Raw genomic sequence first — 56,328 nt, 5'->3', positions numbered from 1 at the left:
ACCCACCTAAAGAAAATGTACCAATGAGTCAAAAGTATTTCCTTTTTTAGGGACATATCCAACATTCCCTTGTTTAGAACTAGATTGCTTAACAAGATGTGGTATAATGAATATAGTTTATTTAATAAACTGAATTGTTGGTTAACGGAGCGTGCGAAATGAATAAATATCAAGAGCGTACTGTTTACATTTCAAGCGTAGTTCTCGTTTTCTTCTTAGCATTATCTTTATTTACAAATGAATGGGGATTCTTTTTATTAAGTTTACCGCCAGTTTTTATAAATGTAATGTTTGCGTTTCTAGCTAAGAAAAACAAGTATATACAAAGATTCAATCAAAGACATTCCGACAGAGAAGGTAAAACCACAGTAAATCAACAAGTGTAACTCTTAGAATGAACATTTACATTAAGCCTCAATCGGGCGCATACCCGGTGTAAGGGAGCGCCCTTTCCTTCTACATTAAAACGGCTCAAAATCTTAACAGAGCCGTTTTCGCCTCGTATTGAATGTTATGCAAAACCCAACTTTTCTTTGGCGCGGTCGCTCATTTTAATCGGGGTCCACGCCGGTTCCCACTGATGATAAAGCATGTAAACAGAATGACGCTTGTTTTTTCATTAATCATTTCTTTTAAGGTCGGTACTTTTTCTTGACCAATTCTGTTTGAATATTTGTGCGTCCACCATAAGAACGGGACAATTTTATATAAATAGCCGAGAATGTTGAATATAATCCAGCCCATGACATATAGAAAGATGAGCCAGCTCCAGATGGTGACTTCCTGTATGCCGAAAACACTAAATGCAAAGGCGAGCACATGGACTCCCAATCCATTAATAATGGCAACCAGCGAGAATGAACGGGGTGAGCCGTAGATGGGCTCTCGAGACCTTTTTAGCGACCTTCGGGTTGACTTTTGGTCTCGAGATGAGCTCTCGAGACCTTTTCAGCGACTTACGAGGCGACTTTTGGCCTCGAGAAGGGCTCTCGAGACCTTTTTAGCGATTTTCGGGGCGACTTTTGGTCTCGAGGAGGGCTCCCGAGACCTTTTTAGTGACTTTCGAGGCGACTTTTGGCCTCGAGAAGAGCTCTCGAGACCTTTTCAGCGACTTATGGGGTGGCTTTTGGTCTCGAGATGAGCTCTCGAGACCTTTTTAGCGATTTTCGGGGCGACTTTTGGTCTCGAGGAGGGCTCTCGAGACCTTTTTAGCGACTAATGTATGTTTTGCATCTAAAAAAAAGAGACCACCCCGCGGGATGATCCTTTACTTAAAATAATTCATCTTCAAGTGCATCAGTATCAAGCACGATTGCCCCATGTTTATCAGCTGTGACCAGTTCCTGTTTTTTCAGCTGAGTCAAGGTGCGGCTGACGGTTTCACGGCTCGAACCGATCATATTCGCAAGGTCTCTGTTGGTGAATTGGGTTGTCAGCTTAATCAGGCCATCCTTCGTTTCTTTTCCATAGCCTTTGGATAGCCGTAATAGTAGCATGATGATTTGTTCATAGGTGTTATGAAGGATTTTCTCTTCCAGCCGGCCCTGCAGATCAACGATAATGTCGCCAAGCACACGGAACAGCTTAATGCAGATCTCCGGGTGGGTGATCAGAAAGTTTTCAAAGGAAGTAATCGGAATATAAATCAAAATTGCATCTTCCAGCACTTCAGCGTGTGCCGGGCAGTTATCCTTCCTGAAAAAGCCCTGATGCGGAAACATATCACCAGGCTGCAGCACATTGACAATCTGTTCCTTGCCATGAAAGTCGGTTTTATAAATTTTTACCTTTCCCTGATGAATGAAATAAACGTTAGTCAAAGGGTCACCCTGCATGAAAATATGGGTGCCGTGGCGGTACATGCGGTGTTTGGCCAGCTCAACGATTGGTTCTATTTCATAATCAGTCAAGTCCTTAAATAACGGGACTTTCTGCAGCAGAGTTTGTATGGCATCGGTATTCAATGCGCCCACTCCTTTCAGTAAGCAGTATCTTCATTAAATAGTATATCATGTCGGCTATAGTTCAAGTCTGTTTTATCGTATCACACGTTAAACGCAGGTTCTTGTTTTAAATGTGAAATTTTTGTAACGTCAAGTTTTTCTACAATTAAGTGATAAATATCATATGCAAGTGATGCCGCCAATCACTTCATTTGTATTTGGCAGCTTATATGATAGGGGGTGTCAATAACAATTTGGAGGGATTCATGATGGAGGAACTACAATTCACAGCGAAAATACACGCCCCAGAGATTGACCCGCGCAACAGGCACCCGAGAATTTTTGAAGTGTTTGATGGACTGAAGTCCGGCGAGTTTATGGAACTGTCGAACGACCATGATCCGAAACCGCTTCACTATCAACTGATGATTGAACGGGAAGGTACATTCACTTGGGAATACCTGAAGCAAGGCCCGCCAACGTGGTGCATCGCCATCGGTAAAAAATAAATCGGCACCATGCCTCCGGACAGTGGGCATCCGGGGGCAACTATTGTTTACAGGCATGCCAGGCAGTACATTTTTTAGCCCGGGTGTGTGTCTTTTCATGAAAGGCAAGTGAACTAAATCACAACAAAAGTCAGGAAAAGCGTATACACTGACTCCAGCAACATTTTCAGGAGGGATAGCATGTTTCCACGGGACTACAATGAAAATCCGTTTATCGTCATCTGGGAGCTGACGCGGGCTTGTGAATTGAAATGCCTGCACTGCAGGGCGGAAGCACAGTACCATCGGCATCCACTGGAATTAACTTTTGACGAGGGCAAAGAATTGATCGATGATATTTATGAAATGGATAATCCGATGCTTGTATTTACCGGTGGTGATCCGCTAATGCGCCCGGATGTGTTTGACATTGCGGAATACACCGTTCAGAAAGGTGTGCGGGTATCCATGACACCATCGGCCACACCGAATGTGACCAAGGATGCGATGCAGAAGGCAAAAGATGTCGGACTGTCGCGGTGGGCCTTTTCGATTGATGGGCATTGTGCTGATGTACATGATCATTTCCGAGGTACATCGGGTTCATTCGATTTGACGATGAATGCAATCAAATACTTGCACGAGTTGGAAATGCCGCTGCAGATTAACACGGTTATTTCCCGTTACAATGTAGATTATCTGGATGAGATGGCCAAAATGGTCGAGGATCTGGATTGTGTTATGTGGAGCGTGTTTTTCCTTGTTCCGACTGGACGAGGAAAAGAAAGTGACATGATATCCCCTGCTGAACATGAAAAAGTGCTGCGCTGGCTGTACAAACTCTCCAAACGTGTACCGTTCGATATCAAAACAACTGCTGCCCAGCATTACCGCCGAGTCGTTATTCAGGGGAAAATGCGCGAAAATCAAAATACCGATGACGCGATCCGCTATGAGGATGCATTAATGAATGGAAAAACCGGACAGATTGATGGACTGGGCCGTGCGCCTAAAGGGGTCAATGACGGCAATGGTTTCGTGTTCATTTCCCATACAGGCGATGTGTATCCGAGCGGCTTGCTACCAATCAAAGGCGGGAATGTGCGCCAAATACCGCTCCCAGATATTTATCGGGAATCGGAGGTGTTCCAGAATCTCCGGAATCCGGACAAATACAAAGGCAAATGCGGTGTTTGTGAGTTCCGCCATGTCTGCGGCGGTTCCCGGTCACGTGCCTATAATGTAACAGGGGACTACATGGAAAGCGAACCGTACTGTGTATATATTCCCAAAGCTTGGCGCGAGCAGCATAAACGTGAACGAAAACAAAAAACTTCCAACTGATTGCCAGTTGGAAGTTTTTCACACCTTAGAATTGCGTTTATTAGCTTTCTTCACGGCCAGATTTTCGTATCCGGCTAAAATAAAATGCATGGATGATTTTAATGATGGGGCGGGCGAGAAGCTGGGCACTGCCGATAATGAACAAAATAATGCCCGCAGTTTTTAATGGCTCCCATAGAAAAAACGCACTGCCGACCAAAAAGAAAATACCCAGTACGATATCGTTCAGCAAGGTAAGAAAACGGTATTTTTTGTTAAATGATACTTCATACGTGCCGATCTGGATATCAAGATAATTTTTTTCGTCATCGATGGATGCCATGCGAATCCCTCCATGGACACCATACCCGAACGCCCGTCCAGTAAAACAGACTGTTTTCTAAACCTGACCTTTTCGCAGGACCTTCTACAAGAATAGAATTACAAGCAGTCCGACCGCGAAACAATAGTAGGCAAAATATTTAAGATTGCCCTTGGCCATAATGTTCATGAACCAGCGCAAGGAATAATAGGTTGCTATAATGGAAGCAGCAAATGCCAGAATCGCCGGGATGGCCACAACACTGAAATCACTTTGGCCACCAATCAGATCACCAGCCGACAGTACAGTAATACCCAGGCTGACCGGAATATACAGCAGGAAGGAGAACCTAAGGGCAGTCTCCGTCTTCATGCCAACAAGCATTGCCGCAACAATTGTCGCACCGGACCGGCTGATTCCCGGTACAAGGGCAACCGACTGGGCCAATCCGACAATAATAGCGTCCCGGACAGTAATGCCGCCGTCACTTTTCCGGCCCCGCAGATTCCGGATAATCCATAATGCTGCACCGGTAATCAAGAGGGTCACGCCGACAACGGAGACATAACTAAGCTTGTCCTCTATATAATCCTCGAACAATAATCCAATTATCCCAGTTGGAATGGTCGCAATCACCAGGTAAAAAACAAATTGAAAATCACTTTTCGCATCGTGTGCCCTTGTTGTAATGTAGCGTATTGTGTTTTCTACGAGCCGGTAAATATCTTTGCGGTAAATAACCAGCACCGCGATTAACGAACCGAAATTGACCATGATTTCGAACGAGAGACCTTCAATCGAAACGTTAAAAAGCTCCCTGACAATGACCAAATGTCCGCTCGATGAAATGGGAATTGGCTCGGTAAAACCTTGTAGCAGACCGAGAACAACATATTTTATTAAAAGCCAGAATTCGTTGATTGCTTCCATGGTATTTCCCCCTGTTTTTATACATTATTTCTCCCAAAATAAGTCACCAACCACTGGGCATGTGAATAGCCTAGTTGGTGAGGAGGCTGAGAATATGCATTATAATCAACAACATATGTATGAACTGTGCAAGAACCATATGCACTCTTATGTGCTAGTGGAAGTGAATGATGGAACACAGGTTGATGGGATCATCACTGGTTTGGATGATGAATACGTTTATATGGCGGTACCTTTAGGCCAAGAATCGGGATTTGACAATAATTGGCGCCCACATGGGTTTGGCGGTTTCGGCTATGGATATGGCTACGGTAACCCTGGTTATGGTTACGGAGGTTACGGCTATGGCTACGGTACCCCCGGCTATGGATATGGTAACAGACCTAGAAGATTCAGACGGATGATTCTGCCATTAGCCGCATTGACGGCACTGAGTGTGCTGCCGTGGTATTAAACCGCTGATATGCGAAACGGAAACCCCCCCTTGACATGAATGCTTCGTTTCCAATCAGCTACCATCATAGACAAAACCCTTGCCATCACGACCTTGAGGGCAAGGGTTTATTCATAAGCTGCTGTGTCCAGCCAAAACCGGAAAACGTGGACCAAGCGGTGCTGCTATATCTCCCACTTAAGGGGCGCGAATATGAGCAGTGCCGTGCATCCTTTATTGTTCCGCTTCATCTTTCAATACGCCTTCACCCATTATATACACACCAAGGGTAATGATGATTGCAAGCATAAATGCGCTTGTCATACTGAACGAATTACCGGCCATGCTTGCCAATACATATGAAATAACACAGCTAATGAGAATTGCCCAGAAAAAGGACCAAAAGAAACGCATGTTCCATCCACCTCGATTTTTTAAGACTTTCCTTATATAGTTTATCAAAATGATAGTGAAAATAAAAGGAAATATAATAGAAAGGAGAGGAGCGGATCGATGTACGCTGTAGAGAACTGTTTCCACTGGATTGGGTTCCATATCGTTAACCGCTTATTGGAAGAAGGATGCCGTGTTGACGGAATTGATGATTTATCAACGGAAAAGAAAGAGAACCTGGCAATGTTCGTCGGGCGAAATGAGCTGTTCCGTCATCTGCCGGTTATCCAGGAAAGCTCCGGCTATAATGCGATTATTACTGTTGATGATCAGATGGTAAAAATGCATAGGGAGGAACCTGTCACCATACAGCTCCCGCTTCTTTTTGGGGAATGGATGCCAATGAATCAGGATGGTGTGTATAACGGGGATGAGTTTGTCCCTTTTGCAGCAAAGGAATTCACTTCCAGGGCAGTGTATATAGATGATTTCCTGACAGGTTTCCTGCAGTGGCTTCAAGCATCCAGCTTGCCCTCCGAATTGAATGTCAAATCAGTACATGACAAATCCGCAGAAGATGCCAGACATGAGCATTTCCTTTTTATTCGGAACCAGCAGCCCTTAGAAGAGTCAATCCAATCAGTAAAAAATCATTACCGGAATTACAAAAAATTCTATTGATTCATGGTACTGACGTTTACGAAAGCATGTCAGCAAGCTAGAATAAAAGTAACAGCAATTATGAGGAAAAAATGGAGTGAAATAGGTGAAAAAAATATCAATCATGGCTTTGCCCATATTGCTTATTGCCCCACTGACCGGCTGCTCTTCTATGTTTTCGTCAGGTGATTTGCAGAATGTTGGCATGCTGGTGGAAACGTCCGTTCATGATGATCCATGGAACAAAAAAGGGTACGAGGGGTTGCTGGCGATTGAAGAGGAATATGATACTGATGTGTTTTATAAAGAAGGCATCCGTACCAAGCAAGAAGTAAAAGAAGCGGTGGATGAATTTGTCCGTAATGGCGTCAACCTAATCTTCGGGCACAGCAGTACATATGGGGAGTATTTTGACAACATTTCGGAATCCTATCCGGATGTTCATTTTGTTTATTTTAACGGCGGTCAATTCAATGAGGGTGTGACAAGCTTTAATTTCAATGCACATGCAATGGGTTTTTTTGCTGGTATGATGGCCGGCAAAATGACCGGGACCAATCATGTTGGTGTACTTGGCACGTTTGAATGGCAGCCCGAGATAGAAGGATTCTATGAAGGGGTCAAATACCAGAATCAGTCTGCAGAGGTTGCAATCAGTTACAATAACAGCTGGAATGATAAACAGAAAGCCATGACGATGTATGAGAATATGCAATCGAAAAACGTGGATGTCGTATATCCAACGGGTGATGCATATAGTACTTCAATTATTGAGCAGGCTAGTGACGATGGTATCTATACAGTAGGTTATGTGGCCGATCAATCGTCCATTGCAGAAGAGACTGTTCTGACAAGCACTGTCCAGCATGTAAGCGAACTATACGAGATGGCAGCGGATAAATATAATGAAGGTGATCTGCGCGGTGGTGTGCTGACGTTTGACTTCCAGGACGACGTCATATCGCTTGGAAAGTTCAGCCCGGATGTGCCCGAAGAATTCCGGAAGAACATACTGGAGGAAGTACAAGCATATAAGGACACCGGTCTCTTGCCGAATGAACGGGAGATAGACTAAGGATTTCGGGCTTGCATGTAAACGGTGAATGCATTAAAATTAGTACCAAGTCATAAGAATAGCTATTAGAGGTTGGTTTATGAGCTCGTACTATTAATAATAGTTAGCAAGGAGATGGAAATATGAACGCTGGCCTGTTGGGCACCGGGCATTATGTACCGAAGAATGTTGTGACGAATAAAGACATGGAAAAAATAGTGGATACAAGTGACGAATGGATTCGGACGAGAACTGGCATTGAAGAACGGCGGATTGCGGACGATGATATCGATACGTCGGATATGGCTTACTATGCGGCAAAGAATGCATTGGAAGAAGCGAATATGGAAGCGCAGGAACTGGATATGATTCTAGTTGCTACGGTCACACCTGATACACCATTTCCATCGGTCGCATGCATGCTGCAGGACCGGCTTGGCGCGCGAACTGTTGCGGCAATGGATGTCAGTGCGGCATGCTCCGGCTTCATGTATGGGCTGATTACGGCAAAACAATTCATTGAAACCAATGCATACCGCAATATTCTGGTTGTCGGTGTGGAGAAACTTTCCAAAATCACCGACTGGGAAGACCGGAATACATGTGTTCTCTTTGGTGATGGTGCCGGTGCAGCAATCGTCGGACCTGTTTCGGAAGGGAAAGGTATTCTGTCCTTTGAACTTGGTGCAGATGGCTCCGGTGGTAAGGAACTGTATCAGGATCAGGAGACAGACTATTTGTTCATGAACGGACGTGAAGTGTTTAAATTTGCAGTACGGCAAATGCCGGAATCATCGGTTAATGTCGTTGAAAAGGCCGGTTATGCAAAAGAAGATGTGGATTACCTGATTCCGCACCAGGCAAATATCCGGATAATGGAAGCAGCCCGCGAACGACTTGGTATTGCCGAGGAAAAAATGGCAACCTCTGTGAAAAGATATGGCAATACTTCTTCTGCGTCCATACCGATTGCTTTATCAGAAGATGTGAAAAGTGGTAAAATAAAAGATAATGATTTACTCGTTCTCGTTGGCTTTGGCGGAGGACTGACCTGGGGTGCTATTGCACTGCGCTGGGGCCGATAGGATTTTAAAAGTCTATAGGAGGAGTATGAAATGGTGGAAAGAAGAGTGGTTGTGACCGGTCTTGGCACAATATCACCCAATGGCAATAACGTTGGGACGATGTGGGATAATGTTGTTGCCGGCAATACTGGCATTGCTCATATCAGCCGCATAGACACGGAAGAACTTCCGGCAACTGCAGCAGCGGAAGTAAAAGATTTTGACCCGACTAATTATATGGAAAAAAAAGACGCCCGAAAAATGGACCTGTTCACACAATATGCCGTAGCGGCAGCACGCATGGCCGTTGATGATGCTGGTCTGACGATTGATGCATCCAACGCTAACCGTGTCGGTGTCTGGGTTGGTTCCGGTATCGGGGGCATGGGTACCCTTGAGGATCAGCACACCAAATTGTTGAATAAAGGCGCACGCCGTGTCAGCCCATTTTTTGTACCAATGATGATTCCGGATATGGCGGCAGGACAAGTTTCTATTCAGCTTGGTGCGAAAGGCATCAATTCATGTACAACAACTGCCTGTGCATCTGGGGCGAATTCGATTGGTGATGCGTATAAAGCAATTGAACGCGGAGATGCCGATTTCATGATTGCTGGCGGTACAGAAGCTCCAATTACCAATATGGCATTTGCCGGATTTTCGGCGATGAAGGCATTGTCGACAAATGAACACCCAGAAAAAGCGAGCCGGCCGTTTGATAAAGACCGTGATGGATTCGTTATGGGTGAAGGTGCCGGAATACTGCTGCTGGAAACACTCGAATCAGCGATCGACCGGGGTGCGCATATTTATGGCGAAATTGTTGGCTATGCTGCAACCGGTGATGCCTATCATATTACAGCCCCTGCTGAAAATGGAGAGGGAGCTGCACGCGCCATGAAGCAGGCAGTAGAGGATGCTGGGATTGCATTGGAAGAAGTAGATTATATCAACGCTCATGGGACAAGCACCGAACTGAATGATAAATACGAAACCCAAGCTGTTAAAGAGGTATTCGGCGACCATGCCTCAAAACTTGCTATGTCGTCCACTAAAGGGGTGACAGGCCACTTGCTCGGGGCTGCCGGAGGACTGGAATCTGTTATTTCCTTGAAATCAATCGACGATGGTATTATACCGGCAACGATGAACTACGAGACGCCGGATCCGGATTGTGATTTGGATTATGTCCCGAACGAATCGAGGAAACAGGATGTCAATGTTGTGATGAGTAACTCACTCGGCTTTGGCGGGCACAATGCAGCACTTGTTTTCAAAAAGTATACGTAAGTACGAAGGCTGACTGCTCCGGTGGTCAGTTTTTTTATTGGGCTGGTGCGCCTGGTGCCTGTCACTTCCCGAATTTTGTCGAATTCAGGAGCGCACTTGACCGGTCAGGGTATCAGGTTTTTTCCGGGCAAAGTATCAGCGGATTCGGCTGTCGGCCCAACCAGTAAATGGATGCTTTCAAATGAACAACCGTCATGAATTTCCATCTCGCGCATATAATGAAGTAAATGGAAAGGACGAGCATAGGTGGTGTGCTGAATTGGGGTATCTGTTTTTATTTTTGACGGGATTTGGACTGGCTGTTACCGGCGGAGTGACCATCATTGCGTATATGAATTTTTTGCCTGTTGGGGTTTCCTGGGCTGATTATTTTATTTTTATCGCAGGACGACCTGAATGCTACTTTTTGCCAATTGGCTTAGTGCTGATTGCGATTCCGCTTTTTCGGTATCCGAAAGGCTCCTGAAAATATTTGTTTGTTTCGCTAGGGTATTTTGTTAACCTATGGTCCGGTCATAAATGATGCCCGCGTTTTTCCAATGAATCGAATAATTTTTTTTCAGATGGTCATAATGTATTCTAAACGATTCATTCATAAAGCGAGGGGTGTTTATGTTATATTTACATGACGTCTGGGTGAACTGGTTCGAGGGCGAAGAGAACGGCTATAGTGTCTGCTATTTTCATGAATGGCGGAAAAATGACGGAATTGAGCTGCTGGATCAGGTTCCGCTGTTATACATATCCGAAGCGCTTTTTGATTACATTGAAAATGACTTACATGATTTGCCTGATGACATGATGAACAAAATCTATAAGCGTGCATATATGCGAAAAGGGCAGGAACGCAGCCCTCTTGAATATGCAGCGGTTTTAACAGACGGAAAAGATATTATTGCAATCGATACAATCGGCTATCAAATCCCTGTCCGCAAGAGCAGGCTCATACCAAGACAGGAACAGCTCGTTTTCGACATGATCAAGACAACGAAACCCGAAACGTTCAACTTTGATGGAAGGCAAGTAGAAAAAGAATACCATATTCTATCGATGGAGCCGGAGCTGATCCACGGGCTGACCCGTAAGGAACGCAATCTGAAGCAGGTGCTCATGATCGCATTAGATCAGCTGCGCACAGCCAATAACTTGGAAGAACTCCGCTACTGGCTGACCGAATGGGATCCAAAACAATACCCATATATACGGTACATGGACGAAAACACCGTATGGGAAGCGCTGTATGAAGGTGTCAAATCTGGGTGGAGCGAATGGCATGAAGACTTGTGTGCGAAAATGATCAAAGGACAGCCGTTTCTTGAGAAAATGTGGGAAGTGGAACAGGAGCCGAAGCAAGATACGTCAAAGCTGAAATAATTTGATGAAAACGCTAAAGTTTGGTGCAGAAACGCTAAAGTTCACATGAAATTCGCCAAAGTTTACTAAAAAAACGCTAAAGTTCACATCTGAAACGCCAAAGTCTCTATCTATATGGCAAAGGGGTGCCCCAGTTAATAGTAGCTGAGGCACCCCCTTTTTTTCACGCAATTATACTGGGACTTGAAAATTTTCACTGCATTAAGTAATCCCAGCCTAGTTCTCTTTACCGCTTTTTCTTCACGCGGCCGAGTCCCATTGCTTTTTTTGCTTTCCTGAGCATTTTATTGGCGTCGTACGAGGCTTTATCTGCTCCGGCATCCAAAATATCATCCAGCGCTTCAGAGTTCAGCAGCTCATGATAGCGGTCCTGGATTGGTTTCAGCACATCAACAACTGCCTGAGCCGTGTCCAGTTTAAATTCACCATACCCTTTGTCTGCGTATTTTGCTTCCAGTGCCTTAATGGACTCCCCGGAACAGCTGGCATGGATCGTTAGCAAGTTGGATATGCCTGGTTTGTTTTCTCTGTCAAATTTCACAATACCTTCTGAATCAGTGACAGCACTTTTGATTTTCTTTTCGATCTTTTTCGGTTCATCGAGCATAGAGATGAACGCTTTTTCATTTTCATCTGATTTGCTCATTTTTTTCGTTGGATCCTGCAGTGACATGATCCGGGCACCGACTTTCGGAATGCTTACTTCCGGTACGGTGAAAATATCATTGAATTTGTTATTGAAACGCTCTGCCAAGTTACGCGTTAATTCCAGGTGCTGCTTCTGGTCCTCTCCGACGGGCACCACGTCCGTTTTATACAACAGAATGTCGGCAGCCATGAGCGGCGGATAGGTTAATAAGGCGGATGATACTCCTTCTTTTCCTCCGGCTGACTTGTCCTTGAATTGGGTCATCCGCTCCAGTTCACCGATGTAGCTGATGGACTGAAGCATCCAGCCGAGCTGCGTATGGGCCGGCACTTCGGATTGAATAAACAAAGTCGATTTCTCCGGGTCAATTCCGGAAGCAAGATATAGCGCCGCCAGTGAACGGATGTTATTTCTTAATTTCAGCCGGTCTTGCGGTACTGTAATCGCATGTTCGTCCACAATGCAAAAATAACAATTATTCTCGTCCTGTAGCCCGACAAAATGCTGAATGGCTCCTAAAAAATTTCCAATAGTCAGTGTTCCGCTAGGCTGTATACCTGAAAATATCGTTTGCATGTATTTCACTCCTTGATTTTTCTGAACAATAAAAAAGATCCATTTATCCCACTTGAAAAAGGGACGAATGAACCGCGGTGCCACCCTTGTTATCACACAGCCGATCCTGTGTGATCACTTTTAAAAACGAGCTCGAAAGTCCAATTCCAATTTGCCATGGTCCCTGTTCTCACCAACCACAGGATCTCTGAAAATCCAGCGGGCAATTGTACTGTTACTCTTTCATAGCTAATGGTATTAGTTTTTTTCAGTATATATAGTTCTGTGGCGAAATGCAAGAAGAAAACTTTGAGAATGTTTCTTCTTGGCGGTGATTGTCAAAAGCTGATGATGATACATGAAAAAAGGCACTCATCACCGTAATGAGAGCCCGAACGAGTCAGCCATTCGCCCAAAAAGGCACTCATCACCGTAATGAGTGCCCGAACGATGTTGCGATACGCTCAAAAAGGCACTCATCACCGTAATGAGAGCCCGAACGATGCAGCGATACGCCCAAAAAGGCACTCATCACCGTAATGAGTGCCCGAACGAGTCAGCCATTCGCCCAAAAAGGCACTCATCACCGTAATGAGAGCCCGAACGAGGCGGCGATACGCTTAAAAAGGCACTCATCACTATAATGAGTGCCCGAACGAGGCAGCCATTCGCCCAAAAAGGCACTCACCACCGTAATGAGAGCCCGAACGAGGCAGCCATTCGCTCAAAAAGGCACTCATCACCGTAATGAGTGCCCGAACGAGGCGGCTATACGCTCAAAAAGGCACTCATCACCGTAATGAGAGCCCGAACGAGGCAGCGATACGCCCAAAAAGGCACTCATCACTATAATGAGTGCCCGAACGAGGCGGCGATACGCCCAAAAAGGCACTCATCACCGTAATGAGAGCCCGAACGATGTTGCGATACGCTCAAAAAGGCACTCATCACCGTAATGAGAGCCCGAACGAGGCAGCGATACGCTCAAAAAGGCACTCACCACCGTAATGAGAGCCCGAACGGAGTACAAAGCCAACAGAAAAGTCGCTCATTTACGTAATGAGCGACTAAAACCAAATCAATCTTTTAAACGTAATACGTCCATTGATGAACACCAACCGCACGAAAATGACTTGCAAGAATACTTCTGATTATTTTTTTAGACGGCACCACCCGGCACCAATCATGGATGGTATTCGTAGTAATCTTGCCATTAGGGAAGAGAAACTTATATTCTTTAATGCTTCTTAATATAGCGTCTGAACTAGACTCTTTAAAATCGCATTTTTGGCAAACGCATTTTCTTTTCTCGATAAGCATGGCAAGAGAGTGGCATTTTGGACAGACGATCCCTTTCCGCAGTTGGCCGTAATCATAGGAAGGCAGTCGGTCAAAAGGGGAATCTGTTATATGTAAAGCCACTAATTGGTCTGCAAGTTTTTTATCATATTTTGTTAATTTTGAAGGCAGTGAACTTAATTGGTTCATATAACGATTAAGCTGGCTATGGAAAATGATTGGTTTATCAGGAGGTGCCTGGTATAAGGTGAATTCCGGATTGATAAAAAGAACGGAAGCATCAATTGGAAAGTTGGATCCTAGGCTAAGGAGCAGCTGACGTAATAAGGCTTCACTTCTGCTTAACTGGTGAAGCGGATTAATAATTTCTAAGTGGGGCTTTTTGAAGAGCTTATCTGATTCGTAACAATAATCACCTTCATGGTTCTTTACTTCATAAACGTTGATCTTGCCATGTGTGATGATCAGTGTATCGATTTGAAAAGTAGTGTTATTTACTTCCAGCAGTAATTCATTCACTATCAGGCATTCACATTGCAGTTGTTCTGTTAAAGTATCAAACTGTTTTTCCCCCTCATAGCCTTTTTTCAAATTCAAATAGTGACGTTTATCCTTGCCGGTTAGCTTCATTCGGGGATTCAATAATTCCAGGGTAATCAATTCTGCAGGCTTCGAACGCGATTTATAAGGCACAAGCATCGTCCACATCCTTTTTAAAAACTATTATACATTAAATTCCCCCAATTGGGAAAAAATCATCAATAAAAAGAGGAATATGGAAATTAATGTCGAAGTAATCACTGAATTAAAAACTATGAAAGGACAGAAGGAAATTTACTTGAGGCGTTTATCCACGTACTTTCCGCTGCATTGCAAATCGCACACATCGTCCACATGGGAAATCGGGAACATCCCATTTCTGAATAAATTCCTCACTTCTAGCGACCTAGCGACATCCCAAATGAAAATTTATTACGACATTCGTGACACATTCCCCGTGTTGCCACCCTAATTTGTTAAATAGCATACCTATTTCAAGAAAAACAGAGTAAATGAAAGGAAATCAAAAATGGTCACGTTTACATGGGGTTTTGTAAATTATACATCTTATGTTATGATCCGTTTTGTTGAAAACGGAGCTTGCTTTTGCACGATAAAACAATAATTACAAAAAACTAGCCTGCTGCCATTTGCACGTGGTGGCAAGCTAGTTTTTCTAATGAAAGGCAAAAGTACTACAGAAAGACGATAAAACATGAAAGGAGTGCTTCATTGAAACTACAAGAAATGAAACAAGAATGGTTTGGAAATGTACGGGGAGATGTGTTGGCAGGAATAGTAGTCGCATTGGCTCTTATACCAGAGGCAATTGCGTTCTCCATTATTGCTGGAGTAGACCCGATGGTTGGTCTTTATGCATCGTTTTGTATTGCGGTCGTCATAGCAATTGTCGGAGGCCGTCCGGGAATGATTTCCGGGGCAACAGGAGCAATGGCTTTGCTAATGGCTGATTTAGTTGCTGATTATGGGTTACAGTATTTATTGGCGGCGACCATTTTAACAGGAATTATTCAAGTCTTATTTGGTATTTTCAAACTGTCGAAAGTGATGAAATTCGTCCCGCGTTCAGTAATGGTCGGATTTGTGAACGCACTTGCCATCATGATTCTAATGGCGCAGTTTCAGCATTTTGTAGGCGAAACATGGGTCATGTATGCTCTCGTTGGATTAACGTTGGCCATCATCTATCTTTTTCCGCGTATAACAAAAGTTGTCCCGTCGACACTCGTAGCAATCATCGTCGTAACGGCTATTGCTATTTATGGAAATCTGGAAGTTGGAACGGTGGGGGACATGGGAACGTTGACACAACAGTTACCTGTATTTTTAATTCCGTCTATTCCTTTTACAATGGAAACGTTCATGATTATCCTTCCGTATTCGTTATCACTGGCAATTGTTGGATTACTGGAGTCGCTTTTAACAGCTAATATTATTGATGATGCGACAGATACAGAAAGCAACAAAAATAAGGAAAGCAGTGGACAGGGAATTGCTAACGTTGTAACAGGATTTTTTGGTGGAATGGCTGGTTGTGCCATGATCGGTCAGTCGGTTATCAACGTGAAATCAGGAGGTTCCCGAAGATTATCTTCACTTGTTGCAGGTGTGTTTTTGATGTTTTTAATTATCGTGCTGGGTGGATTGGTCGTTCAAATTCCAATGGCAGCACTTGCTGGTGTCATGATCATGGTTTCTATTAGTACGTTTGATTGGTCTTCGGTTAAACATTTGAACAAACTGCCAAGAACAGATGCAGCTGTCATGGTAACGACAGTTGGAATTGTTCTCGCTACTCATAATTTATCCATTGGTGTGTTGGCCGGCGTACTGTTAAGTGCTATATTCTTTGCTGCAAAAATTTCTAAAGTAAACGTGACAGAGGAACTGGATTTACGAGAACAGAAAAAAGTGTACCTAGTAGAAGGGCAATTGTTCTTCGCGTCGGTAAGCGAGTTCCCGGCTAAGTTTACCTTTGCGGATTCTGTTCAAGAGGTTGAGATTGATTTAACACATGCACATCTATGGGATGATTCGGCCATTGGTGCTTTAGATAAAATCGAAATGAAATTTGATGAAAATAACATTAAAGTAACTTATTTAGGACTTAATGATGAAAGCCACCACTTGAAAAAACGCATAGGCGGACTATCGAAAGCATCAGGTCATTAATGGTAAGCTGGACAAAGGGGGGGGAGGATATGTTTAAACGAATACTTTTGGCTACGGATGGATCAAAGCATTCGGTTCGTTCAGCTGATCATGCGATACAACTTGCTCATCAATTTGATGGAACCATTGATGTGGTTTATGTGGTCGATAGCCAAACATCGAAAACAGATGTCTTGCATAACGACAATAAATATGAAATTGAGCATAAACGGAAAGAAAAGATTAAGTCCGTTCAGGATCAAATTCGGCAGTTCGATATAGATTTTAAAGTCCATATACTCCATGGTGAGCCGGGGCCTACGATCGTTGACTTTGCTAATACCAATGATTTTGATTGTATTGTTATTGGGAGTCGTGGACTAAACAACCTGCAAACCATGATTTTGGGCAGTGTAAGTCACAAGGTTGCTAAACGAGCAGATTGCCCGGTTTTGATTGTGAAATAAAAAAAGGATTTTAAGCATGCACTGGCATTTGACCACTTACTTGGCGAATGCCAGTTTTTTCATGAAGTTATAATAATGTACTCCTTTATTCTTTAAATTCATCAATTAAATCCTTTATTTACTGGACACGGTTCTGTTATGTCGTTTCCTGCGTTGATACGTAGATAGTATGACTCCTCCCACAATAAATAAGGAACCTAATATCTCTATATCTGTTATCGGCTTGTATAGTAATATTAATCCCATAATCATAGCTACAAAAGGCTCTAAGTTAGATAATATGGATGCCTTTGATGCATCAACATGTCGAATGTTGTGATTCCAAACTAGTGTTGCTAAACCATGTACAACAACAGCTGTCCCGATTAAAAGAGCCCAATCAGACATGTTATTACTTATTCGTAAAGGATTGTCCAGTAAAAAAGCAAACGGGATGGAGACAATAAAGCCCACAACATTCGAATATAACGTAATGGTCAGGGGATCAGCTCTTTTGGAGAGCCCCCTTGTCATAATAATCATTATAGCGAATGTTATCATCGTTACAACAATCCATATAAGCCCTTTATCAATGTTTAAAGAGGATAAGTTTCCTTTCGTTACAACCAGATAAATACCTGTAATCGCAAGAGCAGTGCCCATCAGCATACGAATCGTTAATTTTTCTTTTAAAAAAATGGCAGCTAAAAAGCCAGTTAAAATGGGGGCAGTTGCCAGGATTAAAGCAGATGTTGTTGGATCAGCAGTTTGTAATCCAACAAAAAAAGACCATTGATTTATAAATACACCAATAACCCCTAGAGAGAAAATTGTAAGCATATCTCTTTTATTTAAATGATTTAAATGTTTTTTGTAAGAAGCTAATCCGATTAAAAATAGCACAATAAAGAAAAGTCTTAGTGATGTTAACAGAGTTGGGGAGAAATCATGAACTAAAATCTTTCCAAACACAAAATTACTCCCCCATACGACTACACAAAAGGTTAGCCAGGTGTAAGCTTTTAACATATTCGTTCCTATCTCCTATAAAAATGATAACTTTTATATTTTAAACATAATCGTGTGTCCGGTATACCAATTTGCTTGGCTTGGAGAATGAAATTTCAACAGTACCCCTGCTACTAGCCACTAAAAAGGAGAATGGGACAAAAGTATTGAAGCAACGAAAAATCCGAACAATGATTCAACATTTTTTTCGTAGATGATCGAATATCAAATTATATCGGATTTTTCTTTTTAAAATAATAGGGTTTCCACCTAAACCAGCGAAGGAAAAATACGGAGACTCCTGGGGGAGCAGAGGCCTAGATGAGACCCCGCAGTGCGACAGCGCGAGGAGGCTCATCAGCCGCCCCCGGAAAGTGAAGTATTTTTCTGTAGCGGCGGTTAAAACTTACCCCAACATCATAGGAAAATACTCCAGTCATCATTTGGCTTTAATGCTGATGATTTTTGTTATGTTCCAGGCCCCTTTCTAATTCAAAAATATTTGCTGGCTAACCGTTCGGCTGTCCTTGTGGCAAGCGCTTGTGTCGTTAAGGTTGGATTTGGCCCTCCAAGCGAATTATAATCGGCACTATTATCGGCTATATAGAGTCGTTCGACCTGATAAGCTTCGCATGAAGTATCTACGACAAAACCCATTCGCATCGTGCTTTGTAAGTGAATATAGTAATTCGGTGGGAGATCACTCCGATGTACCTTTTTTGCACCAGCTTGCCGTAAAATATCCGTGGCGATTATAGCTAATTGTTCTCTCCTCTTTTTCGATTTTTCACTTGGTACATAGTGTACGAACGGTACCGCTCCATGTTCATCTTTTATATGGGGATCCAATTCAACTCTGTTTCGATAGTTCACTTCGTCATCTGTAATGACGGAAAGGGTAAGCGTCCTTTTGTAGCCCTTCATAGCTTCCTCAAGCTCGGAACCAACCAGTCTTCCTCGACCGTCCCATATGTCTGAATCGGGTTGACGGAGGGTATTATAGCCATATTGACTGAATCCAAATAAAGGTTGAGCTGAAAGACCGGGGCTTTCTCCAATATTTTCAATCATGCCAAGACCGGGATAGTCAAGTCGTGCCCCTGACGTATGCCCAACGAATGGATTAATTGATGGACTTCCTAAAGTCTCCATTAATGTTTGTTCATCAAATGTTCCAGTAATCATATCCATATAATGATTGGTCAACCCACGTCCTACCCAAGGATTATATGGCAATTCAGAATTCAGCCAAAGGCGTGGTGTTTCCACACAACCGGCTGCCATCACGACTACTTTTGCACGCAATTCCTCTATTTCCCCAGTCCACGTATCTCGTATTTGGACCCCGACTGCACGTTTACCTCCGTTAGCACTATGCTCTGTCAACACCTTCATGACAAACGTATTCGGTCTGAACGTCACATTCCCCGTCTTCATCGCTAGAGGGACATAACTGACAGTCGTGGAGCGTTTTGCCATCTTGTCAAGCGTTGGACCATAAGGACACCCTTGCCCACAATGGCCACTTAATGTACAACCTTCCATATGGCTTAATTCTTCTAAAGAATAATTAGGGTCCATTAGATGCTCATTCGGGGGTAAAATGGCATTCGGTTGCGGACGGTATCCGTTGCTCGTTGCATCTAATGTCTGATTTAGGGGGAAAGCTGCCTTTTCCGCCCCGAAATAAAAAAGTGCTTCTTTCGATGTCGTTGGTGCAAACTCAACTGGTAATGTGTTTTCCACTTTTTCGTAATAGGGGATGAGTTCATCATAATCAATGGGCCACTCCTCAATCGCATTCGGAAATGCCCGTGGGGAGTTGGCATAATAATGAAGTGTGGACCCTCCAATCCCGGCACTTTGCCATAATATCGCCTGATCGGGAATATTTCTATACCATGGTGCACGTCTTCGGTCGGCCGATCCCCAACGGAATTTACCGCTGACGAAATCATTCATGTCATTTTCAAGTCTTGTCAGCTGCTGGCGATAAAGAGAACCATCCAAATCATTGGGATCTGAACTTTCTTTTGCTTTACCACGGTTTTCATTAGGTTCGGGCCATTTTCTATTTCCGTACCATGGGCCGGCTTCAAGTACAAACACACGGATTCCTAGTTCTCCAAGCTCTTTGGCAATAACGGGGCCGCCTCCTCCAGCTCCAATAACAATCACATCAGGATCTGTTTTCATTCTTCACCCTCATTTCTACCCATTAATAGTAAAAAACCACGGAAATCACGATAACCCAATGATACACCGGGATAGCCAACTTGCTGCCAACTCCAAGGGAAAAATTCAAGACATCGATGATTCGGTTGATTTAACCGTGTCGAGCCGTAAGCCGGCCACTCGGAATAATAGCCAAACAATGAAAGGCGGTTAAGCGCATCCGTTACATTTTTGACTAAACCAGCATTGTTTTGAAAAGGAGATGGTAACACGAAAAGATCAATCTTAAGATTTTCTAGTGCAGATAACGTTCGAATTCGGTCTTTCCGAGAAAGATGAGAAAACATTCGTCCTCCGGGGAATAGACTTTGGGGAAAGGCTTGTGCCTGATGAGCATTTACTAGCTGTGTGGCTGCGACATCTAACATGATAGCCGTTGGATAAGCAAGGGGGATAACAGTGTGATGCAATTGCTGCTGAATCGATATGTAGTGATTTAAACTATAGATGATATATTCATGAACCCCCATATCCTCAGCGTAAAAAAGGGGCTCATGTCCTGGCTGATTTGTTGATGGAAGTAATGCATCAGTTAAAGCCTGGAAACTTGCTTGCAAATACTCTTGAGTCTGGCTTAAATGACTGATAACATTTCACCTCCTTCTAATTTTGGAATACTACTACTGTATTTTCTAATGCAACTTTTTATGCCTCAATCTTAGAAACGCCGCCTGCATTTGGAGAAAAACATTTTGGAATGACATGCAGATAGATACGGGTGAAATCACTTCTAAATTGCTTGATGGTTTTCGGGTGGATGTAGCGTATATCTTCAGGGATTATTCTCCGCTTTAGCAGCTCTTGCCACATTTATTACATCTTTCTTTAAACTATAAGTAACCCTTATTGGAATCATTATAAATAATTATTTAACTTATAAACAATTCCCGATTATGCTAAAAGCAGGAGGTGTTTTTAGTGGCGACGACAAACACACAGACGGCGACAAAACCATCACCCCGGATGGCATGGCTGGGCGGGGTGGCATTCACATTTCTTATTGCTGCCTTAGGTGCTTTGCTGGCAATGGTTCCGGGATTTGACCGAGTTGGGCAGCTGGCATGCGCGATTATTATTGCAATTTTTTACCGGCAGATTTTTGGCTATCCGGAGGCAATCAGGTCGGGAATTGCTTTTTCAGCGAAACGGCTGCTGCGTGCAGCTATTATTTTATACGGGCTTAAACTGAACATTGATATCGTATTAAGCGACGGATTAGGATTATTGGTGCGTGATGCCGGGGTCATTATTTTTGCTATAGCCGCAACGGTCTGGCTGGCAAAAGTATTTAAAGCGGATAAACAGATCTCGCTACTGCTCGGGGTCGGTACTGGTGTCTGCGGAGCTGCTGCCATTGCTGCTGTAGCGCCAATTATAAAAGCGAAAGAGGAAGATACGGCAATCGGTGTTGGTATTATCGCGTTAATGGGTACGATTTTCGCTATCATTTATACCATTTTGCGGCCAGTTTTGCCGTTGGACGCGATTCAATATGGCGTCTGGTCCGGAACCAGTCTGCATGAGGTTGCGCACGTGGCACTGGCAGGGGCACCTGCAGGGGAAGATGGGCTGGCGATGGCCCTTCTGGCTAAGTTAGGTCGTGTTTTCTTACTCGTACCGCTTTGTTTTATCCTCATTTATATCATGAAGCGGAAAAGTAAAAACACAGAAGAGCCGGAAGCTAAAATTGAGTTTCCTTGGTTTCTTGTCGGGTTTATCGTGTTAAGTATTCTGGGTAGCTATGTGTTCGGCCATTCCATCCCAGTATCTGATGGGCTGATGGAAGGCGTGTTCACATTGACGACATGGTTATTAACCGCAGCGATGGTCGGACTGGGCCTGAATGTTAGTTTGAAGGACTTGCGGACAAAAGCAGTCCGTCCACTCGCGGCCATGACAGTTACATCTGTAGCACTATCGATTATTGTGTATTTCATCGTTTAACAGAATGGTGCTGTTAATTAAAAAAGCCAGTGCTCGCTTGCTCGAGTGCTGGCTTTTTTCCTTTTTATCTTCCTTTCTGAACACGCACAAACAGAATTGAATTAAATATCGGCGGCTGATATAATCAAATTACAATGTATCGTCATATGATATAACGACTAACGATAATATAGTAATTGGAGGTTTCGTATTGTCCGAAAGTAATGATCACAATCACATTCCATTGACTGAAGCTGTCTATTATATATTGCTCGCATTTCATACTCCTATGCATGGATATGGCATTATGCAGTTTGTCAAAGAAATAAGCGATGGTCGCGTTCATTTAGGACCCGGAACACTTTATGGAGCCATAAAGACAATGTTAGAAAAAGGTTGGATTCAATCATTAGAAGATAACTCAAACGGTCGTAAAAAAGAATACGAGTTGACTCAGCTTGGAAAAGAAGTTGTTCATGCAGAGATAAGCAGACTTCAAGAGCTTGTCATTAATGGGAATCAGATAATGAGGGGTGAAAAAAGTGACAGTTAAAAAAAGAAGGGTTTTTTTCAACTATGAAAAAGAAGAAAAATGGCTGAATGAAATGGCGTCCAAAGGCCTGAATTTAATTCGTTATTCATTTGCCGAATATACCTTCGAGAGAGGCACTCCAGGAGAATATAATTATCGCCTGGAATTGTTAGACGAATTACCCACACACAGTGAAAGCAAGGAATATATGAAATTCATGGAAGAAAATGGTGTCGAGTGTGTGGACTCCTATCTTCGGTGGGTCATTTTTCGTAAAAAAGCGATTGATGGACCATTTGAAATATATTCTGACTATGAATCTAGAGTAAAACATTATCAAAAAGCAGCTAGTTTAATTGGCATAGCGGTCGGGTTAAATTTATTTATAGCCGTTTTGAATATGAATTACTCAACATTTAATCTGTACCTTTCGATGTTAAATTGGCTATTGGTTATCATACTTTCACCCGTACTTATATCCTATTTAGGAAAAATCAGTAATCTGAAAAAGGAAATGGAATTGCATGATAAATGAGTGTAATCATTTATGTTGCTGGCAATTTTCCGTGTACTCATCTTTTAGAAAATGGCAGCTCCCGAGAGTTTAACAAATGCAGTCATAGTGGGTAATCAGACAGCCGGCCATATCAGTCGGCTCTAAAAACCGTTAGTTCTTTGTTATTCCGCAGCAGTTCGATGAACACCTGCAATGCTTTTGTCTGAAATAAAGAAGCAGTGACGATGGAAAACTGTCGCCGGAAAGGAAGTCCACTCACCTCTATGATTTGCAGATCACCATATTGCAGCTCTTTTTGGATGGCCCATTGTGACAATAAACTAATGCCAAGTCCGGCACCAACGGCTTCTTTGATTGGCTGTGTGCTGCTAATATTCATGACGCTCGTTGGCGAAATACCATATTTCTGGAAAACAGTGTCAGCTGCTTCCCGCGTACCAGATCCCAGCTCCCGCAAAATCCACGTCTGTTCTTGTAGTTTTTCCATTGAAACCCTCCTGGGGCTGGCTGCCAGCGGATGTTCAGGGGAGGCGACAACCACCATATCATCTTCGGCAAATGGTTCTGTCTGCAACAGTTCTTCATCTTTAAAGTGCCCTTCAACAATCCCGACATCCAGCTGATGACGTTTGACAGCATCGGCTATTTCAGCCGTGTTGCCAATGCTTACAGTCGGACGGATATCTGGGTATGCTTCGTTCATCTTCGCAATAATATGCGGAAGGACGTATTCGCCAAACGTGTAACTCGCTCCGATAGAAAGTGGGCCGCCAGCCTTGTTGGCCAGATCATCCACGAGATTTTGCATCCTGGTGTATAACCCGATTATTTCTTTCGCATGGTGATAGACCATTTCTCCGGCTTTATTCAGCCGAACATATTTGCTCGTCCGCTCCAGCAGGCGCACACCAATATTGTCCTCAAATGTCCGGATATACTGGCTCACTGCCGGCTGCGTCATGTGCAAAGCTTCTGCAGCCCTGGAAAAATTCTGTTTTTCAGCCACTGTCACAAAAACGTGTAAATGCTGATCCATCTTCGTTTCACCACTACTTATGTATTTTATACCATGTATTATAGCATGTTTTGCAGGATAAACGTCATACAATACACTAGGCCATAGTTCCTGCTGTGGAAAATAGAAGGACCAATCGCCCTAAAAATCATGTCGCATTTTGAAAATTATTGTTCTATTCATTGTCGATTTCCTTTATAATAGATTTAAAAGTGCGTGTTCAAAAAGGAGGATAAAAAGGACCAAGAATTTCAAGACGGCGCGAGCTCCCGAGTAGCGGAGTGTATGCAAATTAATACATGAGCACAAGTAATACTTCCCTGAATCCGCATCGCACGCCGGGAAAGCGCTTTTCTTTTCCAAGGAACGGAAAAGCAAGCCAACGAAGAAATTCGATGCGTCATTTTTACCGGACTTTTTGAACAACCTCTAAAAGGAAATGGGAGATTGATAGATAATGAAGCGAAACCACCTCAAAATCACTACTTTTGGCATTCTTCTTCTGCTCATCATTGCGATCATACCGCTGTCCACAAAGCCTACAAGCGGTCAGGAGACACGTGTAGCAAGTCCGCACACAGAAAGGCAAACGACTATAGCCCCTATCGACACGAAGCAGAAAATGCAGCGCTTCACTTATGACTCCGGATTAGACTTTGATTATCCCGATGCCGTCAGAGGAATTTATGTCACAGGACCGTCAGCGGGTGGCAAACGTTTTGATAAACTGCTCAATCTAGTTGGCAAGTCGGAGCTGAATTCGATGGTAATCGACATTAAAGAAGACCATGGGAATTTGACCATTAGTGTTCCGGAAGATTCCCCATACGCTGATGCCGCTACCAATTACATTGATGAGCCCCGGAAAATGCTTGAAGTATTGGAGGAAAAAGGCATTTATCCAATAGCCAGAATTGTTGTTTTCAAGGATTCAGTCCTTGCCAACAAACGACCGGAACTATCTTTCACCAAAAACGGCGAAGTATGGACGAACGGCAAGGGGGAAGCATTTGTCAACCCGTTTGAGAAAGAAGTGTGGGAATACAATCTTCAAATCGCGAAAAAGGCAGCTGAACTCGGGTTTCAGGAAATCCAGTTTGATTATGTCCGTTTCCCAGAAGGGTTCGAGCATTACGATGACGAATTGAATTACAGCAAGGGTGATTATAAGACAGATGATATGAATAATGTGAAGCGCCGGGTTAAAGCTGTAACCGAATTTGTTCAACACGCCAAGGAGGAACTGGCCTATTATGACGTGGACTTGGCTGTTGATATTTTCGGCTATACGGCGACAATTGAGGAAGCACCCGGGATTGGGCAGAATTTCTCAAAAATTTCCAGCAATGTCGACGTCATTTCATCCATGATCTATCCGAGCCACTGGACATCGTATTTTGGCATCGACTTTCCTGATAAGAAACCATACGAGACTGTGACGGAATATGCAAAAGTCGAAAATGAAATTCTCGGCAAACTGGATAACCAGCCAACATCCCGGCCGTGGATTCAGGACTTTGAGGCACCGTGGCTGTATAGCGGTGCGCCAACCCAATACGGAAAAGCCGAAGTGGAAGCACAGATTAAAGCACTGAATGAAAATGGCATTGATGAATTTCTGATCTGGAATGCCGGCAATACGTATACGGAAAATGTGGACTACACACCAACCAATTGACAGAAGCAAATCCGGCAGACACGGGCTCAAAACAGATTAATATGTAAAAAACCGGGTAATTTTGAATAAATCCCGGTTTTTTACATGATAATAGGACCATATAACGCTGATCGGAACACAAGCGAAATAACGCCTCCAAATCCGGTTTAACAAATACAGCAGCAATCGGTATAATGAACAACGACGGATGGCCTTGTTCAAGAAGGAAGGAAAAATTATCTGTTCCATACCTTTTTGGAAACTTTGTGTTAGCCGACTACGTATATGAAGGAGTAGATGTATGAACTGGTATGAAAAATTGAACAAGTATTTTCCAATCGAAGAAATGAAATCGAAGGAACATATGGAAACACTGCTGAAAGAAAAAGGGGATGTTTACCACAAAGACGAAGGACCCCACCATGTACTAATGTATGCTGAATTTGACAGATTCCTCTTTATTGACTATGTTTGGGTCTCATCACAATCGAGGGGGCAGGGAACCGGTCATAAACTGATAGAGAAGCTAAAACAGCGCAATAAGCCGATTATCCTGGAAGTAGAACCTGTTGATTACGACGACACGGATAGCGAGAAACGACTGCACTTTTATAAACGGGAAGGCTTTTCCCATGCGCAATACATCGATTACAATCGCCGTTCACTGGCTACAAATGAACAAACCCCAATGGAAATTTTGTATTGGTCCCCGAACGATGAGTCAGAAGAAATGATTTATGAGCAGATGAAAAAAATGTATGAGACTATCCACACGTATAAAGATGAAGAATTTTATGGTGCAAGCTATGAATCGGTGGATGAAGTGCTCAGTTACGATGAAAGTCGGAGCACCGACGATATCTTTGAAAATCTGACGGAAAGAGCATAAGAAGCAATGGGATTAATCGGCCTCTTGCTGTCCAGAAAGCAAGAGGCTGATTATTGCCATCTGAATAAGGATTAGTCACCCGAAAGGACTCGGATCAGGTGGATATACGCTGAGACATTTTTTAGACATTTTCAATTAGAAGGTTTAATTAAAAATGATTTGGGGTATCTTACAATTAAATGAGAACATTTTGTGAACACATATATTTTTTACCAATTTTTTTGACATATCCTCTACCTTTTGATTGACAACTATAGTATAATTATACATATAGGTAATTTAAACTTATTTTAATCTAATAATAAGTTAGAAACTGTTCACGAAGTGACTATATATTTATCAGATTGAGGAGTGAAGTTACATGGTAACACTTTATACCTCACCAAGCTGTACATCCTGCAGAAAAGCAAAAGCATGGCTGGAAGAGCACGATATACCGTTCAAAGAGCGTAATATCTTTTCCGAACCATTGACTCTTGATGAGATTAAGGAAGTATTGCGAATGACAGAAGACGGTACAGATGAGATTATATCAACACGTTCGAAGGTGTTTCAAAAGCTGGATGTCAATATCGATCAGCTTCCTATGAAAGACTTGTTTCAGTTAATCCAGCAAAACCCTGGACTTTTGCGCCGGCCAATCATTTTGGACGAGAAACGGCTTCAAGTCGGATACAACGAAGATGAAATCCGCCGTTTTCTGCCGAGAACGGTTCGTACATTCCAATTACGCGAAGCACAGCGTCTCGTAAATTAATTTAGCTGACTTCCATCATAAAAGTGAAAAACGCAGATCCCTTTATCGTGCAGGTCTGCGTTTTTCCTTTAGAAGGACCGGCATAAACCTGTTCTAGTTGTGCAAGTCCAATGAAAATTGGACGGCTAATTTTTTTACTGAGCTAGTGACAACAGGGTAGAAATGGGTTAAAATAAGTAATTAACCATTCGAATATAGGCAAATGAATTTTCAATATTGCTTGCTTTATCATACAATAAAGTAAAGCACCATGAATGGTTATAATTATGGTTTACAGAGCACACAATAAGCGGATAAATATAAAATAAAAAGCTGTCTCTTCCACCATTTGGATTTGACTTTGATAGTCCGGATTCTTTACTTGAAGGGAGAGAAATGGGATGGAAATAGAACGGATTAATGAGAATACGGTGAAATTTTACATTTCATACGTTGACATGGAAGACCGCGGATTCCAGCGCGAAGAAATCTGGTATAACCGTGAGCGGGGAGAACAGCTGTTTTGGCAAATGATGGAGGAACTCAATTATAAAGAAGACTTTACGGTAGATGGACCGTTATGGATTCAGGTTCAGGCAATGGATAAAGGTCTTGAGATTGTTGTTACCAAAGCACAAATCTCAGGTGACGGCGAAAATATTGAGATTCCGGCTGAAAATGGCAAGACCGTTGATATCTCTGTCGATGAAAAAATTGATGACATGCTAGATGATAAATTTGGAACGGAAAAAACCGCAGACGCCGACAGTGAGGAAGAAGATGATGGTGCATTATCCCTGATTGTCCGCTTTCCGGATTTTGAAGATGTCATCCAGCTGAGCCATTATCTTGAGGACAGCGCGGAAGAACTGGAAAATTCGCTTTTCCATTACAACGACGACTATTATCTGTACGTTGCGTTTCCACAGGAGGATGATGACAGACAGGAAGATTTGCTCAGCCAGATTTTTGAATTTGGGGCTGACACAGAAGTAACCATTCATATCCTTGAAGAATATGGCAAACAAATTATAGAGCAGGATACATTTGCACAGATTCGGTCATACTTCCCTGCCACGATTGGACGCTCTGAATAAGGGTGTCTTTTTTTTGTTGTTTATGCATTTGAAAAAGGAAATAGTCTATCTTTGTCGAATAAGTAACAATGGAGGTGATAAATCGATGCTGCAAGCGAAAACAAAAGATGGAAAGATTGTGACATTAGCATCTATGACAAGACAGGAAATAGCCATACTTAAAAAGAGGAACAAGTTTTTTTGCCCGACTTGCAGCCAGCAAGTTATTGTGAAAGCGGGGAGCAAAGTCATTCCGCATTTCGCCCATGGAGCCAAAACAGATTGCCCGGCACAGGAAGGCGGGGAAGGGACATATCACGAAAAAGGTAAACTGCTGCTGTTTCAATGGCTGAGAGGGCAACAGCTCGACGTCCGGCTTGAGCCGTATATACCGGAAATAAAACAGCGCCCGGATCTCCTGCTCCAGCTGAAGAACAAGACCATTGCCATCGAGTACCAATGTGCAAGAATACCGACCGAACTTGTTGTGAAAAGAAGCCGCGGGTATGCTCGTGCAGGGATTATTCCCATTTGGATCTTAGGCGCCAATAACTTTCATAGGCGCAGTCGGCAGCAGCTGAAAGTAAATCAGTTTCATCTCCCGTTTATCCACCAGTTTTCACCCAGTTTCCCGCACACATTGTATTTCTTCTGTCCGGACACCCTTCAGTTCATAACATGTCAGGATTTACATTTCTTTACACTGCACCATGTAATAGGAAAGTGGACAATCCGCAAACTGAACGAAATGATTTTCACGGATTTATTTCACTCTTCCTGTTACCCATGCGGACACCTTTTTCACAATTGGAAACAGAAGAAGCGCTTGTTCCGTCTGCGCGCACCGGGACATCCGCATGGACGGGAGATGGCATGGCACCAGTGGCTTTATGCCAGACATGCCAGCAGACAATCGCTGCCATCGCATATTTACCTTCCCGTCGCATCACAGCACTTGATGAAAACACCGCCATGGGATTGGCAGAGCCGTCTTTGCCTGGATATTATCGCTCCGCTTGCTCCCGGTGCATCATTCCACTATAAGTCCTGTACACACATGCTGCGCAGCCACTTCCATGCTCCATCATTCTTTCCGCTCATCTCTTCACCCGTCAATCCGATAAGCGCATACCTTCAGCAGCTTGAAAAATTGCAGATTATCAAGAAAGCATCTTCTTACCATTATATAAAACAGCATCCGCTCCGCTTTTACGACCATATAGAGGAAGCATTGGCGGGAGATGATCTTTTGATGGTACAGTTAATGAAACAAAATAGTGGCATGATTCCGGGATAATTCGCCATACTAACTAAAAGAGGTAATTAAAAAGTCCGTCCTCCTTTTTGAACACGCACTGAAATGAAGGATTTTTTGATGGGCCTATCGAATTAGTACAGAGATAACGTATGACAGGAGGAATGCACATTGGCTAAAACAGCAAAAGAACTGCCAAAGCGAAGTGAAATCCCGGAAGAACGCAGGTGGAAACTGGAAGATATTTTTGCAACGGATGAGGAATGGGAAAAAGAACTGAAGGAATTGAAGGGCGATTTTCCATCCATTACCGACTATCAGGGAAAAATCGCTGAATCCGCACAAAACCTGTATGATGTGCTTAAGCTGCAGGATCAGCTGTCGGAACGGCTGGGAAAATTGTTTACATACGCGCACATGCGCTATGACGAGGATACGACCAATTCTAAATATCAGGCACTGAACGAGAAAGCGGAGAACTTGTTGACAGCGGCATCCAGCTCGATGAGTTTTATTGTACCGGAAATTTTGGCAATGGACGATGCAAAAGTGAAATCTTTTCTTGAAGAAAAAGAAGAATTAAAGCTTTATAGCAAAGTGCTGAATGATATCAGCCGCCAGCGCCCGCATGTTTTGAGTGAGAAAGAGGAAGCATTGCTGGCAGAGGCATCTGAACCGATGGGTAGTGCCTCCAATACGTTCAGCATGCTGAATAATGCTGATTTGACGTTCCCATCGATAACCAATGAAGACGGGAAAGAAGTGGATTTGACACACGGCCGGTACATTGGATTTCTGGAGTCTAAAGACCGGAATGTTCGCAAGGCTGCGTTCCAGGCGATGTATGACACCTATGGCAAATTCATTAATACGTTCGCCTCCACATTGACAGGAACCGTCAAGGCGGATAATTTCGATGCCAAGGTACACAACTATGATTCCGCGCGCCAAGCTGCACTGGACAGTAATCACATTCCGGAGCAGGTGTATGACAATCTCGTAGAAGCGGTGAACGAAAAATTGCCGCTGCTGCACCGGTATGCCCGTCTGCGCAAGCAAGTGCTCGGTTTGGATGAACTGCACATGTATGATATATACACACCGCTTGTCAAAGATGCCGATATGCACTTTCCATATGAAAAGGCACAGGAATATGTGCAGGAAGCCTTAAAGCCACTCGGTGATGATTATGTCAGCGTTCTGAAAAAAGGATTTGAAAGCCGCTGGATCGATGTGGAAGAGAATAAAGGCAAACGGAGCGGTGCCTATTCTTCCGGTGCATATGGGACACACCCGTACATTCTGCTGAACTGGCAGGATAAACTGAACGACTTGTTTACCCTGGCCCATGAGCTCGGCCATTCCATGCACAGCTATTACACACACAAAACACAGCCATTCCGTTATGGCAACTACTCCATTTTTGTCGCTGAAGTTGCTTCAACAACAAATGAAGCATTGCTGAACGATTATTTGCTGAACCATGTGGAGGATGAGAAACAAAAGCTGTTTTTGCTGAATCACTTTCTGGAAGGGTTCCGGGGCACGGTTTTCCGCCAAACGATGTTTGCTGAATTTGAACACGATATCCATAAGCGGGCACAAAACGGAGAAGCCCTAACCGCGGAGAAACTCACGGAAATTTATTATGACCTGAACAAAAAATACTTTGGTGACGATGTTGTTTCTGATGAAGAAATCGGCAAAGAATGGGCCAGGATTCCGCATTTCTACATGAACTATTATGTGTATCAGTATGCGACAGGCTATTCCGCTGCCACCGCATTAGCCAGCCAGATCCTCAGCGGGGAAGAAGGTGCGGTCGAACGCTACCTGGACTTCCTGAAAGCCGGCAGCAGTGATTATCCAATTGAGATTCTGAAAAAAGCCGGTGTGGATATGACATCGAAAGAGCCAATACTGGCAGCACTTGATGTGTTTGAGGAAAAACTAAATGAAATGGAAGAATTGCTCTTGAATTAGATGAACTAGACGGGCTGTCACTGGGAACACCACGGTGGCAGCCTTTTAATAGGAATGGGGGAGATGGCCGGCGCTGGAAAGCCGGAGCAAGTGCCGGCCGTGATTATCCCCGCATGTTACCGCGAAACACATTCCGGTTGGTGAAGGAATAGATTGTAAGGTAAATGGATATAAACAGTGCTGGCAACGTAATGAACAGTGGTATGAGACGCATAAGCCCGAACAAATTAAGGACTGCAGTGACAAGTGTGAGCAATAAAAAGATAATTGGCAGCATTTCCCGCATTTGATCGCCTCCCAAAGAGAATAATTACCCCGGTAAACAGTCGGAAGCAGCACACCTGCGCCAGTTCGAACCATTTGGTAAGCCAGCGCGCAGCTGCAAATTCGTCAATACAGTATATGTGACAGCCTTGTGAATTAGAAGTGTGACGTTTTTGTGAATGTGTGAACAAACTGTTGTGAAAAACAGGTACAGTTGTTATTATAAAAATGTGAGATGAGTCACAAACAAAAAACCCCTTTGTTTTGATCATGAAACTTTCTCCCATCCCCCTTTGTTTATACAGAGTCGGAGAAGGAAAGGATGTACGCTGCCCCGTACATCCTTTTTTATATTTTACGAGGACGCAAACCGCGGATATTCCCATCCCCAACCTTCATTTAAAATAACAAAAAAGCGCTCAGGAGCGTGATCATTCATGCCCCTAAGCGTCAATCCCCAATATATCTCCAAAATGTCCCATATTTAACAGGGATTTTTTCGATGGTTTGCTGCAATTTTAACTTCTTCAATTCCTTTTCTGTTTTCGCTGCTGACCAGTCGTATACAACGGAAACCTCTTTTGTGCCAACAACTTTGTAAAAGCGGACAAATTGTTCAAGCGGCGGTTTGCATGAGGGGACAGGGTCTCGCTGTAAAATTTGTTTCAGAACTTGTACGTAAATGTCATATGGATAAAGGCCGGAGATTTTAATGCCTTGTTCTTCCGTTTCCTGATTAAAGAATACAATGGTCGGAATGTAGTCAACTTCCATTTCCTGTGTCAGTTTCAGATCGGACTGGAATGCCTTTTTCGCCGATTGTGAATAAAGGTCATTCTGAAACTCGCGCATATCGAGACGGGCATTTTCCGCGCATGTTAACAGTACTTTTTCATCAGAGATATCCTGTTTCTTTAAAAAGGCACTTTCCTGCACTTTCCGCAAAAAGGTTTTACCAGCTTTTTTTCCTTGCAATTCCGCTGCTTTAATGGCCAGAGATGCAATCCATGGGGAGCTGATGGGGTTATCAATCCATACATCCCCGTCACAGGGCATGCCGGTACGTGAGGCTGTTTTTTCCCATATTTCCTTTAATCGTTTCGGTTTATCAAATATATCTTTATTTAATGTGTTCAGATGTCCGCTCAAAATGGGCTGCTGTGTAAAGAAGCGGCCATATTCGACGGACAGTTTTTTTAGATAAGGTTCCAGTGACCAGCATTCCGGGCACAATGGGTCAACAAAGACATACACTTCCACTGGTTTTTGCACATAATCGATATAGCTATATTTTGACGATGTGTCTGTTCTGTTTGAGCAGGTGAGCCCAGGCTGATTCCAACGCACATCGATTCTCCTTTCTTACACATGCTCAAAAAGCATCGTCCGGGAAGCAGTACGTACTGTTGCATGCAGACGGCTTTGTTCGGCTGCTTTCCGAAGCATCTTCAGTTAATCTGGTGTATTCATCATATGGTGTGCGGTCATAGTCAACTTTTCAAATATAGCTGAGCGATATGGTTCTTCTATGCCTGTTTCGGTGAGTGCCGCGTCCATGCACGCAAGCCACGCATCACGGCGCTCTGGTGTGATTTCAAAAGGGAGATGCCGTCTGCGCATCATCGGATGGCCCCGGTCCTCGGTATACCACTTTGGCCCGCCGAAAAACTGTGTTAAAAACAGCCGCTGTTTTCTGGCAGTTTCAGTCAGGTCCTCCGGGAAAATGGGCGTCAGTTTAGGGTGATTTCCCACACGTTTATAAAATGCTGTTACCAATGTATCGATGGTATCAAATCCGCCAATGGCCTCGTATATTGTTCCAGTTTTTGTCATTGAGCCGTCACTCCTGAATAGTTGTATATATTCTAGCAATAGCGCAGGCGAGAGCGCAACTAATCTGATTGGCCCGCCGCACCGCTACCTGAGTTTTGCAGCAAAGAAGCGGTGGATTTTGTTGGGTGTTTCCCGCTGTTCAATCTGAAATTCATCCAAGAGCTGCTGCATTGCAGTTTGTCCGGTTTTTTCCGATGGCGCTTCCAGTTCCAGTTCATAGTCGGTTTTGCCAAGATACGTGTTATCATCCAGGACGAGCAATACATCGCCATAAGTAAGTTCGCGCCGATGAGTGGTCAGGCTGCCATGATACAGAAGATCATCTGTATGGATCCCTTTATCAGCAAGCTGGTCTGCAGTTTTATTAGCGTTGGCAGGCTTTCCGTTCAGCCAGCTGTCCGCTTGCTGTCTTGTCAGCTCATTATGTGTTTCCAAAAGCCCCGTTGAATGCGGTTCTTTCAGGGTCAGTGTGAAGGAGCCGTCCTTTTCACGGATCCGGAGTGCACATCCATGTTCTTTTAAGGAAAAGTCTGGTGTCTCGAAATAATAGTTCGTCTGTGTGTGTGCTTCTTCCGGAAAGGGAAGACTAGCCAAAAGACGGTCAAACTCAGATTTGGTCAGCATGTTTTTATATTCAATTTCTATTTCCTGTGTCATCGTAAACCTCCATCCGTCCAAGCGAATCAAAAGCTCCGGGCACCGCTATTTCACTAATAGTGCATTTAAAAAGGAGGATAAAAAGGACCAAGAATTTCGAGGCGGCGCGAGCTCCCGAGTAGCGGAATGTATGCTTTTAATACATGAGTAACGGAAAAGCAAGCCAACGAAGAAATTCGAAGCGTCATTTTTACCGGACTTTTTGAACAACCTCTAATAGTCCCAGCAGCCCTCGGGAACATGTTACTATTGATTTATTATGGCGAATGTTACACAATTATGCAAAGAAAAGCCGTTTCATGTGTTATGATATGAAGAGAAAATGGATATTTAAAAGGTTGTTTCCTACATCAAAGAACCCTTAACAAAGAATGAGATGACAACAGGTGGTGTAATCATGAATTGGGAGGCAGTGCTTGCCCCATATGCACAAGCTGTAGAAGAATTGAAAATTAAGCTGAAAGGAATCAGGAAACAATTTGAATATGAATCCAAACACTCACCAATTGAATTCATAACCGGCCGTGTTAAGCCGATCCCCAGCATATTGGAAAAAGCTGAAGAAAGAAGCATCCCGCTGGATCGGGTTGAAAAACTGCCGGACATTGCGGGGGTTCGGGTTGTCTGCCCGTTCGTGGACGATATATACGCCATTGTCCGTATGATCCGCTCCCGTGAAGATTTGACAGTTGCCGAAGAGAAAGACTATGTATCACACAAGAAAGCCAGCGGTTACCGGTCGTATCATATGATTATTGAATACCCTGTCGAAACCATTCACGGGGTGAAAATGGTATTGGCAGAAATTCAGATACGGACACTTGCCATGAACTTCTGGGCAACCAATGAGCATTCCCTGAATTATAAATATAAAGGCAAAATTCCATCTGACGTTCAGTTACGGCTCCAGCGCGCCGCCGAGGCAGCATTTAAACTGGATGAAGAAATGTCAGCGATTAAAAATGAAGTACAGGAAGCAAAACGGATATTCCATCGAAAATAGGAGGGACGGATTGTGAAATTTGCAATCGTGTCAAAAGGCGACGAACGGTCGAATAAAATCCAGGCGACGATGAAGCAATATTTAACGGATTTTGATCTGGAATATGACGTAACGAACCCTGATTTGGTTATATCTGTCGGTGGTGACGGCACGTTTCTGGAGGCCTTTCATAAATATATTCACTGCCTGGAATCAACAGCATTTATCGGGGTACATACAGGGCACTTGGGTTTTTATGCGGACTGGGTGCCGAGTGAAGTAGAAAAACTAATTATTGAAATTGCCAAGACGCCTTTCCAGATTGTGGAGTATCCGCTTTTGGAAGTAACTATCCGCGGACAGTCGGGCGGAGAAGAAGATCGTTTTCTGGCATTGAATGAAGCCACGATTAAAACGGCCGAGGGATCGGTTGTCTTTGATGTGGAAATAAAAGGATCCCACTTTGAGACGTTTCGGGGTGACGGGTTATGCATGTCAACCCCATCCGGCAGTACCGCCTACAATAAAGCGCTAGGCGGAGGCATTATCCATCCATCCCTGGAAGCCATTCAGCTCACGGAGATGGCATCGATTAATAACCGGGTGTTCCGGACCATTGGCTCACCCCTCATTTTGCCAAAGCATCATACATGCATGCTGAAGCCGCTCGGCAATGAACGGACGTTCCTGATTGCGATTGATCATTTTAGTAAAAATTACGCCAAAGTGAAATCGATCCAGTGCCGTGTTGCGAAAGAACGTATCCGGTTTGCACGGTTCCGGCCGTTTCCGTTTTGGGATCGTGTACGGGATTCCTTTGTGGCAGATGATGACGAGTAGTACCAGAAGGCAGGTGCACTAGGTTGAATTGGACGATTACGAAACAGCATGAGGGAAAACTAATTCGGCATTATTTGCAGCAGGATTTACAATTTTCCAGAAAACTGATTAAGCACATTATCCATGGTGGCGGTGAAATCCTAGTTAATCAGACCAAACAGACACTGCGCTATAGACTCCGAGATGGGGACCTTCTGACGGTACAGTTCCCGGCTGAACAGAAGGGATCCCATATGGTACCGGAAAAAATGCCGCTGGATATCGTTTATGAAGATGACGCGGTCCTTGTTCTGCACAAACCGGCGGGCACTGTAACCATTCCGTCCCGCCTCCATTCAACCGGGACGATTGCTAACGGTGTACTTGCTCATTATGAAGAACAGGGGCTTCCTTATACCTTCCATGTTGTCACCCGGCTCGATCGGCAGACATCCGGACTGATGCTGATTGCCAAACATCGATGGAGTCATTCGATTTTATCGCAGGCACAAAAGGACGGAACCGTATCCCGCTCGTATTACGCTGTTATCGAAGGACACATGGAACAAAAAAAAGGAACCATCCAGGAGCCAATCGGGCGCAAGGATGGTTCCATTATTGAGCGAACGGTAACAACAGACGGCAAGGCGGCTATCACACACTATGAAGTGGTTCGAGAAGGAGACGGCCATACGCTTGTTGATGTAAGACTGGAAACAGGAAGGACACACCAGATACGCGTCCATTTTTCTCATCTCGGACACCCGCTCGCCGGGGATGATTTGTATGGAGGGGCGACTGCCTGTATCAATCGGCAGGCGCTGCATTGTCATCATTTGCAGTTTTTCCATCCGATATCGGGTGAACCGCTGCGTTTTTCTGTGGCCATGCCCCGTGATATCCGGCAGCTGCTTCAGTCGAATGAACGGAACTTTTCTTCTACATAGGGCTGTTTGGACGAGACAGACACCGTTTGTTCCTCCGGCAGCCGGAAAGCAGTTAATTGGTTCCCGAATACACAGCCGGTATCAATGTTGATGGTTTTGTTTACAGTGCGGGGCGCTTTCACCGGTGTATGCCCGTAAACAATCCACTGGGCCCCGTTGTACTGCTGTGCCCAGTCCCGTCTGACCGGCCGGCCCTGCTCGTCAAATTGACCGGTAATGTCCCCGTACAGAACAAATGTCTTCACTTTTTTATCATGACGACCGATATAATCTTCCTTTATACCGGCATGCGCCACAACCGCCTTGACATCCGGAAGCTCCAGATAAAGCGGTGCGCGATCATACAGCTCCATGAATTGCTGCCTGATTTGGGATTGCTCCTTATTAGGCAGTTTTTTGTATTCAGCCGCCGTCGTTTCCAGCCCGTGCTTCAGTTTCACATTATTGCCCAGAAAATAACGATACAGCTTGTTGCAGTGATTACCAGGGACATACAGAGCTTTCTGGTGGTCAACAACCATCGAATAAACCAGCCTGATGGTTTCGACCGATTGTGGTCCCCGGTCGGTAAGGTCCCCGATGAAAACTGGGATCCGCCCATCAGGATGTATGAAAATCTGTTTTTCCCGCAGGTACCCGAGTGTCTTGAACAGATCCACGAGTTCTTCCAGACAGCCATGTACGTCACCAATAATATCGTATTTCATCAATCATTCCACCTAGCTTCACCAAACATATATTCTTTCGTCCGTGAGTGTACATTCAGAACAATTCCGATTGCCAGCATATACGTCAGTGTCGAGCTACCGCCATAACTGAGAAAAGGCAGCGGCAGTCCAGTAATCGGCAGCAGCTGGATAGACATACCGATATTCTGGAAAATTTGATAGGCAAACATACCGACTATTCCTGTGACAAGGTAGCTTCCGTAACTGTCATTGCTTTGCACCGCAATATGGATCAGCCGATAAATCAGCAGGAAAAACAAAATCACGACAACACTCGAACCGATAAACCCGAATTGTTCAGCAACGGCGGTAAAAATCATATCGGTATGCCGTTCGGGAACTTCCACCTGCATATCACTGACACCTTTGCCAAACAGCTGCCCGGACCCGATGGCGAGCATGGCTTTAATCAGCTGATAGCTATCATCCGGGTTTTTATTTGGGTTGAGCCAGCCAGTAAATCGGCTGGCCACATGGTCAAATCCAGATTTATCCAAAAAGACGCTAACGGCATCAGGGAAAAAGTGCCATGCTGCAAACCCAAGCAACCCAACGCCCAGCACCATAAACATGATAGCAAACAGAATCCGCCACTGAATGCCGGAAATAAGTATCATTCCGGCAGTTATTGCCCCGAGCACGAGTAGACCGCCCAAGTCAGGCTGAACAGCGATAAGAAGCGTCGGTGGGGCAGACAATCCGACAATTTTGAAAAGGAGCAGCAAATCATTTTTCATCGTTTTGTCGATGTGCTTCCGGTTATGTCTGACAATAACATGGGCAAGGGTCAAGACAAGAATTACTTTCATAAATTCCCCGGGCTGGATTGTTCCAATAAGCGGAAATTTGAACCAGCTGACGGCACCATTGGCTTCATGGACGATTCCTGGAGGAAAACCGGCGAACAGCATGAGGAGCGACAACATGCCAAGACCATACAGAATCCAGGTAATCTGATGGAAGCGGTCATAGTCAATCAGCATGACAGCCGTAATGATTCCTCCGCCAGCGATATACCACATTCCTTGCCTTAGCCAAAAATGGGAGCCGTCATATTTTGGCGGTAACGTTGGTTCAATAATATATAATGTGAGTATACTGATAAGACCGAGTAGTATTAAAATGGATAATAATGTATAGTCCATATTGAGAGTTGATCTATTTTTCATAAGTTTTAACCTTACTTTCTGTTTAATCTCGTTTGCTTATAAAGGATGTTCAAAAAGTCCGGTAAAAAAGACGCATCGAATTTCTTCGTTGGCTTGCTTTTCCGTTCCTTGGAAAAGAAAAGCCCTAATGCTCGCGTGCGATGCTGATTCAGTGGAGTAATCCTTGTGCTCATGTATATAGTTGCATACACTCCGCTACTTAAAGCTTCGCCGCCTTGAAATTCTTGGTCCTTTTTATCCTCCTTTTTGTACACGCACTTATAAAACGTCATCTTCAGTTTACACGAAACCAATCGATAATTTAAGTGTTCTGGCGAAAAATGATTAACGTTTAGGTAAATTTAGAGACGTGCTATAATGGTTCCGTGTGAAAGGACGTGATCCGATGGAAGATAATGAGATGAATAACCACCACTGGGATGAACTGCATTCGTCCATTGCCAATGATGAAATGGAAGCATTTCGTGAGAAGTTCCTGGATATGCATCCATATGATCAGGCACTATTTTTCGAAGAGCAGCAAACCACTATCCGCCAGCGTGTCTACACCTATCTGTCGCCGGAAGAAATGGCGGATATGATGGAGCATATTGAGCTGGAAGACATTAAGCCATTCATGACCGAAATGGATCCGCGTTATGCGGCGATGGTCATTGGAGATATGGCAACAGATGATGCGGTTGACATTTTGAATGAGCTGGAAAAAGATGTCGTCGTCAGTTTTTTGACTATGATGGAAAAGAAAGATGCAGATGAAATTAAACAGCTTCTGCACTATGAGGAAAAAACGGCCGGCAGTATCATGACCACAGAATTTGTGGCCGTTTATCAGACGAAAACGGTTAAAGATACGATGCAATATTTAAAAGCCGAGGCACCGGAAGCAGAAACGATTTATTATTTATATGTCATCGATGAAGATAAGCATCTGGTCGGTGTTGTTTCACTAAGGGATTTAATTGTTGCGGACGGAGATATTCGCATTGCTGATTTAATGAATGAAAATGTATTCTCCGTATCCGTCGGCAAAGATCAGGAAGAAGTAGCCCAAATGATGCGTGATTATGACTTTCTGGCCTTGCCGGTTGTTGATTTTCAGCATCATTTGCTTGGTATTATTACATTTGATGACATATTGGACGTTATGGATGAGGAAGCAAGTGATGACTACTCCAAATTGGCCGGGGTAGCTGACACAGATCGCCCGCAAGATGGCTCTTTTGCTGCCGCCAAAAAACGGCTGCCTTGGCTGGTAATCCTGTCTTTTCTGGGTCTTTTGACGGCGAGCCTGATAAGCAGATTTGAAAAAACGCTCGATGAGGTCGCTGTGCTCGCTATTTTCATCCCGCTAATAGCCGGAATGGGTGGGAATACTGGGACACAGGCGCTCGCCGTTGCTGTGCGCGGACTGGCCACTGGCAATTTCAACAAGGAAGGTAAATTAAAACTCATTCTCCGTGAGGGTGTAACCGGCTTGATTACTGGAACCATCTGCGGCATCGTTATAACAGCTGTCGTCTACTTATGGCAGGGGGATTTTTTCCTCGGATTATTGGTCGGTTTATCCATTATGACGACACTGATTGTCGCTACATTGGCTGGGGCGCTGGTTCCCGTTTTCATGGATCGGCTCAACATTGACCCCGCTGTTGCATCAGGCCCGTTCATCACGACCATTAATGATATCATTTCTATTTTGATTTATTTCGGGCTGGCCACGGCGTTCATGCAATTTCTCGTATAGCATGACCCGAGTACATTCTGGGCTGATACACACATCGGGATGGGTGGTCATATAATGGGTTGACGAATGGAAAACAAAGGAGTGTATGAATATGGGAGAGAAGAACAATGCAAAAAGCCCATTGCTTTACATTCATCAGCCAACGGTCCGGACGCCGGAAGCACCGATGCAGAGCCGTTATATGACACCAAAGAAAAAGAAAAAAAAGCAAAAAAGCAAGGAAGATGGAAATGCGGTGAAGCGCCCGGTCGGCCGTGATTATTTTGTTGAAAAGAGTGCAGATAATCAACAGGATGCTGCAAGCGAGGCAGAGCCTGTGGAAACAGATGAGAAAGCAGTTGAGGATAAGAGTGAGGAAACAAACGGGGAACGAAAGCAATTTAAAGATATGACAATTCGTGAACGTATTGATTACTTTTTGAACACACCGGAACATGTTCCAGCCATGCGCTGTGTCATTTCAACAGACGAGCGCCGTTACCGCGGAATTATTGCAGATTTTCAGGACGAAACAGTCTACTTGCGAAGGGGAAAGCGAACAGCCCCAGCCAAAATCGCATTTGATTACATCCAGGATATTCGGATGATCGGGTTTTAACATTGTAAATCATCCATAGCTAAAGGTGCTTCGGTTTTTTCCGGAGCACCTTTATTATAACTGTAAACTTTGTTGTGAAGCAGCAATCCTCGCAGAAGGAGGGGATTTTCATCCATTGATTTGGTGAAAAGTCTCCCATTTTTTTCTTTGAATTAATCATCATTTGAAAAAAGGGGCACCTTTTCAGTGGCCTCGACTTTTGGCTTGAGAAGCCATCTCTCGGACTTTTCGTCCCGCTTTTAGGTGGCATTTGGTCTTGAGAAGCTTTCTCTCGGACTTTTCAGACCGCATTTGGGTGGCTTTTGGTCTTGAGAAGCCATCTCTCGGACATTTCGGCCCGCTTTTGGGTGGCTTTTGGTCTTGAGAAGCCATCTCTCGGACATTTCGGCGGCGGTTTTCCGTCACGGAGGCTGAAGCCGTGCCCGTGGTAAAGAAGACACCGCGAAAAAACGTGAGGTTGAGCAGGTGTCGCACTTGTACCCGGAGTGGTGAAAGCGAGTATTTTTCCGCAGCGTTGGACTAGCGCTCATCTTATATAGGATGAGAGGAGGTCATGTTAGAGTTGCGTCGCAGTTTATGAAAATTTATTAAGTAATGACGAAATATGTAACAGTCTTTCAGAAAGCAGTCTAATGTAAAAAGTATAAATGATCGACGACCTTATAAAAAAACGTCGGCACTCGCCATAAGGCAAGGCGAGTGCCGAGTCTTTCTAATGTGTTTATGCTTGATTAAAAGGCATTCACTGCTGGAAGGCAAGTTACATGGCAGAAGCAATTCAAATCAACTGTCATGCAGATTCCGGTTGCGCACAGTGGATTGGTATCCTGATCAACCGGATTCTCCGGATTGTCGTCCGTGTCGCCCGGATCGCGCAGCAGCTCCACAACTGCACAGCAATCATCATCTACTCGTTTGACCCGGAAGTAGAAGCTCGCGACCATGTCACCAATGTCATCAGGATTTGCACCGAATCCTTTAAATGGTGCACAGCTGTCTTTGCAGTACAGGATGACAGGTACGGTATCCAGACCGTTCCCCTGATCCGTTTCACCTAACAAATCGCTGATGGACTGTTCACAGCTAGTTGCACAGCAATTTTCAACGACGTCGTTCTGTGCCTCCACTATTTCCCTCAGGATATCACAAACGCAATTGCCGGTTTCAAAGTTTTTTCCACAACCCATGAATTATTACCCCTTTCTCTAAGGTTTATGACGTGATGTCCCTAATAGGGTATGTGCTGATGGGGATAAGGTGTGGGCACGCGTCTTTGTTCATAAATTTTATTTCATATTTTTTTGTCAGCACTCCTTTTGCATTGCTTAGGGACATATGTTTAAACGGAATAAACAAATAAGCATAAACTATACTTACTTGAAAGAAGCCGATTGATTGGGGGGTGGGTATATGCATGATCACTTGGTGAGGCTGCTGGATACGATGGAGCGTCAGTTAGCGGAGAATGAGGACTGGTTTCGGCAGCCGGAAGAAGATATGCGGGCTTTTGAAGGGGAAATGCAGGTTTGGAACGAGGAATTTCAGCAATGGATTATGAATATGGAAGAAATGATGGAGAATTTTCAGCATAAAATGGAGTAATGGTGGTTGATTTGGGGTATAGAAGAAGGAAAGGTTTGTGAAAAGGAGGCTGTCGAAAGAGAAGCAGGACCCTTTTTACATCGAGAAGCCATACAAAACAATACCGCCTGTAAAATACCGGGATGCTGGCCAATGTACAGATCGAGGTGCCCATGTTCTAGCAGCGGGTGCAGCAGCTTGTTTGCCGGAAGCAGAAACCATTTATGCAGACATTACGGGAAAAGGCCAGCATGATAATCGGATCGTTTGAACTCCTTGGGAAGGCCCTGTCCGTTTGCCGGCACCTCCCCAAAGGTCCAGAAAAAAGAAAAGCTTTCGCTGCATATCGTAATAATCCCGGAATGCTAGGTACCCTTGCCAACCGTATAGTAAGGCATCACGAATAATTTTTGCTGTTCCCCTTGCCATTCCGCATAAAAAATCTCTTCAACAGCATAAACATTTTGCTGCTTCAATTCATTGATGAGCCATTGTTCCGTCAGTTTTGCCTCCTTAAGGTTGTCCCAAACTATCTCCCCATCGCTTATAACAGTTGTCGCCAGTTTCACAGGGGAAGGTGGGATATTAATGTCAGACTTTGTTGGTGTCTGATAATCTGATTTTTTCAGAACAGATATCGTTCCGTCTGTTTCAAAAACGGCATATTCTACTTCCTCCAGAGAGAATACATCCTTCGACCGCAGTAAATGCTGCAGCTGGTTAAGATCCAGACGGTTCTTTTTTAGTGCGTCATACATGAGGTATCCTCTATGAATGATGATGGAGGGCTGTCCCTCAAGAGCGGCACGACTACCTTTATACTTTTGGGAAATCATTTCGGTGATGTATAACAATAATCCCCACAAGACCATGATAAAAGCCATTTCGGTAATGCCAGCTTTTTTTTCAAACAACGCATTACCAACGAGCTCCCCCAGAATGATGGCAGAGATGAAGTCGAATGGTGTCAGTGTATTAAGCTGTGATTTGCCAAGAAACTTCACGAGTACAAATAGCGCAAAAAATCCAAATATGGTATCAATGAACATAAAGAAATATTCACCCAATGGATTCTCCTCCTTTACATTCTCCGTTTAGCATAACCACTGAGGGAAAAGTGATACAGAGCTGGGAGAAAAGGAGAAAAATACCTTCTGACGTCGTAAAAAAAGATATCCCTTCGCTTAAGAGGGATATCTTTAATCAGACCAATCTTTTGGTCATCGTCACATGCGGAATGCCCGCATCCATAAATTCATCTGATACGACTTCATAGCCAAGCCGTTCATAAAAATCAATGGCGTGTGTCTGGGCATTTAATTTTGCCTGTTGATAACCTTTTTGTTTTATGATGCTTTCCATTGCCTGAATCATTTGGGAACCGCGGGATTTCCCACGCTGGTTTTGAAGGACGCAAATGCGTTCCAGCTTCCCGCAGCTGTCAATAAAGCGCACACGGGACGCGGCAATCGGTTCGGCATTTTCATAGCCGATCAAATGGAGAGCCTCTGGTTCGTATTCATCGATTTCCACTTCCGGCGGTACGTGCTGTTCCTCGACAAATACGATGGTGCGGACGCTGTAAGCATCGTCTTTCTCTTTGGGTGTGGTGGCTTGTCTTATTTTCATACATATTCCTTCCCAAATACAAAGGTTTCATAAACAGTCCAAATGCCGTTTTCCAGCTGGTAAACCAGATTGAAGCGGTCAATGGTGTCGTCAAGCTGGATATCTTTCATGCTGATGCTGCCATAAACATCGGAATACTCGTCATCGGACAGATTTTGTGCAATCGTAATATGTGGAACGAAGGAATAAGTCCGGTTATCCGGAAAATTTCCTGTATGCATTTTGTTGGACAAATCATACATTTCCTGTGTCGGTTCCACCTTTAAATAAATGGTGTTCGTAACCGGTGCGAATGTGCTCACCTTGTTAACATTGATGGTGAATGGCTCCGTTTCATTGGCGATATGTTTCAGATCAGTTATCAGATTTTCAATTTTTTCATCATCTGCTTCAAACTCTTCTTTCAGCGTCAGATGCGGCGGAATAAGTGCATAATGCGGGTCATAACGTTTCCTATAGGAGTTGATTTCATCTTGGATGGGCTTGGACGGGAAAGCTACAATACCATATTTCATTTTAAAACCTCCTTGTGTCATTTTTTGAATACTATAAGTAGTATAGCTACCATTATAACAAAAGATAGTTTCATGAAGAAAGTGAAACGGTTAGGACTTTTTAGAATTTAGTTAAAAAGGCTCAAGAAAGCACGCCCTAAATCTTTTTGCCAATACTTCCATGTATGGTTTCCGTTTTCCAGTTCGTGGTAAGTATACGGAAGCCCTTTTTCCCGGATGTGTTTGTGCAGCTCGCGGCTTGGACCAAGAAAATCAGCTTGTCCGCCATCGGTTGTATCGACCACTGTTTCCTCAGTTCCAATGGTATGGTAAATGGAAACCGGGTGCTGAAGATTAGCTCTTTTTACAGTCTCGAGAACCACTGAGTCAACCAGTGGTGACTGCATGATCACATTGCCGAATGTATTCGGATATTTTAGCGCCGTCATTAAAGCGAGCGATCCGGCCAGTGAGTCACCAACCAGTGCACGGGATTGTCCCATATAAAGAGTTGCCAGCCGTTCGTCCAAAAAAGGAACTGCTTCCTGCACGAGAAATTTCATGTAAGCTTGCTGCCGGCTGCCTTGTGGATGGTATTTGTCCCGACGGTCGTACTTGTCCTGATAATGAATCCCGACTAGAATCGTGTTCGTCATATCACCGTTTGCATGCATCCGGTCACTCAGCGTTGCCGCCCGGCCGAGCTGGTAATAGTCGTCGCCATCTTGCATGATGCAAAGATGATACTTGTAAAGGTCTGAATAAGTTTCCGGCAAGTAAATTTTTAGTGTCATGGTTTCATTCAGGTAACGGCTGTTCAATTGTTCGACCAGCATGGTGCCTTTTCGTCCGATGCTAACCACCTCATTTTCCGTAGTTTCTAATTTCACCATTGAAAAAATGATAAACATATGTACTATTGTATCATTTTTTATGTTGATTTTGGATTGTGTCGTTTTTGGAAAATAATTTATAGGATATTTTCTGTGCTGTCATCAAGGCTAAGGTGTGGGGTCTCCCCCACACTTTCTAAAAAAGGGTGCTGATAATATGGGAAAACGTCCAGGTATGATGAAATCGCTCATGGCAATAGGCGCAGCGGGCGCAGCCGCATACGGTATTCGAAAAGGTGTTCAGAATGGCACGTTTCAGCGTATGCCCCAGGCTGTTTCCAATATGATGAATAACGGTGGCGGGCAGATGCAAAATGCTGTCAAGCAGATGCAGCCGGCTGGTACAAACCAGCTTGCAAACCAGATGCAGAACATGGCTGGCACGCAAAACAAACAGGAACAAATGGGCTACCGAAGAAACTCACAGTAACGAAAATAAGATGGCTCCCATTTCGGGTGGGGCCATCTTATTTATATTAATGAAGTAAAAAGTAAATACTAGGAAGAAACCAGGCGTGTAGGTGAATTATAAATGTTGCTATTTATTGGAAAAGTAATTGTCCTGTATTTCGTGACGATTGGCGTTATCAGAATGATGGGCAAGACGGCTTTTGCTCAATTGACGGCACATGATCTGGCAGGGATCTTTTTCGTTATTTCATTGGCCGCTGGTCCGGTCGTCAAAAAAAGTTTCACGTATACGATAGTTGGGCTATTGGTTGTAGGTTTGGTCCACATTGGCTTTTCTAAACTGATGCTTGTCAATTGGCTGAATAGAATTTTCATTGGCAAACCAACGATTATTATCAAGCATGGAAAACTGATCAAGGCAAATTTGCAATGGTCAGCATTCTCATTGCCGGAAATGTTATCAGAAGTTCGGGAAAAAGGTTATCCTGACATTACCAAAATTGATTATGCGCTTATTGAACCAAATGGCGGAATTAGTGTTGTTCCGAAACAAGAGGCTGCCCCTGTCACCCCTGAACAACTGGATGCGGAACTGGATTATCAGGGAGTTCCGCTGGCAGTAGTCATCGAAGGGCGCATCCAGCATGAAAATCTTGCCCATATTAATCTTGACGAACCAACGCTGCGCAAAAAACTGACAAAAGAAGGGTACCCTGACTTGCAGGACATTTTTTATGCTGCGGTCCGGGATGATGACCATTCGCTTACAGTCGACACGGGGAAAGGGAGTCTTTTTTAAATTGCCCCGAAACGGCCTGTAAGCTTTTTTCTTTCTTCCTAACAAAAAAGTATAGAAAACATATTGACATAGGACGCTGAATTTTGTATAGTAATACTTGTCGATAATGAAACAAAACAATACACGATTCCGTAGCTCAGCTGGGAGAGCGCATGCTTGACAGGCATGAGGTCGTTGGTTCGAGCCCAATCGGAATCATACCAAAAAGGACTGCCCTCGAGATATAACTCGGGGCAGTCCTTTTTAATGGCATGGGGACAGGCTTACTGTCCCAGATTAGGTGTCCGGTGTATCGGTGGTGCTGGATTTTTGGGACGAGGAACCTGTCCCCGTGTCCCTGTCTTCTGACATGAGATCTCCGGCTGATTGTTTGAATTCCCGGAGTGTTTGGCCCGATGCTTTGCCGATTTCCGGCAGTTTTTTTGGTCCGAAAATGATTAGTGCAAGAATGACAATCAGAATCAGACCCGGAATGCCGATATTAGCTATACCCATATGGGTCACCTCTTTACTGGTTAACTTGCCTGTTAAGAACGGCATTTATGCGTGTTTTTTGGCACGTTTCCTTTCAACAAGCCCTCCGCCGTTCTTCAGGTACTCTTCCATGCCTTCTGCTGCGCGGTAGGCGAAAGCACCGATTGTTTCCGTTGGGTTGTAATTGCTGAAATGTGGGAAAGATGACGAGCCGACGACGAATAAATTCTCCATATCCCACATTTGCGAATACGTGTTAACGGCGGATATGTCCGGATCGTCTCCCATGATCACACCGCCACCATTATGGGAGTTTGTAAAGGAACTATTGAACTCCACGTCATCCGACAATTCATCGGACTCGACAATGTCAGCACCCATTTTTTCCATGATTTCGGTACACGTTTTGATGGAATACTGCCCCAATTTGCGATCCTGGTCGGTATACTGGTATGTTACACGAATGAGTGGGTTGCCCTGAAAATCTGTGTAATTTGGGTCAAGGTCCAGGTAATTTTGCTTCTTCGGCAATGCTGCTGCCTGAGCATCCACGAATAAATTCCGATTCGTGTAATATAGTGATTTTTCCTTGAATTCTTTCCCCCAGGTAGGGGTGCCTTCTGGGACACGATTGTACTCGATTGGTCGGTTGCCCATTACCCGGATATGTGGTTCAAACCCGTGCAGGAAGTCCAAGTCACTGTGATCCATGTTATCACCGCTAAAGTCGGAAAGTGTGGAAGCCAGTGCACCAGCTCCCGCAAAGTTGTTGAACTTTTTGTTATCAAAAAATCCGACGGCACCGAGGTAGGTTACATTGTTGAAGTGCCCGGTGAAATTTTTGCCGATGACGCCTTTGCCTGTTTTTGGATCATATGGCTCGCCAACGTCGGAAAGCAGCAGCAAGCGGGTATTTGTAAAAACAAACCCGGCTAGTACGACAATGTCCGCCGGCTGCTCATATTCCTGTCCTGTCTTGGTATCGACATAGCGCACACCGGTTGCCTTACTTCCATTATGAAGGACACGAGTTACATAGGACTGATTCCGGAGTTCATAATTGCCTGTTTTTCGGGCAGTCGCAAGCACCGTGATGATCGGGTCCGATTTAGCGCCGAAGTCACACCCGTACGTTTCACAAAAGGCACAGTACATGCACGCATTAATCGTTTCTCCATCCGGATTGGTGTACTGCTCGGTAACGTTGGCCGATGGAATTTGGTATGGATGATAGCCAAGTTCCTTTGCCGCTTTTTTAAACAGTTTGGTGGACGGGCTATCCTTCATGGGTGGATTCGGGTACGGGTTGGAGCGTTCAGGCCCCAGCGGATCTTCCTCCCCGGAGATGCCGGCCATTTTCTCATATTTGTCGTAGTACTTTTCCATTTCGTCATAGGTGACGCCCCAGTCCTGAATAGTCATGTCTTCTGGAATTTTGTCCTTACCGTAGCGTTCTACCGTTTTGGAATAGATTTCAAAATCGTATGGCAGCCACCGGAAATTGTGCCCATTCCAATGCACACCGGCGCCCCCCGTATTGGTTCCAAGATACGCATTTTCGTTGGACCGGATAGGCAGCGCGGTTTTATCCGGGCTGTTTCTCGAAGTAATGGTTTCCTTTGTCAGATCCTGCATCATCTCATACCTTAAAGAGTAACGCAGTTCGTCCTTGGTGCCTATGTAGTCTTCGTGTTTTTTGTCCTGCCCGCGTTCCAGACCGACAACTTTATAATCTTTCTTGGCCAGTTCCGCGGCTACAATACCGCCGGCCCAGCCTGAACCGACAACAACTGCATCAACCTTGTCCTTTTTTATTGCCATGGTAGTGCCTCCTTTGATTTAGCCGCCCTGATAGTCATTCAGGCTGATTGGATCCATTTTAACGAATTCCTCTTTTTCAATGACGTTCGCATAAGATGCCTGTGCGCCCGGGAATTCTTTCATTTTCCATCCTTCCATGTTTTTATTCCCACCGTACAGCGGGTCGGAATAAGCGCCTTCCAGCGTTGCCTGGCGGAGCAGGACGAAAAAGTTTTCGGCGGCGACACCGCTCAGTTTCACGTCACCCTTTTCAAATTCCTGTAAAATAGCAATCTGCTTATCTTCATCAAGCTTGTCAAACGTCTTGTTGTGACGGTTCCGGCTCATGCTGTTCATTTTGCGCAGCCCTGTAAGGAAAATTTCGCCTCTTGTCAGACGTGACTGATGGCGCTGCAAGTCGGTATCCGGCTGCCGCTTCAGAAAAGGCGGATTCGTTGGGTGTTCATCCGTATCTTTTCCTTCCATACTTTCGACCTGGTTGAACTGGATGAAAGGACCTTGTCTGTAATCTTTTCCATTCACACCCCAGCTTCCGGCCAATTGCTTGTCAATAAAGTAGGGAACACCAAGCCCAATGGCACCGGGACCATTATCGTCTTCAGGAAAAATCCGTTCCGTGGCGGCCTGGAGTACGTTAAAATCATCACGGCTGAAAAACATCCGCGCATCCTGCAGATCGGAACTTGTCTCTTTCTTATCCGTCTGTGTCTCTGGTTCTTGCTGGAATTGCGTCGTCAGCAGCCCGCCAAGCAGGGAACCCCCAACAACACCACCGGCAACCATTCCCGTATTCTTAATAAACCGGCGCCGGCTCACCCCGTCCTCATCAAGCTTCTTCTCATCATCTGAACGATTATCCGTCATCACAAAACCCTCCTTCACCACCATAAAATTCCCCAAATTTCCAGAAATATACGGGACATGGGGACGAGCTTACTGTTCCACTTTTTTCACCCTATTGGTGCTGGGAGAGAACGGGCGCGGAGCTGGGACAACGAGCCTGTCCCCGCATCCCTATAGGAAAAATTACACTTGCTGTTAGAGGTGGATTTATGGTATTATATATGTCTATCTTTTTTTAAAAAGGAGGTTTAAACCATGGCGACAAAAGCAAAAACAACACAGTATAAGAACCAAAAATTTGCTGTTCGTGAGTACACACGCTGTGAGCATTGTGGAAGGCCTCATTCGGTTTATCGCAAATTTAAGCTTTGCCGAATCTGTTTAAGAGACTTTGCCTATAAAGGCCAGGTCCCGGGTCTGAAAAAAGCAAGCTGGTAAATTGTCATAATTGCATTTCATAAAATTCATCATAAATTTTTAAGGAAGTTGTTATATGAAGTATAAGGCCGATGCCAAAGGAAAAATCCTTGGCTGAGAAGCTGTAACCTGACTAGGAAGGTTTACGGCTTTTTTGTGCGGTTGCACTTACGCTGTGATGGGGTTTTTTAATGCCCTGGTAAGGTCAACACGGGCGCGATGCATTTATTTTGGCCACTTTTGGACACGCTAATAACGGGTGATAAACGATGAAAGCAAGTGAATTAGAAACAAAACGGTTTGACAAGGCGCTAGATGAAATACTTGATTTGTACAATAATCTTGAGGAAGATGAGCCAATCATTCAGTTTGAAGCAGATGTTCTAGAAAATATTGAACGTGCAAAAATAAAATACGGCAGTAACATGGTCAATGAAAAAATCAATACCGTGGTACACGAGATGCTTTCCTGGCTTGACCTGGACGATGTCAGCACCAAAGAAAGCACGGAGGAAGATGCAGAGACAAGTGAGGGGGAAGAGGGTGATGCGGATTGATCACCTTCCCCAAAAACCATCATGGCTGGCAAAGTCTCCCGCCTATAGTTCCCGCCTGTTATAAACCGCTTGAAATAATCACGAATTTTCCACCAATTCCCCCTAATTTTGAACAAACCTTTCAAATCCCCAGCATTTCAGAGTAATTCTTCCCATATACATGCATTAGTACCGAGAGGGAAGTTTTACCCATCATAAGCCTATCAATCAATAATTATCGAGTTTTCCCAATAATACCATCTTTGGTACCATTATCTTTAAATCAATTTAAGAGGGGGACATTTTAGTGACCAAAACACAGGTAAAAACATGGGGTGTCATGCTGCTTTTACTTGGGCTCATCAGTATGCTGGCAGCCTGTGGAGGAGGAGAAGAAACCGGGGCAGATGCGGAAGGAGACGGGGAATTAAAAGATACGTACACTGTCGCCAGTGACACATCGTTTGTACCATTTGAGTTCAAAGAAGACGGTGAATATGTCGGGTTTGATATCGACTTGATCAATGCGGTCGCTGATGAGGCGGGTTTTGAGATTGAGTTGGAAACGACGAACTTTGATGGGATCATCCCTGGACTGCAGACCGGGTCCTTCGATATGGCTGTAGCAGGAATTGGCATTACCGAAGAACGGAAAAAGAAAATTGACTACAGTGATCCGTATTTTGAATCAGGACTCGCGATTGGCGTGCCAAAAAACAATGATTCTATCAAAGGCATTGAAGATCTTGAAGGCAAGACGGTTGCAACCCGGCTTGGTTCAACAAGTGCCGCGTATATGAAAGAAAATATTGACAATGTCGATCCGAATCAATATGAACAGCTCGACCAGGCTTATCTGGCCGTTGAAAATGGCAGTGCCGACGCCATTCTGTATGATGCTCCGAATGTGAACTATTACATCAATACGACCGGTGACAAGCTGAAAGTTGTAGGTGATTTGTACAAAGCGGAGGATTACGCCATTGCTATCTCTCAAGGGCAGGAGGAGCTGGTTAAGGCTGTTAACAACGCGTTGGACACTATAAAAGAAAATGGAACATACGACGAGATTTATGAAAAGTGGTTCGGCAAAAAGCCGGAGTAATGAAAGGACACGCGTATCCACAAAACTAAGATTAACTAAGGCTTATTGCCATTCGTGTTCATCCCGCTTTAACGGGAACTAACAGTCAGCGGGGGTGTAAGCCTTAGTTTTTTATTTGCGAGGTGAAAGGATGATTGGAAGATTTGACTGGGCAGGGATCATCGACTTTCTGCCACAATTATTTACCGGTTTATACTATACGCTGCTGATATCCATTGTGGGACTCATTATCGGTTTCATTCTGGGCGGCATTTTTGGGCTTGGCCGAATAGCTAAATCCAAAATCATCAATGTCATTTCAACCGTATACATTGAAATTGTCCGAGGTACACCAGTGCTTGTACAAGCTATTTGGATCTATTATGCACTTCCGCTCATCATCGGGTTTGAAATTGAATCGGTTACCGCCGGTATTATCGTTATAGCACTGAACTCAGGAGCCTATATTGCAGAAATTGTGCGTGGGGCCGTTCAGTCGATTGATTCCGGGCAAATGGAAGCAGGCCGTTCGCTTGGACTGAATCGTAACCAAACCATGCGTCATATCATCTGGCCTCAGGCATTCAAACGGATGATACCGCCGCTTGGTAATCAGTTCATTATTAGTATTAAGGATACATCATTGCTGTCTGTCATTCTCGTCCCAGAGCTGATTTTTCAGGGACGCCTGATAGCCGCGAACCATTTTAATGCTGTCGAAATCTACACAACTGTTGCCGTATTCTATTTAGCTATTACACTGACATTATCTTTCGTATTGCAAGTCATGGAAAGGAGGCTGGATATCTGATGATTACGGTAAAAAATCTGCACAAGCAATTCGGTGATACAGAAGTTTTGAAAGGGATCGACTGCGAGATTCAGCCATCTGAAGTCGTCTGTGTCATTGGACCGAGCGGATCGGGAAAAAGTACATTCCTCCGCTGCCTGAACATGCTGGAACCTGTCACAAAAGGCGAAGTGATTGTAGATGGTTTACAACTTAACGACCCGAAAACGGACATCAACATGGTCCGTGCAGAAGTTGGCATGGTGTTTCAGCAATTTAATCTGTTTCCACATAAAAAAGTGATTGAAAACCTCATGCTTGCCCCCCAAAAAGTACGAAAAATCTCTGATAAAGAAGCCAGGGAGCGCTGCGTCAAGTTGCTGGGGAAAGTCGGGCTTGCTGATAAAGCTGACCAATATCCCCAGCAATTGTCAGGTGGGCAGCAGCAGCGTGTGGCGATTGCCCGTGCACTTGCCATGGAACCGAAAATGATGCTGTTTGATGAACCAACCTCCGCACTGGATCCTGAATTGGTTGGTGAAGTGCTGGAAGTCATGAAACAGCTGGCGAATGAAGGGATGACCATGTTTGTTGTGACCCATGAAATGGGATTTGCCCGTGAAGTAGGGGACAGGGTCCTGTTTATGGACGAAGGGGTCATTGTGGAGGAAGGAAAACCGGATCAGTTGTTTTCCAATCCGCAATCAGAGCGGACAGCAGCATTCTTAAATAAAATACTCTAACCTGCAAAACTTTTTTCAAAAATCTGGACTGCATTGGCTTGTTCCTGCGCGAATGCGGTCGTGGCGCACGTTTGAGCGGTGAAATCTCAATGGAAGAAAAAAGCGAATTTCTATTAAATGGGATTATATCCACTTATTTGGGAGCTATTTTAATCTGAGCCAGAATTTATAAACGAGAACAGAATTAACCATGATTAACCATACTAAATGGCATTTAAAACATTTTGACGAGTGACACTATTCTTTTTATCCTGAGTAGGAATGATTTTTCAAAAACTCAGGAGGTGGAATCATCTTAAACAGCGGTAATGGTGTCATGACTAAAACGAAAGCAAGCGAACAAGATGTCAGTTTTCGTAAGCCGACGAAAGATGATGGAGCAGAAGTTTGGGAGCTGATAAAGGAGACTGGCGTTCTCGATTTGAACTCATCCTACAGCTATCTTATGTGGTGCGAAATATTTTCGGAGACATCTGTCGTGGTGGAAAGGGAAGAAGCAATTGTTGGATTCATCTCAGGATTTATCCATCCTGATCAGCCTGATACGCTTTTTATCTGGCAGGTGGCTGTCAGTGAATCAGAACGCGGCAATGGGCTGGCAACGAGAATGCTGTACCATTTGCTGAAGCGTGAAGGCTGTGAAGATGTCGATTCTGTGGAAGCAACGGTTTCTCCGTCAAATACGGCATCACAAAATCTGTTTATCGGACTTGCGAAGAAAATGCTGACAAAGTGTGTTATTCATGACTATTTTACATCAGGTGACTTTCCCCGAGAAGGTCATGAAGATGAGCTATTGTTTAAGATTGGACCAATTCAAAAAGAAAAAATCTTAGTGGAAGGGTGACATTTTGACGACAACAGTACTAAATGATCACGAAAAAATGAAAACCTTTGAAGAACTGGAATCAGCCGTAAGAAGTTATAGCCGGGGCTGGCCGGCCGTATTCGAAAGGGCTAAAGGATATAAGATCTGGGATACCGAGGGAAATGAATATATTGATTTCTTTGCAGGTGCCGGTGCCCTGAACTACGGCCACAATGATGAAACCATGCAGGAAAAAATGATTGAATATATCCGGCATGATGGCATCATACACAGTCTTGATATGGGGACAACGACACGGGGAGCGTTTCTTGAAAGCTTCAGGGATGTCATCCTTACGCCGCGCAATCTTGATTATAAAGTGATGTTTCCTGGACCAACCGGAACGAATTCGGTGGAAAGTGCCTTGAAAATCGCCCGGAAAGTGACCGGGCGTGATACCGTCATCAGTTTTACCAACGCATTTCATGGTATGACCATTGGCTCCCTTTCTGTGACAGGGAATTCCTTTAAACGGCACGGTGCAGGTGTTCCGCTTCATCATTCGGTTTCCATGCCATTTGATGATTATATGGAGGGGCACGATACTATTGCTTATCTGGAAAGGTTTCTCGAGGACAGCGGAAGCGGTGTAGCACTGCCGGCGGCTATCATTCTGGAAACAGTTCAGGGTGAGGGCGGCATCAATGCGGCAGGAATGGATTGGTTGAAAAAAGTAGCTAATCTCTGCAAGCGCTGGGATATTCTGCTAATCGTCGATGACGTCCAGGCAGGCTGCGGCAGAACTGGTACATTCTTCAGCTTTGAACCAGCAGAAATTGAACCGGATATTGTCTGCCTTTCCAAATCCATCGGTGGTATTGGTTTACCAATGGCCATTACATTGATCAAACCGGAATATGACCAATGGGGGCCTGGCGAGCATAACGGGACATTCCGCGGAAATAACCTCGCTTTCCTTGCAGCACAAGAGGCATTGACCCATTGGGAAACCGATGAATTCAGTGAAGAAATCCAGGAAAAGGGCAAGTTCCTGCGCGATACAATTAATCGCCTGATAAAAACATACCCAGGCCTTGATGCTCAAGCCCGCGGCAGAGGTCTGATGCAAGGGATAGCAATGGGCAAACCCGAACTGGCTGATGAGATTTGCGCGGAGGCGTTCCAACGAGGGCTGATTGTGGAAACATCCGGTCCAAAAGATGAGGTTGTCAAATTTCTCCCACCGCTAAATATAGATAAAGAAGGACTCGAGAAGGGGCTTAATATACTGGAAGACAGCATAAAAACCGTTCTTGGCCAATAGATTGGTAATAAAACGCGAGAGCAGAGGTGTTGGAAAATGATTGTAAAATCACTTGAAGATCTAGTCGGAACAGAAGACGAAACTTCCGGGGAAACCTGGTCGAGCCGGCGATTCATCCTTAAAAAAGACGGCGTTGGCTTCAGCATGAATGACACGATTATTAAGGCAGGAACGGAAAA

At 44.2% G+C, this 56,328-nt stretch carries 63 protein-coding genes, 1 tRNA gene and 1 other annotated feature (2 of these 65 only partly in view); of the genes, 40 read left to right on the top strand and 24 right to left on the bottom strand.

Annotated elements, in window-relative coordinates; genetic code table 11:
- On the top strand, positions 1–50 hold the final stretch of the coding sequence (gene ureC / locus ACFSUO_RS02475) for an urease subunit alpha (RefSeq protein ID WP_382390722.1). Its footprint begins 1,996 nt before the window's first position; only the last 50 of its 2,046 coding nucleotides appear in the window; its start codon lies beyond the left edge, outside the window; its stop codon occupies positions 48–50.
- A gap of 108 nt (positions 51–158) precedes the next feature.
- Complete coding sequence (locus ACFSUO_RS02470; protein ID WP_382390720.1) at positions 159–386, top strand: hypothetical protein; 228 nt, start codon at positions 159–161, stop codon at positions 384–386.
- Positions 387–1,271: 885 nt separating this feature from the next.
- Here the strand turns inward: ACFSUO_RS02470 and ACFSUO_RS02465 are convergent.
- On the bottom strand, positions 1,272–1,964 hold the full coding sequence (locus tag ACFSUO_RS02465) for a Crp/Fnr family transcriptional regulator (protein WP_382390718.1): 693 nt from the start codon (positions 1,962–1,964) through the stop codon (positions 1,272–1,274).
- Positions 1,965–2,212: 248 nt separating this feature from the next.
- Here ACFSUO_RS02465 and ACFSUO_RS02460 point away from each other — a divergent pair, with 248 nt between their 5' ends.
- Together ACFSUO_RS02460 and ACFSUO_RS02455 are read left to right on the top strand one after the other, a co-directional pair.
- Complete coding sequence (locus ACFSUO_RS02460; protein WP_382390716.1) at positions 2,213–2,452, top strand: DUF2249 domain-containing protein; 240 nt, start codon at positions 2,213–2,215, stop codon at positions 2,450–2,452.
- Between the two features lie 180 nt (positions 2,453–2,632).
- Positions 2,633–3,775, top strand: coding sequence for a TIGR04053 family radical SAM/SPASM domain-containing protein (locus ACFSUO_RS02455; protein WP_382390714.1), 1,143 nt, complete (start codon positions 2,633–2,635; stop codon positions 3,773–3,775).
- 40 nt (positions 3,776–3,815) lie between these two features.
- On the opposite strand, the gene ACFSUO_RS02450 is transcribed toward ACFSUO_RS02455, so the two are convergent.
- Together ACFSUO_RS02450 and ACFSUO_RS02445 are read right to left on the bottom strand one after the other, a co-directional pair.
- Positions 3,816–4,097 carry a YrhK family protein gene (locus tag ACFSUO_RS02450; RefSeq protein WP_382390712.1) on the bottom strand — a complete coding sequence of 94 codons (282 nt, stop codon included), beginning with the start codon at positions 4,095–4,097 and terminating at the stop codon, positions 3,816–3,818.
- 84 nt (positions 4,098–4,181) lie between these two features.
- Positions 4,182–4,997 (bottom strand): undecaprenyl-diphosphate phosphatase, encoded by an 816-nt coding sequence (locus tag ACFSUO_RS02445; protein WP_382390754.1) that lies wholly within the window; start codon positions 4,995–4,997, stop codon positions 4,182–4,184.
- Between the two features lie 103 nt (positions 4,998–5,100).
- Between ACFSUO_RS02445 and ACFSUO_RS02440 the strand changes: the two genes are divergently transcribed.
- On the top strand, positions 5,101–5,460 hold the full coding sequence (locus ACFSUO_RS02440; RefSeq protein ID WP_382390710.1) for a hypothetical protein: 360 nt from the start codon (positions 5,101–5,103) through the stop codon (positions 5,458–5,460).
- 213 nt (positions 5,461–5,673) lie between these two features.
- Here the strand turns inward: ACFSUO_RS02440 and ACFSUO_RS02435 are convergent, their stop codons facing one another.
- On the bottom strand, positions 5,674–5,853 hold the full coding sequence (locus tag ACFSUO_RS02435; protein ID WP_382390708.1) for a DUF2929 family protein: 180 nt from the start codon (positions 5,851–5,853) through the stop codon (positions 5,674–5,676).
- Positions 5,854–5,952: 99 nt separating this feature from the next.
- Here ACFSUO_RS02435 and ACFSUO_RS02430 point away from each other — a divergent pair, with 99 nt between their 5' ends.
- From ACFSUO_RS02430 to ACFSUO_RS02405, 6 genes are all read left to right on the top strand, one after another.
- On the top strand, positions 5,953–6,513 hold the full coding sequence (locus tag ACFSUO_RS02430) for a hypothetical protein (protein ID WP_382390706.1): 561 nt from the start codon (positions 5,953–5,955) through the stop codon (positions 6,511–6,513).
- Between the two features lie 85 nt (positions 6,514–6,598).
- Complete coding sequence (locus ACFSUO_RS02425) at positions 6,599–7,567, top strand: BMP family ABC transporter substrate-binding protein (protein ID WP_382390704.1); 969 nt, start codon at positions 6,599–6,601, stop codon at positions 7,565–7,567.
- A gap of 122 nt (positions 7,568–7,689) precedes the next feature.
- On the top strand, positions 7,690–8,631 hold the full coding sequence (locus tag ACFSUO_RS02420) for a beta-ketoacyl-ACP synthase III (RefSeq protein ID WP_382390702.1): 942 nt from the start codon (positions 7,690–7,692) through the stop codon (positions 8,629–8,631).
- 30 nt (positions 8,632–8,661) lie between these two features.
- Positions 8,662–9,900 carry a beta-ketoacyl-ACP synthase II gene (gene fabF / locus ACFSUO_RS02415; RefSeq protein ID WP_382390700.1) on the top strand — a complete coding sequence of 413 codons (1,239 nt, stop codon included), beginning with the start codon at positions 8,662–8,664 and terminating at the stop codon, positions 9,898–9,900.
- A 181-nt stretch (positions 9,901–10,081) separates the two neighbouring features.
- Complete coding sequence (locus tag ACFSUO_RS02410; protein ID WP_382390698.1) at positions 10,082–10,366, top strand: hypothetical protein; 285 nt, start codon at positions 10,082–10,084, stop codon at positions 10,364–10,366.
- A 146-nt stretch (positions 10,367–10,512) separates the two neighbouring features.
- Positions 10,513–11,274, top strand: coding sequence for a YjbA family protein (locus ACFSUO_RS02405; protein WP_382390696.1), 762 nt, complete (start codon positions 10,513–10,515; stop codon positions 11,272–11,274).
- A 226-nt stretch (positions 11,275–11,500) separates the two neighbouring features.
- On the opposite strand, the gene trpS is transcribed toward ACFSUO_RS02405, so the two are convergent.
- Together trpS and ACFSUO_RS02395 are read right to left on the bottom strand one after the other, a co-directional pair.
- Positions 11,501–12,499: a tryptophan--tRNA ligase gene (trpS, locus tag ACFSUO_RS02400; protein ID WP_382390694.1), complete on the bottom strand. Its 999-nt coding sequence runs from the start codon at positions 12,497–12,499 to the stop codon at positions 11,501–11,503.
- A 56-nt stretch (positions 12,500–12,555) separates the two neighbouring features.
- Positions 12,556–12,734, bottom strand: a binding site (T-box leader).
- An 830-nt stretch (positions 12,735–13,564) separates the two neighbouring features.
- Entirely contained in the window at positions 13,565–14,476 is a 912-nt protein-coding gene (locus tag ACFSUO_RS02395; protein WP_382390692.1) for a nuclease-related domain-containing protein, read from the bottom strand.
- Between the two features lie 588 nt (positions 14,477–15,064).
- Between ACFSUO_RS02395 and ACFSUO_RS02390 the strand changes: the two genes are divergently transcribed.
- Together ACFSUO_RS02390 and ACFSUO_RS02385 are read left to right on the top strand one after the other, a co-directional pair.
- Complete coding sequence (locus tag ACFSUO_RS02390; RefSeq protein ID WP_382390752.1) at positions 15,065–16,510, top strand: SulP family inorganic anion transporter; 1,446 nt, start codon at positions 15,065–15,067, stop codon at positions 16,508–16,510.
- A 29-nt stretch (positions 16,511–16,539) separates the two neighbouring features.
- Positions 16,540–16,956, top strand: coding sequence for a universal stress protein (locus ACFSUO_RS02385; RefSeq protein WP_382390690.1), 417 nt, complete (start codon positions 16,540–16,542; stop codon positions 16,954–16,956).
- A 114-nt stretch (positions 16,957–17,070) separates the two neighbouring features.
- On the opposite strand, the gene ACFSUO_RS02380 is transcribed toward ACFSUO_RS02385, so the two are convergent.
- The 3 genes from ACFSUO_RS02380 to ACFSUO_RS02370 all read right to left on the bottom strand — a co-directional run bounded on the left by ACFSUO_RS02380 (position 17,071) and on the right by ACFSUO_RS02370 (position 20,735).
- Positions 17,071–17,964: a DMT family transporter gene (locus tag ACFSUO_RS02380; protein ID WP_382390688.1), complete on the bottom strand. Its 894-nt coding sequence runs from the start codon at positions 17,962–17,964 to the stop codon at positions 17,071–17,073.
- 471 nt (positions 17,965–18,435) lie between these two features.
- Complete coding sequence (locus ACFSUO_RS02375; protein ID WP_382390686.1) at positions 18,436–20,139, bottom strand: GMC family oxidoreductase N-terminal domain-containing protein; 1,704 nt, start codon at positions 20,137–20,139, stop codon at positions 18,436–18,438.
- Entirely contained in the window at positions 20,136–20,735 is a 600-nt protein-coding gene (locus ACFSUO_RS02370; RefSeq protein WP_382390684.1) for a hypothetical protein, read from the bottom strand. The genes ACFSUO_RS02375 and ACFSUO_RS02370 overlap by 4 nt, the downstream gene beginning before the upstream one ends.
- 406 nt (positions 20,736–21,141) lie before the next feature.
- Here ACFSUO_RS02370 and ACFSUO_RS02365 point away from each other — a divergent pair, with 406 nt between their 5' ends.
- The 3 genes from ACFSUO_RS02365 to ACFSUO_RS02355 all read left to right on the top strand — a co-directional run bounded on the left by ACFSUO_RS02365 (position 21,142) and on the right by ACFSUO_RS02355 (position 23,168).
- On the top strand, positions 21,142–22,122 hold the full coding sequence (locus tag ACFSUO_RS02365) for a YeiH family protein (protein WP_382390750.1): 981 nt from the start codon (positions 21,142–21,144) through the stop codon (positions 22,120–22,122).
- A gap of 190 nt (positions 22,123–22,312) precedes the next feature.
- Positions 22,313–22,654 carry a PadR family transcriptional regulator gene (locus tag ACFSUO_RS02360; RefSeq protein ID WP_382390682.1) on the top strand — a complete coding sequence of 114 codons (342 nt, stop codon included), beginning with the start codon at positions 22,313–22,315 and terminating at the stop codon, positions 22,652–22,654.
- On the top strand, positions 22,644–23,168 hold the full coding sequence (locus ACFSUO_RS02355) for a DUF2812 domain-containing protein (RefSeq protein ID WP_382390680.1): 525 nt from the start codon (positions 22,644–22,646) through the stop codon (positions 23,166–23,168). The genes ACFSUO_RS02360 and ACFSUO_RS02355 overlap by 11 nt, the downstream gene beginning before the upstream one ends.
- 112 nt (positions 23,169–23,280) lie before the next feature.
- On the opposite strand, the gene ACFSUO_RS02350 is transcribed toward ACFSUO_RS02355, so the two are convergent.
- Positions 23,281–24,186: a LysR family transcriptional regulator gene (locus tag ACFSUO_RS02350; RefSeq protein ID WP_382390678.1), complete on the bottom strand. Its 906-nt coding sequence runs from the start codon at positions 24,184–24,186 to the stop codon at positions 23,281–23,283.
- A 436-nt stretch (positions 24,187–24,622) separates the two neighbouring features.
- Between ACFSUO_RS02350 and ACFSUO_RS02345 the strand changes: the two genes are divergently transcribed.
- The 6 genes from ACFSUO_RS02345 (at position 24,623) to pepF (ending at position 31,761) form a co-directional block, all read left to right on the top strand.
- On the top strand, positions 24,623–25,843 hold the full coding sequence (locus ACFSUO_RS02345; protein WP_382390676.1) for a putative glycoside hydrolase: 1,221 nt from the start codon (positions 24,623–24,625) through the stop codon (positions 25,841–25,843).
- A 280-nt stretch (positions 25,844–26,123) separates the two neighbouring features.
- Positions 26,124–26,711 carry a GNAT family N-acetyltransferase gene (locus tag ACFSUO_RS02340; protein ID WP_382390674.1) on the top strand — a complete coding sequence of 196 codons (588 nt, stop codon included), beginning with the start codon at positions 26,124–26,126 and terminating at the stop codon, positions 26,709–26,711.
- 361 nt (positions 26,712–27,072) lie between these two features.
- Positions 27,073–27,468, top strand: coding sequence for a transcriptional regulator SpxA (spxA, locus tag ACFSUO_RS02335; protein ID WP_382390672.1), 396 nt, complete (start codon positions 27,073–27,075; stop codon positions 27,466–27,468).
- A gap of 380 nt (positions 27,469–27,848) precedes the next feature.
- Positions 27,849–28,544: an adaptor protein MecA gene (mecA, locus tag ACFSUO_RS02330; protein ID WP_382390670.1), complete on the top strand. Its 696-nt coding sequence runs from the start codon at positions 27,849–27,851 to the stop codon at positions 28,542–28,544.
- 85 nt (positions 28,545–28,629) lie between these two features.
- Positions 28,630–29,820 carry a competence protein CoiA gene (locus ACFSUO_RS02325; protein WP_382390668.1) on the top strand — a complete coding sequence of 397 codons (1,191 nt, stop codon included), beginning with the start codon at positions 28,630–28,632 and terminating at the stop codon, positions 29,818–29,820.
- Positions 29,821–29,949: 129 nt separating this feature from the next.
- The gene (gene pepF / locus ACFSUO_RS02320; protein ID WP_382390666.1) at positions 29,950–31,761 is read left to right on the top strand and encodes an oligoendopeptidase F; all 1,812 of its coding nucleotides are present in this window, start codon (positions 29,950–29,952) and stop codon (positions 31,759–31,761) included.
- Positions 31,762–31,864: 103 nt separating this feature from the next.
- Here pepF and ACFSUO_RS02315 read toward each other — a convergent pair whose 3' ends face one another.
- From ACFSUO_RS02315 to ACFSUO_RS02300, 4 genes are all read right to left on the bottom strand, one after another.
- The gene (locus ACFSUO_RS02315) at positions 31,865–32,047 is read right to left on the bottom strand and encodes a hypothetical protein (protein ID WP_382390664.1); all 183 of its coding nucleotides are present in this window, start codon (positions 32,045–32,047) and stop codon (positions 31,865–31,867) included.
- A gap of 428 nt (positions 32,048–32,475) precedes the next feature.
- Positions 32,476–33,372 (bottom strand): ClpXP adapter SpxH family protein, encoded by an 897-nt coding sequence (locus tag ACFSUO_RS02310; protein ID WP_382390662.1) that lies wholly within the window; start codon positions 33,370–33,372, stop codon positions 32,476–32,478.
- A 105-nt stretch (positions 33,373–33,477) separates the two neighbouring features.
- Positions 33,478–33,858: a globin domain-containing protein gene (locus ACFSUO_RS02305; RefSeq protein WP_382390660.1), complete on the bottom strand. Its 381-nt coding sequence runs from the start codon at positions 33,856–33,858 to the stop codon at positions 33,478–33,480.
- 84 nt (positions 33,859–33,942) lie between these two features.
- The gene (locus tag ACFSUO_RS02300) at positions 33,943–34,515 is read right to left on the bottom strand and encodes a CYTH domain-containing protein (RefSeq protein WP_382390658.1); all 573 of its coding nucleotides are present in this window, start codon (positions 34,513–34,515) and stop codon (positions 33,943–33,945) included.
- A gap of 397 nt (positions 34,516–34,912) precedes the next feature.
- On the opposite strand from ACFSUO_RS02300, the gene ACFSUO_RS02295 reads away from it, so the two are divergent.
- Genes ACFSUO_RS02295 through ACFSUO_RS02285 form a run of 3 tightly spaced genes read left to right on the top strand, consistent with a single transcriptional unit; the run spans position 34,913 to position 37,263 of the window.
- Positions 34,913–35,518: a GTP pyrophosphokinase gene (locus ACFSUO_RS02295; protein ID WP_382390656.1), complete on the top strand. Its 606-nt coding sequence runs from the start codon at positions 34,913–34,915 to the stop codon at positions 35,516–35,518.
- Between the two features lie 12 nt (positions 35,519–35,530).
- Positions 35,531–36,337 (top strand): NAD kinase, encoded by an 807-nt coding sequence (locus tag ACFSUO_RS02290; protein ID WP_382390654.1) that lies wholly within the window; start codon positions 35,531–35,533, stop codon positions 36,335–36,337.
- Positions 36,338–36,360: 23 nt separating this feature from the next.
- Positions 36,361–37,263: an RluA family pseudouridine synthase gene (locus ACFSUO_RS02285; RefSeq protein WP_382390652.1), complete on the top strand. Its 903-nt coding sequence runs from the start codon at positions 36,361–36,363 to the stop codon at positions 37,261–37,263.
- On the opposite strand, the gene prpE is transcribed toward ACFSUO_RS02285, so the two are convergent.
- Positions 37,230–37,970 carry a bis(5'-nucleosyl)-tetraphosphatase PrpE gene (gene prpE, locus ACFSUO_RS02280; protein WP_382390650.1) on the bottom strand — a complete coding sequence of 247 codons (741 nt, stop codon included), beginning with the start codon at positions 37,968–37,970 and terminating at the stop codon, positions 37,230–37,232. The two genes, ACFSUO_RS02285 and prpE, sit on opposite strands and share 34 nt — an antisense overlap.
- Positions 37,970–39,160, bottom strand: a complete 1,191-nt coding sequence (locus tag ACFSUO_RS02275; RefSeq protein ID WP_382390648.1) for an FtsW/RodA/SpoVE family cell cycle protein — start codon at positions 39,158–39,160, stop codon at positions 37,970–37,972. Before ACFSUO_RS02275 ends, prpE begins: the two co-directional genes overlap by 1 nt.
- Before the next feature lie 385 nt (positions 39,161–39,545).
- Here ACFSUO_RS02275 and mgtE point away from each other — a divergent pair, with 385 nt between their 5' ends.
- Positions 39,546–40,904 carry a magnesium transporter gene (mgtE, locus tag ACFSUO_RS02270; RefSeq protein WP_382390646.1) on the top strand — a complete coding sequence of 453 codons (1,359 nt, stop codon included), beginning with the start codon at positions 39,546–39,548 and terminating at the stop codon, positions 40,902–40,904.
- A gap of 91 nt (positions 40,905–40,995) precedes the next feature.
- A complete protein-coding gene (locus ACFSUO_RS02265) occupies positions 40,996–41,502 on the top strand; it encodes a CotO family spore coat protein (protein ID WP_382390644.1) in 507 nt (168 codons plus the stop codon).
- Between the two features lie 731 nt (positions 41,503–42,233).
- On the opposite strand, the gene ACFSUO_RS02260 is transcribed toward ACFSUO_RS02265, so the two are convergent.
- The gene (locus ACFSUO_RS02260; protein ID WP_382390642.1) at positions 42,234–42,689 is read right to left on the bottom strand and encodes a CotY/CotZ family spore coat protein; all 456 of its coding nucleotides are present in this window, start codon (positions 42,687–42,689) and stop codon (positions 42,234–42,236) included.
- A gap of 223 nt (positions 42,690–42,912) precedes the next feature.
- On the opposite strand from ACFSUO_RS02260, the gene ACFSUO_RS02255 reads away from it, so the two are divergent.
- Positions 42,913–43,104 (top strand): hypothetical protein, encoded by a 192-nt coding sequence (locus ACFSUO_RS02255; protein WP_382390640.1) that lies wholly within the window; start codon positions 42,913–42,915, stop codon positions 43,102–43,104.
- Between the two features lie 37 nt (positions 43,105–43,141).
- On the top strand, positions 43,142–43,354 hold the full coding sequence (locus ACFSUO_RS02250) for a hypothetical protein (RefSeq protein WP_382390638.1): 213 nt from the start codon (positions 43,142–43,144) through the stop codon (positions 43,352–43,354).
- 94 nt (positions 43,355–43,448) lie between these two features.
- Here ACFSUO_RS02250 and ACFSUO_RS02245 read toward each other — a convergent pair whose 3' ends face one another.
- The 4 genes from ACFSUO_RS02245 to ACFSUO_RS02230 all read right to left on the bottom strand — a co-directional run bounded on the left by ACFSUO_RS02245 (position 43,449) and on the right by ACFSUO_RS02230 (position 46,060).
- Positions 43,449–44,150 carry a YetF domain-containing protein gene (locus ACFSUO_RS02245; RefSeq protein ID WP_382390636.1) on the bottom strand — a complete coding sequence of 234 codons (702 nt, stop codon included), beginning with the start codon at positions 44,148–44,150 and terminating at the stop codon, positions 43,449–43,451.
- 136 nt (positions 44,151–44,286) lie between these two features.
- Complete coding sequence (locus ACFSUO_RS02240; RefSeq protein WP_382390634.1) at positions 44,287–44,712, bottom strand: GNAT family N-acetyltransferase; 426 nt, start codon at positions 44,710–44,712, stop codon at positions 44,287–44,289.
- Positions 44,709–45,227, bottom strand: a complete 519-nt coding sequence (locus ACFSUO_RS02235) for a YjcG family protein (protein ID WP_382390632.1) — start codon at positions 45,225–45,227, stop codon at positions 44,709–44,711. The genes ACFSUO_RS02240 and ACFSUO_RS02235 overlap by 4 nt, the downstream gene beginning before the upstream one ends.
- A 107-nt stretch (positions 45,228–45,334) precedes the next feature.
- The gene (locus tag ACFSUO_RS02230) at positions 45,335–46,060 is read right to left on the bottom strand and encodes an alpha/beta hydrolase (protein ID WP_382390748.1); all 726 of its coding nucleotides are present in this window, start codon (positions 46,058–46,060) and stop codon (positions 45,335–45,337) included.
- Positions 46,061–46,256: 196 nt separating this feature from the next.
- Between ACFSUO_RS02230 and ACFSUO_RS02225 the strand changes: the two genes are divergently transcribed.
- From ACFSUO_RS02225 to ACFSUO_RS02215, 3 genes are all read left to right on the top strand, one after another.
- Positions 46,257–46,529, top strand: a complete 273-nt coding sequence (locus tag ACFSUO_RS02225) for a hypothetical protein (protein ID WP_382390630.1) — start codon at positions 46,257–46,259, stop codon at positions 46,527–46,529.
- Between the two features lie 102 nt (positions 46,530–46,631).
- Positions 46,632–47,309, top strand: a complete 678-nt coding sequence (locus ACFSUO_RS02220) for a DUF421 domain-containing protein (protein ID WP_382390628.1) — start codon at positions 46,632–46,634, stop codon at positions 47,307–47,309.
- A gap of 125 nt (positions 47,310–47,434) precedes the next feature.
- A tRNA-Val gene (locus ACFSUO_RS02215) sits at positions 47,435–47,507 on the top strand.
- A gap of 78 nt (positions 47,508–47,585) precedes the next feature.
- On the opposite strand, the gene tatA is transcribed toward ACFSUO_RS02215, so the two are convergent.
- From tatA to ACFSUO_RS02200, 3 genes are read right to left on the bottom strand one after another with little or no spacing between them, the layout of a single operon-like run.
- The gene (tatA, locus tag ACFSUO_RS02210) at positions 47,586–47,804 is read right to left on the bottom strand and encodes a twin-arginine translocase TatA/TatE family subunit (protein ID WP_382390626.1); all 219 of its coding nucleotides are present in this window, start codon (positions 47,802–47,804) and stop codon (positions 47,586–47,588) included.
- A 45-nt stretch (positions 47,805–47,849) separates the two neighbouring features.
- Positions 47,850–49,604, bottom strand: a complete 1,755-nt coding sequence (locus ACFSUO_RS02205) for a GMC family oxidoreductase (protein ID WP_382390624.1) — start codon at positions 49,602–49,604, stop codon at positions 47,850–47,852.
- A gap of 18 nt (positions 49,605–49,622) precedes the next feature.
- A complete protein-coding gene (locus ACFSUO_RS02200) occupies positions 49,623–50,468 on the bottom strand; it encodes a gluconate 2-dehydrogenase subunit 3 family protein (protein WP_382390622.1) in 846 nt (281 codons plus the stop codon).
- A 234-nt stretch (positions 50,469–50,702) separates the two neighbouring features.
- On the opposite strand from ACFSUO_RS02200, the gene ACFSUO_RS02195 reads away from it, so the two are divergent.
- The 8 genes from ACFSUO_RS02195 to ACFSUO_RS02160 all read left to right on the top strand — a co-directional run.
- Positions 50,703–50,885 carry a type Z 30S ribosomal protein S14 gene (locus ACFSUO_RS02195; RefSeq protein ID WP_382390620.1) on the top strand — a complete coding sequence of 61 codons (183 nt, stop codon included), beginning with the start codon at positions 50,703–50,705 and terminating at the stop codon, positions 50,883–50,885.
- 248 nt (positions 50,886–51,133) lie between these two features.
- Positions 51,134–51,421 (top strand): hypothetical protein, encoded by a 288-nt coding sequence (locus tag ACFSUO_RS02190; protein ID WP_382390618.1) that lies wholly within the window; start codon positions 51,134–51,136, stop codon positions 51,419–51,421.
- 319 nt (positions 51,422–51,740) lie between these two features.
- Entirely contained in the window at positions 51,741–52,505 is a 765-nt protein-coding gene (locus ACFSUO_RS02185) for a transporter substrate-binding domain-containing protein (RefSeq protein ID WP_382390746.1), read from the top strand.
- A gap of 130 nt (positions 52,506–52,635) precedes the next feature.
- Positions 52,636–53,295: an amino acid ABC transporter permease gene (locus ACFSUO_RS02180; protein WP_382390616.1), complete on the top strand. Its 660-nt coding sequence runs from the start codon at positions 52,636–52,638 to the stop codon at positions 53,293–53,295.
- A complete protein-coding gene (locus tag ACFSUO_RS02175; RefSeq protein WP_382390614.1) occupies positions 53,295–54,017 on the top strand; it encodes an amino acid ABC transporter ATP-binding protein in 723 nt (240 codons plus the stop codon). Before ACFSUO_RS02180 ends, ACFSUO_RS02175 begins: the two co-directional genes overlap by 1 nt.
- 316 nt (positions 54,018–54,333) lie before the next feature.
- Complete coding sequence (ectA, locus tag ACFSUO_RS02170) at positions 54,334–54,864, top strand: diaminobutyrate acetyltransferase (RefSeq protein ID WP_382390612.1); 531 nt, start codon at positions 54,334–54,336, stop codon at positions 54,862–54,864.
- 4 nt (positions 54,865–54,868) lie between these two features.
- Complete coding sequence (gene ectB / locus ACFSUO_RS02165) at positions 54,869–56,149, top strand: diaminobutyrate--2-oxoglutarate transaminase (RefSeq protein WP_382390610.1); 1,281 nt, start codon at positions 54,869–54,871, stop codon at positions 56,147–56,149.
- Positions 56,150–56,185: 36 nt separating this feature from the next.
- Positions 56,186–56,328, top strand: partial view of an ectoine synthase gene (locus tag ACFSUO_RS02160; protein WP_382390608.1) — the start only. 244 nt of this gene lie beyond the right edge of the window; only the first 143 of its 387 coding nucleotides appear in the window; its start codon is at positions 56,186–56,188; the stop codon falls past the right edge of the window.

Source organism: Lentibacillus juripiscarius (assembly GCF_042685205.1).
GTDB classification, from domain to species: Bacteria; Bacillota; Bacilli; order Bacillales; family Amphibacillaceae; genus Lentibacillus; species Lentibacillus juripiscarius.
This window is presented reverse-complemented; position numbering and strand designations above follow the sequence as displayed.

What these genes read in the sequence shown, in the direction of transcription:
- ACFSUO_RS02430 (WP_382390706.1), top strand. Translation starts at nt 5,953, where the DNA reads ATGTACGCTGTAGAGAACTGTTTCCACTGGATTGGGTTCCATATCGTT.
- mecA (WP_382390670.1), top strand. Translation starts at nt 27,849, where the DNA reads ATGGAAATAGAACGGATTAATGAGAATACGGTGAAATTTTACATTTCA.
- ACFSUO_RS02315 (WP_382390664.1), bottom strand. Translation starts at nt 32,047, where the DNA reads ATGCGGGAAATGCTGCCAATTATCTTTTTATTGCTCACACTTGTCACT.
- ACFSUO_RS02325 (WP_382390668.1), top strand. Translation starts at nt 28,630, where the DNA reads ATGCTGCAAGCGAAAACAAAAGATGGAAAGATTGTGACATTAGCATCT.
- ACFSUO_RS02450 (WP_382390712.1), bottom strand. Translation starts at nt 4,097, where the DNA reads ATGGCATCCATCGATGACGAAAAAAATTATCTTGATATCCAGATCGGC.
- ACFSUO_RS02440 (WP_382390710.1), top strand. Translation starts at nt 5,101, where the DNA reads ATGCATTATAATCAACAACATATGTATGAACTGTGCAAGAACCATATG.
- ACFSUO_RS02340 (WP_382390674.1), top strand. Translation starts at nt 26,124, where the DNA reads ATGAACTGGTATGAAAAATTGAACAAGTATTTTCCAATCGAAGAAATG.
- tatA (WP_382390626.1), bottom strand. Translation starts at nt 47,804, where the DNA reads ATGGGTATAGCTAATATCGGCATTCCGGGTCTGATTCTGATTGTCATT.
- ACFSUO_RS02205 (WP_382390624.1), bottom strand. Translation starts at nt 49,604, where the DNA reads ATGGCAATAAAAAAGGACAAGGTTGATGCAGTTGTTGTCGGTTCAGGC.
- ACFSUO_RS02365 (WP_382390750.1), top strand. Translation starts at nt 21,142, where the DNA reads ATGGCATGGCTGGGCGGGGTGGCATTCACATTTCTTATTGCTGCCTTA.
- ACFSUO_RS02390 (WP_382390752.1), top strand. Translation starts at nt 15,065, where the DNA reads ATGAAACAAGAATGGTTTGGAAATGTACGGGGAGATGTGTTGGCAGGA.
- spxA (WP_382390672.1), top strand. Translation starts at nt 27,073, where the DNA reads ATGGTAACACTTTATACCTCACCAAGCTGTACATCCTGCAGAAAAGCA.
- ACFSUO_RS02265 (WP_382390644.1), top strand. Translation starts at nt 40,996, where the DNA reads ATGGGAGAGAAGAACAATGCAAAAAGCCCATTGCTTTACATTCATCAG.
- ACFSUO_RS02185 (WP_382390746.1), top strand. Translation starts at nt 51,741, where the DNA reads ATGCTGCTTTTACTTGGGCTCATCAGTATGCTGGCAGCCTGTGGAGGA.
- mgtE (WP_382390646.1), top strand. Translation starts at nt 39,546, where the DNA reads ATGGAAGATAATGAGATGAATAACCACCACTGGGATGAACTGCATTCG.
- ACFSUO_RS02195 (WP_382390620.1), top strand. Translation starts at nt 50,703, where the DNA reads ATGGCGACAAAAGCAAAAACAACACAGTATAAGAACCAAAAATTTGCT.
- ACFSUO_RS02300 (WP_382390658.1), bottom strand. Translation starts at nt 34,515, where the DNA reads ATGACACAGGAAATAGAAATTGAATATAAAAACATGCTGACCAAATCT.
- ACFSUO_RS02235 (WP_382390632.1), bottom strand. Translation starts at nt 45,227, where the DNA reads ATGAAATATGGTATTGTAGCTTTCCCGTCCAAGCCCATCCAAGATGAA.
- ACFSUO_RS02470 (WP_382390720.1), top strand. Translation starts at nt 159, where the DNA reads ATGAATAAATATCAAGAGCGTACTGTTTACATTTCAAGCGTAGTTCTC.
- prpE (WP_382390650.1), bottom strand. Translation starts at nt 37,970, where the DNA reads ATGAAATACGATATTATTGGTGACGTACATGGCTGTCTGGAAGAACTC.
- ACFSUO_RS02385 (WP_382390690.1), top strand. Translation starts at nt 16,540, where the DNA reads ATGTTTAAACGAATACTTTTGGCTACGGATGGATCAAAGCATTCGGTT.
- ACFSUO_RS02180 (WP_382390616.1), top strand. Translation starts at nt 52,636, where the DNA reads ATGATTGGAAGATTTGACTGGGCAGGGATCATCGACTTTCTGCCACAA.
- ACFSUO_RS02175 (WP_382390614.1), top strand. Translation starts at nt 53,295, where the DNA reads ATGATTACGGTAAAAAATCTGCACAAGCAATTCGGTGATACAGAAGTT.
- ACFSUO_RS02420 (WP_382390702.1), top strand. Translation starts at nt 7,690, where the DNA reads ATGAACGCTGGCCTGTTGGGCACCGGGCATTATGTACCGAAGAATGTT.
- ACFSUO_RS02350 (WP_382390678.1), bottom strand. Translation starts at nt 24,186, where the DNA reads ATGGATCAGCATTTACACGTTTTTGTGACAGTGGCTGAAAAACAGAAT.
- ACFSUO_RS02305 (WP_382390660.1), bottom strand. Translation starts at nt 33,858, where the DNA reads ATGACAAAAACTGGAACAATATACGAGGCCATTGGCGGATTTGATACC.
- ACFSUO_RS02295 (WP_382390656.1), top strand. Translation starts at nt 34,913, where the DNA reads ATGAATTGGGAGGCAGTGCTTGCCCCATATGCACAAGCTGTAGAAGAA.
- ACFSUO_RS02410 (WP_382390698.1), top strand. Translation starts at nt 10,082, where the DNA reads ATGAACAACCGTCATGAATTTCCATCTCGCGCATATAATGAAGTAAAT.
- ACFSUO_RS02455 (WP_382390714.1), top strand. Translation starts at nt 2,633, where the DNA reads ATGTTTCCACGGGACTACAATGAAAATCCGTTTATCGTCATCTGGGAG.
- ACFSUO_RS02435 (WP_382390708.1), bottom strand. Translation starts at nt 5,853, where the DNA reads ATGCGTTTCTTTTGGTCCTTTTTCTGGGCAATTCTCATTAGCTGTGTT.
- ectA (WP_382390612.1), top strand. Translation starts at nt 54,334, where the DNA reads ATGACTAAAACGAAAGCAAGCGAACAAGATGTCAGTTTTCGTAAGCCG.
- ACFSUO_RS02240 (WP_382390634.1), bottom strand. Translation starts at nt 44,712, where the DNA reads ATGAAAATAAGACAAGCCACCACACCCAAAGAGAAAGACGATGCTTAC.
- ACFSUO_RS02395 (WP_382390692.1), bottom strand. Translation starts at nt 14,476, where the DNA reads ATGCTTGTGCCTTATAAATCGCGTTCGAAGCCTGCAGAATTGATTACC.
- ACFSUO_RS02200 (WP_382390622.1), bottom strand. Translation starts at nt 50,468, where the DNA reads ATGACGGATAATCGTTCAGATGATGAGAAGAAGCTTGATGAGGACGGG.
- ACFSUO_RS02220 (WP_382390628.1), top strand. Translation starts at nt 46,632, where the DNA reads ATGTTGCTATTTATTGGAAAAGTAATTGTCCTGTATTTCGTGACGATT.
- ACFSUO_RS02405 (WP_382390696.1), top strand. Translation starts at nt 10,513, where the DNA reads ATGTTATATTTACATGACGTCTGGGTGAACTGGTTCGAGGGCGAAGAG.
- ACFSUO_RS02345 (WP_382390676.1), top strand. Translation starts at nt 24,623, where the DNA reads ATGAAGCGAAACCACCTCAAAATCACTACTTTTGGCATTCTTCTTCTG.
- ACFSUO_RS02260 (WP_382390642.1), bottom strand. Translation starts at nt 42,689, where the DNA reads ATGGGTTGTGGAAAAAACTTTGAAACCGGCAATTGCGTTTGTGATATC.
- ACFSUO_RS02380 (WP_382390688.1), bottom strand. Translation starts at nt 17,964, where the DNA reads ATGTTAAAAGCTTACACCTGGCTAACCTTTTGTGTAGTCGTATGGGGG.
- ACFSUO_RS02225 (WP_382390630.1), top strand. Translation starts at nt 46,257, where the DNA reads ATGGGAAAACGTCCAGGTATGATGAAATCGCTCATGGCAATAGGCGCA.
- ACFSUO_RS02275 (WP_382390648.1), bottom strand. Translation starts at nt 39,160, where the DNA reads ATGAAAAATAGATCAACTCTCAATATGGACTATACATTATTATCCATT.
- ACFSUO_RS02460 (WP_382390716.1), top strand. Translation starts at nt 2,213, where the DNA reads ATGGAGGAACTACAATTCACAGCGAAAATACACGCCCCAGAGATTGAC.
- ACFSUO_RS02255 (WP_382390640.1), top strand. Translation starts at nt 42,913, where the DNA reads ATGCATGATCACTTGGTGAGGCTGCTGGATACGATGGAGCGTCAGTTA.
- trpS (WP_382390694.1), bottom strand. Translation starts at nt 12,499, where the DNA reads ATGCAAACGATATTTTCAGGTATACAGCCTAGCGGAACACTGACTATT.
- ACFSUO_RS02190 (WP_382390618.1), top strand. Translation starts at nt 51,134, where the DNA reads ATGAAAGCAAGTGAATTAGAAACAAAACGGTTTGACAAGGCGCTAGAT.
- ACFSUO_RS02375 (WP_382390686.1), bottom strand. Translation starts at nt 20,139, where the DNA reads ATGAAAACAGATCCTGATGTGATTGTTATTGGAGCTGGAGGAGGCGGC.
- fabF (WP_382390700.1), top strand. Translation starts at nt 8,662, where the DNA reads ATGGTGGAAAGAAGAGTGGTTGTGACCGGTCTTGGCACAATATCACCC.